Annotated in this window: 55 protein-coding genes and 1 tRNA gene (2 of these 56 cut by a window edge); 29 read left to right on the top strand and 27 right to left on the bottom strand. The window is 71.7% G+C overall.

The window, feature by feature from the left end; translation table 11 throughout:
• Window positions 1-62, bottom strand: partial view of an alpha/beta hydrolase gene (locus M2163_RS18185; RefSeq protein ID WP_280894479.1) — the beginning only. The gene continues 1156 nt to the left of window position 1, outside the view; the window shows 62 of its 1218 coding nt (coding positions 1-62); it begins with the start codon at window positions 60-62; its stop codon lies off the left edge, out of view.
• A gap of 54 nt (window positions 63-116) precedes the next feature.
• Window positions 117-752, bottom strand: coding sequence for a TetR family transcriptional regulator (locus M2163_RS18180; protein ID WP_280851743.1), 636 nt, complete (start codon window positions 750-752; stop codon window positions 117-119).
• A 66-nt stretch (window positions 753-818) separates the two neighbouring features.
• Here M2163_RS18180 and M2163_RS18175 point away from each other — a divergent pair, with 66 nt between their 5' ends.
• Window positions 819-2438 carry an MFS transporter gene (locus tag M2163_RS18175; RefSeq protein WP_280851744.1) on the top strand — a complete coding sequence of 540 codons (1620 nt, stop codon included), beginning with the start codon at window positions 819-821 and terminating at the stop codon, window positions 2436-2438.
• Window positions 2439-2697: 259 nt separating this feature from the next.
• Window positions 2698-3012, top strand: a complete 315-nt coding sequence (locus M2163_RS18170) for a small hydrophobic protein (RefSeq protein ID WP_280894478.1) — start codon at window positions 2698-2700, stop codon at window positions 3010-3012.
• Window positions 3013-3404: 392 nt separating this feature from the next.
• Here the strand turns inward: M2163_RS18170 and M2163_RS18165 are convergent, their stop codons facing one another.
• Together M2163_RS18165 and aceE are read right to left on the bottom strand one after the other, a co-directional pair.
• Window positions 3405-4142 (bottom strand): potassium channel family protein, encoded by a 738-nt coding sequence (locus M2163_RS18165; RefSeq protein ID WP_280851746.1) that lies wholly within the window; start codon window positions 4140-4142, stop codon window positions 3405-3407.
• A gap of 78 nt (window positions 4143-4220) precedes the next feature.
• Window positions 4221-6953: a pyruvate dehydrogenase (acetyl-transferring), homodimeric type gene (gene aceE / locus M2163_RS18160; protein ID WP_280851747.1), complete on the bottom strand. Its 2733-nt coding sequence runs from the start codon at window positions 6951-6953 to the stop codon at window positions 4221-4223.
• 344 nt (window positions 6954-7297) lie between these two features.
• Between aceE and M2163_RS18155 the strand changes: the two genes are divergently transcribed.
• From M2163_RS18155 to M2163_RS18130, 6 genes are all read left to right on the top strand, one after another.
• Window positions 7298-7729, top strand: coding sequence for a DUF3052 domain-containing protein (locus M2163_RS18155; protein WP_020116104.1), 432 nt, complete (start codon window positions 7298-7300; stop codon window positions 7727-7729).
• A 108-nt stretch (window positions 7730-7837) separates the two neighbouring features.
• Window positions 7838-8296, top strand: coding sequence for a peroxiredoxin (locus M2163_RS18150; RefSeq protein WP_037721052.1), 459 nt, complete (start codon window positions 7838-7840; stop codon window positions 8294-8296).
• Window positions 8297-8393: 97 nt separating this feature from the next.
• Window positions 8394-8969: a TerD family protein gene (locus M2163_RS18145; protein ID WP_053850726.1), complete on the top strand. Its 576-nt coding sequence runs from the start codon at window positions 8394-8396 to the stop codon at window positions 8967-8969.
• 99 nt (window positions 8970-9068) lie between these two features.
• Window positions 9069-9644 (top strand): TerD family protein, encoded by a 576-nt coding sequence (locus M2163_RS18140; protein WP_280894477.1) that lies wholly within the window; start codon window positions 9069-9071, stop codon window positions 9642-9644.
• 125 nt (window positions 9645-9769) lie between these two features.
• Window positions 9770-10918, top strand: coding sequence for a DUF475 domain-containing protein (locus M2163_RS18135; RefSeq protein WP_280851749.1), 1149 nt, complete (start codon window positions 9770-9772; stop codon window positions 10916-10918).
• Window positions 10919-11005: 87 nt separating this feature from the next.
• A complete protein-coding gene (locus M2163_RS18130; RefSeq protein ID WP_280851750.1) occupies window positions 11006-11743 on the top strand; it encodes a Tellurium resistance in 738 nt (245 codons plus the stop codon).
• Window positions 11744-11764: 21 nt separating this feature from the next.
• Here the strand turns inward: M2163_RS18130 and M2163_RS18125 are convergent, their stop codons facing one another.
• Window positions 11765-12556: a TerD family protein gene (locus M2163_RS18125; RefSeq protein ID WP_280851751.1), complete on the bottom strand. Its 792-nt coding sequence runs from the start codon at window positions 12554-12556 to the stop codon at window positions 11765-11767.
• A gap of 206 nt (window positions 12557-12762) precedes the next feature.
• Between M2163_RS18125 and M2163_RS18120 the strand changes: the two genes are divergently transcribed.
• Genes M2163_RS18120 through M2163_RS18110 form a run of 3 tightly spaced genes read left to right on the top strand, consistent with a single transcriptional unit; the run spans window position 12763 to window position 17258 of the window.
• Window positions 12763-13926 (top strand): HpcH/HpaI aldolase/citrate lyase family protein, encoded by a 1164-nt coding sequence (locus M2163_RS18120; RefSeq protein ID WP_280851752.1) that lies wholly within the window; start codon window positions 12763-12765, stop codon window positions 13924-13926.
• A gap of 24 nt (window positions 13927-13950) precedes the next feature.
• A complete protein-coding gene (locus M2163_RS18115) occupies window positions 13951-16434 on the top strand; it encodes a phosphoribosyltransferase (protein ID WP_280894476.1) in 2484 nt (827 codons plus the stop codon).
• Window positions 16434-17258, top strand: a complete 825-nt coding sequence (locus M2163_RS18110) for an HAD family hydrolase (RefSeq protein WP_280894475.1) — start codon at window positions 16434-16436, stop codon at window positions 17256-17258. Before M2163_RS18115 ends, M2163_RS18110 begins: the two co-directional genes overlap by 1 nt.
• On the opposite strand, the gene M2163_RS18105 is transcribed toward M2163_RS18110, so the two are convergent.
• Both M2163_RS18105 and M2163_RS18100 read right to left on the bottom strand, forming a co-directional pair.
• On the bottom strand, window positions 17233-17859 hold the full coding sequence (locus M2163_RS18105; protein ID WP_280894474.1) for a DedA family protein: 627 nt from the start codon (window positions 17857-17859) through the stop codon (window positions 17233-17235). The genes M2163_RS18110 and M2163_RS18105 overlap by 26 nt on opposite strands.
• A gap of 59 nt (window positions 17860-17918) precedes the next feature.
• Complete coding sequence (locus M2163_RS18100; protein WP_053850450.1) at window positions 17919-18143, bottom strand: zinc ribbon domain-containing protein; 225 nt, start codon at window positions 18141-18143, stop codon at window positions 17919-17921.
• Between the two features lie 96 nt (window positions 18144-18239).
• On the opposite strand from M2163_RS18100, the gene M2163_RS18095 reads away from it, so the two are divergent.
• Both M2163_RS18095 and M2163_RS18090 read left to right on the top strand, forming a co-directional pair.
• Complete coding sequence (locus M2163_RS18095) at window positions 18240-19865, top strand: alkaline phosphatase D family protein (RefSeq protein ID WP_280894473.1); 1626 nt, start codon at window positions 18240-18242, stop codon at window positions 19863-19865.
• 161 nt (window positions 19866-20026) lie between these two features.
• Window positions 20027-21391 carry a carbohydrate-binding protein gene (locus tag M2163_RS18090; RefSeq protein WP_280894472.1) on the top strand — a complete coding sequence of 455 codons (1365 nt, stop codon included), beginning with the start codon at window positions 20027-20029 and terminating at the stop codon, window positions 21389-21391.
• 94 nt (window positions 21392-21485) lie between these two features.
• On the opposite strand, the gene M2163_RS18085 is transcribed toward M2163_RS18090, so the two are convergent.
• The 7 genes from M2163_RS18085 to M2163_RS18055 all read right to left on the bottom strand — a co-directional run bounded on the left by M2163_RS18085 (window position 21486) and on the right by M2163_RS18055 (window position 27759).
• Window positions 21486-22571, bottom strand: a complete 1086-nt coding sequence (locus tag M2163_RS18085; protein WP_280894471.1) for a serine hydrolase domain-containing protein — start codon at window positions 22569-22571, stop codon at window positions 21486-21488.
• A complete protein-coding gene (locus M2163_RS18080; protein ID WP_280894470.1) occupies window positions 22568-23488 on the bottom strand; it encodes a hypothetical protein in 921 nt (306 codons plus the stop codon). Before M2163_RS18080 ends, M2163_RS18085 begins: the two co-directional genes overlap by 4 nt.
• On the bottom strand, window positions 23485-24483 hold the full coding sequence (locus tag M2163_RS18075; protein WP_280894469.1) for a hypothetical protein: 999 nt from the start codon (window positions 24481-24483) through the stop codon (window positions 23485-23487). The genes M2163_RS18080 and M2163_RS18075 overlap by 4 nt, the downstream gene beginning before the upstream one ends.
• A complete protein-coding gene (locus tag M2163_RS18070) occupies window positions 24480-25193 on the bottom strand; it encodes a hypothetical protein (RefSeq protein WP_280894468.1) in 714 nt (237 codons plus the stop codon). The genes M2163_RS18075 and M2163_RS18070 overlap by 4 nt, the downstream gene beginning before the upstream one ends.
• Window positions 25194-25206: 13 nt before the next feature.
• Window positions 25207-25395: a hypothetical protein gene (locus tag M2163_RS18065; protein WP_007381710.1), complete on the bottom strand. Its 189-nt coding sequence runs from the start codon at window positions 25393-25395 to the stop codon at window positions 25207-25209.
• A gap of 136 nt (window positions 25396-25531) precedes the next feature.
• Window positions 25532-26908 carry a hypothetical protein gene (locus tag M2163_RS18060; RefSeq protein WP_280894467.1) on the bottom strand — a complete coding sequence of 459 codons (1377 nt, stop codon included), beginning with the start codon at window positions 26906-26908 and terminating at the stop codon, window positions 25532-25534.
• An 80-nt stretch (window positions 26909-26988) separates the two neighbouring features.
• Complete coding sequence (locus M2163_RS18055) at window positions 26989-27759, bottom strand: DUF4097 family beta strand repeat-containing protein (RefSeq protein WP_280894466.1); 771 nt, start codon at window positions 27757-27759, stop codon at window positions 26989-26991.
• Window positions 27760-27969: 210 nt separating this feature from the next.
• Here M2163_RS18055 and M2163_RS18050 point away from each other — a divergent pair.
• Window positions 27970-28041, top strand: a tRNA-Val gene (locus tag M2163_RS18050).
• A gap of 45 nt (window positions 28042-28086) precedes the next feature.
• On the opposite strand, the gene M2163_RS18045 is transcribed toward M2163_RS18050, so the two are convergent.
• Together M2163_RS18045 and M2163_RS18040 are read right to left on the bottom strand one after the other, a co-directional pair.
• Window positions 28087-28425: a hypothetical protein gene (locus M2163_RS18045; RefSeq protein ID WP_280851764.1), complete on the bottom strand. Its 339-nt coding sequence runs from the start codon at window positions 28423-28425 to the stop codon at window positions 28087-28089.
• A gap of 77 nt (window positions 28426-28502) precedes the next feature.
• Window positions 28503-29756, bottom strand: coding sequence for an MFS transporter (locus tag M2163_RS18040; protein ID WP_280897275.1), 1254 nt, complete (start codon window positions 29754-29756; stop codon window positions 28503-28505).
• 295 nt (window positions 29757-30051) lie between these two features.
• On the opposite strand from M2163_RS18040, the gene M2163_RS18035 reads away from it, so the two are divergent.
• Window positions 30052-30477 carry a DUF6003 family protein gene (locus tag M2163_RS18035; RefSeq protein WP_280894465.1) on the top strand — a complete coding sequence of 142 codons (426 nt, stop codon included), beginning with the start codon at window positions 30052-30054 and terminating at the stop codon, window positions 30475-30477.
• A gap of 69 nt (window positions 30478-30546) precedes the next feature.
• On the opposite strand, the gene M2163_RS18030 is transcribed toward M2163_RS18035, so the two are convergent.
• Both M2163_RS18030 and M2163_RS18025 read right to left on the bottom strand, forming a co-directional pair.
• Window positions 30547-31512, bottom strand: a complete 966-nt coding sequence (locus M2163_RS18030; RefSeq protein WP_280851766.1) for a YihY/virulence factor BrkB family protein — start codon at window positions 31510-31512, stop codon at window positions 30547-30549.
• Between the two features lie 61 nt (window positions 31513-31573).
• The gene (locus tag M2163_RS18025) at window positions 31574-32122 is read right to left on the bottom strand and encodes a YciI family protein (RefSeq protein WP_280851767.1); all 549 of its coding nucleotides are present in this window, start codon (window positions 32120-32122) and stop codon (window positions 31574-31576) included.
• A 169-nt stretch (window positions 32123-32291) separates the two neighbouring features.
• On the opposite strand from M2163_RS18025, the gene M2163_RS18020 reads away from it, so the two are divergent.
• The 3 genes from M2163_RS18020 (at window position 32292) to M2163_RS18010 (ending at window position 35036) form a co-directional block, all read left to right on the top strand.
• Window positions 32292-33479: an MFS transporter gene (locus tag M2163_RS18020; RefSeq protein ID WP_280854214.1), complete on the top strand. Its 1188-nt coding sequence runs from the start codon at window positions 32292-32294 to the stop codon at window positions 33477-33479.
• Between the two features lie 360 nt (window positions 33480-33839).
• A complete protein-coding gene (locus M2163_RS18015) occupies window positions 33840-34454 on the top strand; it encodes a dihydrofolate reductase family protein (protein WP_280894464.1) in 615 nt (204 codons plus the stop codon).
• A gap of 63 nt (window positions 34455-34517) precedes the next feature.
• A complete protein-coding gene (locus M2163_RS18010) occupies window positions 34518-35036 on the top strand; it encodes a GNAT family N-acetyltransferase (RefSeq protein ID WP_280894463.1) in 519 nt (172 codons plus the stop codon).
• Window positions 35037-35092: 56 nt separating this feature from the next.
• Here the strand turns inward: M2163_RS18010 and M2163_RS18005 are convergent, their stop codons facing one another.
• A complete protein-coding gene (locus M2163_RS18005) occupies window positions 35093-36007 on the bottom strand; it encodes a 2-dehydropantoate 2-reductase (protein ID WP_280897274.1) in 915 nt (304 codons plus the stop codon).
• A gap of 118 nt (window positions 36008-36125) precedes the next feature.
• On the opposite strand from M2163_RS18005, the gene M2163_RS18000 reads away from it, so the two are divergent.
• A complete protein-coding gene (locus tag M2163_RS18000) occupies window positions 36126-36356 on the top strand; it encodes a DUF2277 domain-containing protein (RefSeq protein WP_280851770.1) in 231 nt (76 codons plus the stop codon).
• A 598-nt stretch (window positions 36357-36954) separates the two neighbouring features.
• On the opposite strand, the gene M2163_RS17995 is transcribed toward M2163_RS18000, so the two are convergent.
• The 4 genes from M2163_RS17995 to M2163_RS17980 all read right to left on the bottom strand — a co-directional run bounded on the left by M2163_RS17995 (window position 36955) and on the right by M2163_RS17980 (window position 40818).
• Window positions 36955-37566: a VTT domain-containing protein gene (locus tag M2163_RS17995; protein WP_280851771.1), complete on the bottom strand. Its 612-nt coding sequence runs from the start codon at window positions 37564-37566 to the stop codon at window positions 36955-36957.
• Window positions 37567-37693: 127 nt separating this feature from the next.
• A complete protein-coding gene (locus M2163_RS17990) occupies window positions 37694-38143 on the bottom strand; it encodes a DoxX family protein (protein ID WP_280894462.1) in 450 nt (149 codons plus the stop codon).
• A gap of 276 nt (window positions 38144-38419) precedes the next feature.
• Window positions 38420-40102, bottom strand: coding sequence for an alkaline phosphatase D family protein (locus M2163_RS17985; protein ID WP_280894461.1), 1683 nt, complete (start codon window positions 40100-40102; stop codon window positions 38420-38422).
• Window positions 40103-40173: 71 nt separating this feature from the next.
• Window positions 40174-40818, bottom strand: a complete 645-nt coding sequence (locus tag M2163_RS17980; protein WP_280894460.1) for an HNH endonuclease family protein — start codon at window positions 40816-40818, stop codon at window positions 40174-40176.
• Window positions 40819-41163: 345 nt separating this feature from the next.
• Between M2163_RS17980 and M2163_RS17975 the strand changes: the two genes are divergently transcribed.
• Entirely contained in the window at window positions 41164-41745 is a 582-nt protein-coding gene (locus M2163_RS17975; protein ID WP_280894459.1) for a TMEM165/GDT1 family protein, read from the top strand.
• 192 nt (window positions 41746-41937) lie between these two features.
• Entirely contained in the window at window positions 41938-42606 is a 669-nt protein-coding gene (locus M2163_RS17970) for an HAD-IA family hydrolase (protein ID WP_280851776.1), read from the top strand.
• Window positions 42607-43549: 943 nt separating this feature from the next.
• On the opposite strand, the gene M2163_RS17965 is transcribed toward M2163_RS17970, so the two are convergent.
• On the bottom strand, window positions 43550-44488 hold the full coding sequence (locus tag M2163_RS17965; protein ID WP_280894458.1) for a peptidoglycan-binding domain-containing protein: 939 nt from the start codon (window positions 44486-44488) through the stop codon (window positions 43550-43552).
• 160 nt (window positions 44489-44648) lie between these two features.
• Here M2163_RS17965 and M2163_RS17960 point away from each other — a divergent pair, with 160 nt between their 5' ends.
• The 4 genes from M2163_RS17960 (at window position 44649) to M2163_RS17945 (ending at window position 48680) form a co-directional block, all read left to right on the top strand.
• Complete coding sequence (locus M2163_RS17960; protein ID WP_280851778.1) at window positions 44649-46715, top strand: MDR family MFS transporter; 2067 nt, start codon at window positions 44649-44651, stop codon at window positions 46713-46715.
• Window positions 46716-46807: 92 nt separating this feature from the next.
• Window positions 46808-47503 carry a hypothetical protein gene (locus tag M2163_RS17955; RefSeq protein ID WP_280851779.1) on the top strand — a complete coding sequence of 232 codons (696 nt, stop codon included), beginning with the start codon at window positions 46808-46810 and terminating at the stop codon, window positions 47501-47503.
• Between the two features lie 5 nt (window positions 47504-47508).
• Window positions 47509-48129 carry a hypothetical protein gene (locus M2163_RS17950; protein ID WP_280894457.1) on the top strand — a complete coding sequence of 207 codons (621 nt, stop codon included), beginning with the start codon at window positions 47509-47511 and terminating at the stop codon, window positions 48127-48129.
• 158 nt (window positions 48130-48287) lie between these two features.
• A complete protein-coding gene (locus M2163_RS17945; RefSeq protein WP_125194254.1) occupies window positions 48288-48680 on the top strand; it encodes a hypothetical protein in 393 nt (130 codons plus the stop codon).
• A gap of 10 nt (window positions 48681-48690) precedes the next feature.
• Here the strand turns inward: M2163_RS17945 and M2163_RS17940 are convergent, their stop codons facing one another.
• Both M2163_RS17940 and proP read right to left on the bottom strand, forming a co-directional pair.
• Complete coding sequence (locus M2163_RS17940) at window positions 48691-49362, bottom strand: O-methyltransferase (protein ID WP_280851780.1); 672 nt, start codon at window positions 49360-49362, stop codon at window positions 48691-48693.
• 86 nt (window positions 49363-49448) lie between these two features.
• Complete coding sequence (gene proP, locus M2163_RS17935) at window positions 49449-50804, bottom strand: glycine betaine/L-proline transporter ProP (RefSeq protein WP_280851781.1); 1356 nt, start codon at window positions 50802-50804, stop codon at window positions 49449-49451.
• 310 nt (window positions 50805-51114) lie between these two features.
• On the opposite strand from proP, the gene M2163_RS17930 reads away from it, so the two are divergent.
• From M2163_RS17930 to M2163_RS17915, 4 genes are all read left to right on the top strand, one after another.
• Window positions 51115-53121 (top strand): bifunctional glycosyltransferase 87/phosphatase PAP2 family protein, encoded by a 2007-nt coding sequence (locus M2163_RS17930; RefSeq protein ID WP_280851782.1) that lies wholly within the window; start codon window positions 51115-51117, stop codon window positions 53119-53121.
• Window positions 53122-53185: 64 nt separating this feature from the next.
• Window positions 53186-54844: a helix-turn-helix transcriptional regulator gene (locus tag M2163_RS17925; RefSeq protein WP_280894456.1), complete on the top strand. Its 1659-nt coding sequence runs from the start codon at window positions 53186-53188 to the stop codon at window positions 54842-54844.
• 98 nt (window positions 54845-54942) lie between these two features.
• The gene (locus tag M2163_RS17920; protein WP_280894455.1) at window positions 54943-55128 is read left to right on the top strand and encodes a tetratricopeptide repeat protein; all 186 of its coding nucleotides are present in this window, start codon (window positions 54943-54945) and stop codon (window positions 55126-55128) included.
• A 32-nt stretch (window positions 55129-55160) separates the two neighbouring features.
• Window positions 55161-56324, top strand: a complete 1164-nt coding sequence (locus M2163_RS17915) for an NAD(P)-binding domain-containing protein (RefSeq protein ID WP_280894454.1) — start codon at window positions 55161-55163, stop codon at window positions 56322-56324.
• Here M2163_RS17915 and M2163_RS17910 read toward each other — a convergent pair.
• Window positions 56311-56369, bottom strand: the 3' end of a protein-coding gene (locus M2163_RS17910; RefSeq protein WP_280851786.1) for a cytochrome P450. 1180 nt of this gene lie beyond the right edge of the window; only the last 59 of its 1239 coding nucleotides appear in the window; the start codon falls outside the window, past its right edge; its stop codon occupies window positions 56311-56313. The two genes, M2163_RS17915 and M2163_RS17910, sit on opposite strands and share 14 nt — an antisense overlap.

The following is a 56369-nucleotide window of genomic DNA, read 5'->3' as shown; positions in this document are numbered from 1 at the left end:
ACGGCCAGCGCGAGCAGTGCGCGCCAGACGTTGAGTTGCGGGGAGGTGTCGAAGGAAGTCACTGAAAGGACACACTAGGAGAACGGGACGGTCTCGGGTTAATCGAGTGACCGGTATCACGTTTTGGTGTAAGGGAGCCACTTGCCCGCGAGGGCCGGGCCCAGCAGTTCGAGGTGGGAGACCGTCAGCTCGCGCATGGCCTCCAGGCTGAAGTCCCCGTCCGTCATCCACTGCCGTTCCGTCACCCGCATCACCCCGCTGAAGGCGGCCACCGTCAGCCGCGGTCGCGGGTCGGTCCGCGCGTCGAGGCCCTCGCGTTCGGCGAGCACGCGCGCGAGGACCTCCTCGACCTCGGCGGACCGCCGCAGATGGGCGGCGAGCAGGACGGGGGTCGACTCGATCACCCGGTACAGGGCGAGGAACCGCTCCACCGGTACGACCGAGTCGACGACCTCGTGCAGTCTGTCCCAGCCCTCCAGCACGGCCTGGCGCAGCGCCTCCAGCGGGGCTTCGTGCGCCGGACGTGCGCGTACGGCGTCGACGAAGTGCGCCACCGTCATCTCGTCGAGCGCGAGGGCGGCGTCCTCCTTGCCGGCGAAGTAGCGGAAGAAGGTGCGCTGCGAGACCCCGACGGCGTCGGCGATGTCGTCGACGGTCGTCTGCTCGTAGCCGCGGGTGGTGAACAGTTCGATCGCGACCCGCAGCAGTGCCTCGCGGGTGCGCTGCTTCTTGCGTTCGCGCAGTGTTTCCATTGGTGTCAGTTACCGACTTGTGAATTGGTTTGTCAATTGTCAGTGGCTGTCACTAGCCTCGAACACATGACTAGTCAGACCACCATCGACACGACGGGGCCGGGGGACAAGGCGTCACAGTCCCCGTCGGATCAGCCGCCCGCCTCCGGGCTGCGCGGCCACCCTTGGCTCACCCTGCTGACCGTGGCCGTCGGCGTCATGATGGTGGCCCTCGACGGCACCATCGTGGCCATCGCCAACCCGGCCATCCAGGCCGACCTCAAGGCGAGCTTCGCGGACGTCCAGTGGATCACCAACGGCTACTTCCTCGCGCTGGCGGTCGCCCTGATCACCGCGGGCAAGCTCGGTGACCGCTTCGGGCACCGTCAGACCTTCCTGATCGGTGTCGTCGGCTTCGCCGCCGCCTCGGGCGCCATCGGTCTGTCCAGCTCCATCGCCGCGGTCGTCACCTTCCGTGTCCTGCAGGGCCTGTTCGGCGCCCTGCTGATGCCGGCCGCGCTCGGTCTGCTGCGGGCCACCTTCCCGGCCGAGAAGCTCAACATGGCCATCGGCATCTGGGGCATGGTCATCGGCGCCTCCACCGCCGGCGGCCCGATCCTCGGCGGTGTCCTCGTCGAACACGTCAACTGGCAGTCGGTGTTCTTCATCAACGTCCCGGTCGGCGTCCTCGCCCTCGTCCTGGGCGTCCTGATCCTGCTCGACCACCGCGCCGAGAACGCCCCGCGCTCCTTCGACCTGCTGGGCATAGCCCTGCTCTCCGCCGCCATGTTCTGCCTGGTGTGGGCCCTCATCAAGGCCCCGACCTGGGGCTGGGGCGACGGCATGACCTGGACCTTCATCGCCGCCTCCGTGGTGGGTTTCGTGCTGTTCGCCTTCTGGGAGACGAAGGTCAAGGAGCCGCTGATCCCGCTCGGGCTGTTCCGGTCGGTCGCGCTGTCGGCGGGTGTGGTCCTCATGGTCCTCATGGCCATCGCGTTCATGGGCGGCCTGTTCTTCGTGACCTTCTACCTCCAGAACGTGCACGGCATGAGCCCGATCGACGCGGGCCTCCACCTGCTCCCGCTCACCGGCATGATGATCGTCGGCTCCCCGCTCGCGGGCGCGATGATCACCAAGCTCGGCCCGCGCATCCCGCTGGCCGGCGGTATGGCGTCGGTCGCGATCGCCATGTTCGGTATGTCCACGCTGGAGACGGACACCGGCAGCGCGGTCATGTCGCTGTGGTTCGCCCTGCTCGGCCTCGGCCTCGCGCCGGTGATGGTCGGCGCCACCGAGGTCATCGTGGGCAACGCGCCCATGGAGCTCTCCGGTGTGGCCGGCGGTCTCCAGCAGGCCGCGATGCAGATCGGCGGCAGTCTCGGTACGGCCGTCCTCGGTGCCGTGATGGCCTCCAAGGTGGACAGCGACCTCCCGGGCAACTGGAAGGACGCGGGTCTGCCGGCGCTGCCGCCGGCCCAGCTCGACCAGGCGGCGGAGGCGGTCCAGGTGGGTGTGGCCCCGGTCGCCAAGGGGACCCCGGCGGAGATCGCGGCGAAGATCACGGACGTCGCGCACGACACCTTCATCTCCGGGATGAGTCTCGCGTCGCTGGTCGCCGCGGGTGTCGCCGCGTTCGCCGTCCTGGTCGCCCTGCTCACCAAGCGGGGCGCGAACGCGGAGGCGGGGGCCGGCGTCGGCCACATCTGAGCCCTGACGAGACGTCAGCACACTTCGCCTATCAGGGTGAAGAGGCTAAAGATTTCTCGCCCTCGGTACGCGCCGCAGGTCACAGTAAGTCAAGCCCTCCGCACGGCAGGTTGGTGAGCCGCGGAGGGCGGACGGCGCTGCGGCGCGCTGCCGGAGGGGGGCGGCGCGCCGCAAGGCCGGAGGATTAACCCCGGGGACCGGGGTACTCGCATCGTTGAACCCGAGACGAACCCAACCAACCAAGGGTGTCAGGGAGTTGATGATGGCGGGCTTCGGACACGGAACGCGCAGGTACCCCCGATCACGTGGCCGGACGTGGTCACGGAGCGGGCCGGATCGCGCGACGCTCGGAATCATCGGAGTCATCTGCGCAATCGCGGGCTTCTTCGTCCTGGGCATCATCCTGGGCCCCGTCGCGATGGTTTGCGGGTGGCTCGCCATGGGCCGTACCTGGTCGGGCGGCGGCAACCGTGCCTGGCCGGCCCTGGTCGCCTTCGTACTGGGCGCCATCGACACGCTCCTGGCGATCATCTGGCTCGTCGGAGCGGCCGCCCCGGGCAGCGGGATGTTCTGACCCGGGGCGCGTGAGGGAAGGGCCCCCGGTGGGACGACCGGGGGCCCGCCTCATGTCGGCCGACGGCTCGGTGAGGGAGCGGGCCGGCTCGCCATGGGCCGTACCTGGTCGGGCGGCGGCAACCGTGCCTGGCCGGCCCTGGTTGCCTTCGTACTGGGCGCCATCGACACGCTCCCGGTGACAGTCCCTCATGTCGGCCGACGGCTGTGCGGCTTCGGGGCCGTCTTCTTGACGGGGCGGTATCCGCGCGAGCACTGGTCCTTCGTGCGAGGTCTCGTCCTCGCCCCCGTTGCGATCATCTGCGGCGGGCTCGCCATGAGGCGGCCGCGTCCTGCGCCCGGGGTTCTGGTCATCCCACTGCGGGTCGGCGCCCCGCTCTGGCGGAGTTTTCGTCAGCTTCCGACGGACGTCTCGCGCAGGGCTGCCACTTCGGCTCGCAGGGCCCTTACTTCCTCTGTCAGGGCTCTGATCGCCTCCGTCTGCTCTCGTTCCTCCACGTCGTCCTTCTCGAAGCGTTCGATGAACCAGGCCGCGATGTTCGCGGTGACGACACCGAGCAGGGCGATGCCGGAGAGCATCAGGCCCACCGCGATCATCCGGCCCAGGCCGGTCGTCGGGGCGTGGTCGCCGTAGCCCACGGTCGTCATCGTGGTGAAGGACCACCACACCGCGTCACCCAACGTCCGGATGTTCCCGTTCGGGGAGTCCCGTTCCACCGACAGCACCGCCAGTGAACCGAACATCAGCAGCCCCACCACCGCGCCGGCGACATACGTCGTCACCCGGATCTGCGAGGCCATCCGCGCCCGCCGCCCCACCAGCAGCAGCGTGGAGACCAGGCGCAGCAGACGCAGGGGCTGTATGAGGGGGAGCACCACGGCGCACAGGTCCAGCCAGTGCCGCCGTACGAAACCGCGCCGGTCCTGCGACAACGACAACCGCATGAGGTAGTCGACGGCGAAGACCGCCCACACCACCCATTCGACCACCGTGCACAACGCCGTGAGCGACCGTCCCGCCGAGGTGTCCACGATGGGCACGGCATAGGCGACGGCGAACAGCACCGCGAGCGCCAGAAGGGGCCGCTGCGTGTGCTGTTCCCAACGGACCTGCGCCGACTGTTCCTCCATGTCCGCATCGTAGAGAAACGGTGAAGGGCGGTGAGCCACCGAGCCCACCGCCCTTCCGCTCCTCAGGGGCGCGGGAAACTACGCGTCGCCCCCCGCCGCACCGGGGTCGGCCGCCGAGACATCCAGCAACTGGTACCGGTCGATGGCCTGCTTCAGCACCGACCGGTCCACCTTCCCCTCCCGCGCCAGCTCCGTCAGCACGCCCACCACGATCGACTGCGCGTCGATGTGGAAGAACCGCCGCGCCGCCCCCCGGGTGTCCGCGAAGCCGAACCCGTCCGCGCCCAGCGACTGGTACGTGCCCGGCACCCACCGCGCGATCTGGTCCGGAACCGCCCGCATCCAGTCGGACACGGCCACGAACGGACCCTGCGCACCGGCCAGCTTCCGCGTGACGTACGGCACCCGCTGCTCCTCCTCCGGGTGCAGCAGGTTGTACTCCTCGCAGGCCACGGCCTCGCGCCGCAGTTCGTTCCAGGACGTCGCCGACCAGACGTCCGCCTTGACGTTCCACTCCTCGGCGAGGATCTTCTGCGCCTCGACCGCCCACGGCACGGCCACACCGGACGCCATGATCTGCGCCGGGATCGACCCCGAGGTGCCCTCGGAGAACCGGTACACACCCTTGAGGATGCCCTCGACGTCGACGTTCTCCGGTTCGGCCGGGTGCTGGATCGGCTCGTTGTAGACGGTGAGGTAGTAGAAGACGTCCTCGCTGTCCGGGCCGTACATCCGCCGCAGACCGTCCTGCACGATGTGCGCGATCTCGAACCCGAACGCCGGGTCGTACGCCACACAGCCCGGGTTGGTCGAGGCGAGCAGCTGCGAGTGCCCGTCCGCGTGCTGAAGACCCTCACCGGTCAGCGTCGTACGGCCGGCGGTCGCGCCCAGGACGAATCCGCGCGCCAGCTGGTCCGACATCTGCCAGAACTGGTCACCGGTGCGCTGGAAACCGAACATCGAGTAGAAGACGTAGACCGGGATCAGCGGCTCGCCGTGCGTGGCGTACGCCGAGCCCGCGGCGATGAGGGAGGCGGTGCAGCCCGCCTCCGAGATGCCGTCGTGCAGCATCTGACCCGTCGGCGACTCCTTGTACGCGAGCAGCAGCTCACGGTCCACGGACTCGTACTGCTGGCCGAGCGGGTTGTAGATCTTCGCACTCGGGAAGAACGAGTCCATGCCGAAGGTGCGGTACTCGTCCGGCGCGATCAGCACGAACCGCTTGCCGAGCTCCTTGTCCCGCATGAGGTCCTTGAGCAACCGTACGAAGGCCATCGTCGTGGCGATCGACTGGTGCCCGGAGCCCTTCTTCACGGTCGCGTACGTCTTGTCGTCCGGCAGCGCGAGCGGCTTGGCGCGCACGACACGCGTCGGGACGTAACCGCCGAGACCCAGCCGGCGGTCGTGCATGTACTGGATCTCCTCCGAGTCCCGGCCCGGGTGGTAGTAGGGCGGCGCGCCCGACTCCAGCTCCTTGTCGGAGATCGGCAGGTGCAGCCGGTCACGGAAGCCCTTGAGGTCGTCGACCGTCAGCTTCTTCATCTGGTGCGTGGCGTTGCGGCCCTCGAAGTTGGGGCCCAGCGTCCAGCCCTTGACGGTCTTGGCGAGGATGACGGTCGGCTGGCCGGTGTGCTCCACGGCCGCCTTGAAGGCCGCGTAGATCTTCCTGTGGTCGTGACCGCCGCGGCCCAGGTGCAGGATCTGGTCGTCGGTCATGTTCTCGACCATGGCGCGCAGCCGGTGGTCGTCGCCGAAGAAGTGGTCGCGGATGTAGGCGCCGGACTCGGTGGCGTAGGTCTGGAACTGGCCGTCCGGGGTGGTGTTCATCCGGTTGACGAGGATGCCGTCGCGGTCCTGGGCGAGCAGCGGGTCCCAGGTCCGGTCCCAGATCAGCTTGATGACGTTCCAGCCGGCACCGCGGAAGACCGACTCCAGCTCCTGGATGACCTTGCCGTTGCCGCGCACCGGGCCGTCGAGGCGCTGGAGGTTGCAGTTGACGACGAAGGTCAGGTTGTCGAGGCCCTCGCGGGCGGCGATGGTCAGCTGGCCGAGCGACTCCGGCTCGTCCATCTCGCCGTCGCCGAGGAACGCCCACACGTGCGACTTGCTGGTGTCCGCGATCCCGCGCGCGTGCATGTAGCGGTTCATCCGCGCCTGGTAGATCGCGCCGATCGGGCCGAGGCCCATCGACACGGTCGGGAACTCCCAGAAGTCCGGCATCAGGCGCGGGTGCGGGTACGAGGACAGCCCGTGCGGAGCCTTCGACTTCTCCTGGCGGAACGCGTCGAGGTTGTCCTCGCTGAGGCGGTCGAGCAGGAACGCGCGCGCGTAGATGCCCGGGGAGGCGTGGCCCTGGAAGAAGACCTGGTCGCCGCCGTCGCCCTCGTCCTTGCCGCGGAAGAAGTGGTTGAAGCCGACGTCGTACAGGGACGCCGAGGAGGCGAAGGTAGCGATGTGGCCGCCGACGCCGATCCCGGGACGCTGGGCGCGCGAGACCATCACGGCCGCGTTCCACCGGGTGGCGTTCAGGATCTTGCGCTCGATCTCCTCGTTGCCCGGGAAGAACGGCTCGGCCCCGGTCGGGATGGTGTTCACGTAGTCCGTGCTGCGCATCTCGGGCACGGCCACGCGCTTCTCGCGGGCCCGCTCGATGAGCCGCAGCATCAGATAGCGGGCCCGCTGCCGGCCGCGCTCGTCCACGGCGGCGTCGAGGGAGTCGAGCCACTCCTGGGTTTCCTCGGGATCGAAGTCAGGAACCTGACTCGGAAGGCCGCCAATGATGATCGGGTTGCGATCGGATCCGGAAGCCACGCTGTTCCTTACCTGTCAGAGGGCCGTATTTCTGTATGTCTGCACCGCTCCCCATCGTGTACCTCGGGGGGCCAAACGTCATCTCTACTCCGGGGTAACCCGAGGTCCTGTACCCGGGTATGGTTCCCAAACACGCAAAGAGGGCAGAAAGGTGTGGCATGCGTCACGACGTGACCGCGATGATGTGCCTGGAGTTGGGGTGACACGTTCCGGAACGTCACCGTTTCGGCCGTCTGAAACGCCGGGTACTTGCGCGATCCGCCCCGCCCGTGTGGACTACGGCCAACGCTTCGCGCACGCGCGTGGCTGAGACATACCCAAAGACCAAGATCAGGAGGCACCCCGTGAGCGCGACCGCGGACCACGCGGAGACGAGCCCTGCCGTGAGGCTGGGGTTCCAGCCCGAGCAGGTGGTCCAGGAGATCGGCTACGACGACGACGTAGACCAGGAACTCCGCGAGGCCATCGAGCAAGTCATCGGCAGCGACCTTGTGGACGAGGACTACGACGACGTCGCCGATGCCGTGGTGCTCTGGTTCCGTGACGAGGACGGCGACCTGACCGATGTGCTGGTGGACGCCACCACGTACATCGAGGAGGGCGGCTCGATCCTGTTGCTGACGCCGAAGACCGGCCGGGACGGCTACGTGGAGCCGAGCGACATCTCCGAAGCCGCGACGACGGCAGGCCTGTCCGCCTCCAAGAGCGTCAGTGTGGGCAAGGACTGGAGTGGCAGCCGGCTGGTGACGCCCAAGGCGGCCAAGTCCAAGAAGTAGCCAGGAGGAGCGGACGGGCCGGTGCGACCGGCCCGTCCGCCGTCCCGCGGTGATCGCTGCGTAGGGTGGACGCGTCACTCGAACAGCCCCCGAAGGGACATCCGCGCGATGGCGATCCAGGTCGGCGAAAAGGCCCCCGACTTCGAGCTCAAGGACAACCACGGCCGCACCGTGAAGCTGTCCGACTTCCGTGGCAGCAAGAACGTCGTGCTGCTGTTCTACCCCTTCGCCTTCACCGGCGTGTGCACCGGTGAGCTGTGCGAGCTGCGTGACAACCTCCCCTCGTTCGTGGACCGCGACACCCAGCTGCTCGCCGTCTCCAACGACTCCATCCACACCCTGCGCGTCTTCGCGGAGCAGGAGGGCCTGGAGTATCCGCTGCTCAGCGACTTCTGGCCGCACGGCGAGGTCTCCCGTGCCTACGGCGTCTTCGCCGAGGACAAGGGCTGCGCGGTGCGCGGCACCTTCGTCATCGACAAGGAGGGCGTGGTCCGCTGGACCGTCGTCAACGCCCTGCCGGACGCCCGCGACCTGAACGAGTACGTGAAGGCGCTCGACACCCTGTGATTGTTCGCCTCCAGGGACTGCGTGTGCCGGGAACCCGTCACTAGGATCGAATCGTTGATCCGGCAGCATCTTCAAACAGCAAACCTATGGAGGACTCGTGGGAGTCAGCCTCAGCAAGGGCGGCAACGTATCGCTGACCAAGGAGGCCCCGGGCCTGACCGCGGTCATCGTTGGTCTGGGGTGGGACGTCCGCACCACGACCGGTACCGACTTCGACCTGGACGCGAGCGCGCTGCTGCTGAACGCGGCCGGCAAGGTCGCCAGCGACGCGAACTTCGTCTTCTTCAACAACCTCAAGAGCGCGGACGGCTCGGTCGAGCACACCGGCGACAACCTCACCGGTGAGGGCGAGGGCGACGACGAGCAGATCAAGGTCGACCTGGCCAACGTCCCGGCCGACGTCGACAAGATCGTCTTCCCCGTCTCGATCTACGACGCCGAGAACCGTCAGCAGTCCTTCGGCCAGGTGCGCAACGCGTTCATCCGCGTCGTGAACCAGGCCGGCGGCGCCGAGATCGCCCGCTACGACCTCTCCGAGGACGCGTCCACCGAGACCGCCATGGTCTTCGGCGAGCTCTACCGCAACGGCGCGGAGTGGAAGTTCCGCGCCATCGGCCAGGGCTACGCCTCGGGCCTGCGCGGTATCGCCCAGGACTTCGGCGTCAACGTCTAGGACCATCCCCTGGTCCCCCGTCCGGCGTCGCACCGTTTGAGTGCGGCGCCGGACGTGCAGGTACAGCACAGCAGCACACTCTCGGGGAGGGAACAGCACATGGGCGTCACGCTCGCCAAGGGAGGAAACGTCTCCCTGTCCAAGGCCGCCCCCAACCTCACCCAGGTGATGGTCGGACTCGGCTGGGACGCGCGCTCCACCACCGGAGCCGACTTCGACCTCGACGCCAGCGCCCTGATGTGCAGCAGCGCGCGGGTCCTGGGTGACGAGTACTTCGTCTTCTACAACCAGCTCAAGAGCCCGGAGGGCTCGGTGGAGCACACCGGCGACAACCTCACCGGTGAGGGCGAGGGCGACGACGAGTCGATCCTGGTCGACCTCTCCCAGGTGCCGGACCGGTGCGACAAGATCGTCTTCCCGGTGTCGATCCATGACGCCGACAACCGCGGCCAGACCTTCGGTCAGGTCAGCAACGCCTTCATCCGCGTGGTCAACCAGGCCGACGGCCAGGAGCTGGCCCGCTACGACCTCTCCGAGGACGCCTCCACCGAGACCGCGATGATCTTCGGCGAGCTCTATCGCTACCAGGGTGAGTGGAAGTTCAGGGCGGTCGGACAGGGGTACGCGTCGGGGCTCCGGGGCATCGCCCTGGACTTCGGAGTCAACGTCTCATAGCGCGATATGAGCAAAAGCCGGGGCCTGGTGGGGCTTCGGGGGTACCCGACTACACTTCGCTTCAAAGTTTCGTAAAGCCGAGTGCGGCACGGGGGAACCCCGTACACGTACGGATTGGGTAGCCAGTGGTTCTCAAAACCTTCGGCTGGTCGTTCGCGGTCACCGCGCTCGGCCTGGTCGCTGCGGTCTTCTACGGGGGGTGGGAAGGCTTCGGCGTCGTGGCGATCCTCTCCGTCCTCGAGATCTCCCTGTCGTTCGACAACGCGGTGGTCAACGCCGGAATCCTGAAGAAGATGAACGCCTTCTGGCAGAAGATCTTCCTCACGATCGGTGTCCTGATCGCCGTGTTCGGCATGCGGCTGGTCTTCCCCGTCGTGATCGTCGCGATCAGCGCCAAGATGGGGCCCATCGAGGCCGTCGACCTCGCGCTCAACAACAAGGACCACTACCAGGAGCTGGTCACCGACGCGCACCCGGCGATCGCCGCGTTCGGTGGCATGTTCCTGCTGATGATCTTCCTGGACTTCATCTTCGAGGACCGGGACATCAAGTGGCTGGCCTGGCTGGAGCGGCCGCTGGCCAAGCTCGGCAAGGTCGACATGCTGTCGGTCTGCATCGCGCTGATCGTCCTGCTGATCACCGCCTTCACCTTCGCCACCCAGGCCCACCAGCACGGCGGCACCCATGTCGACAAGGCACAGACGGTCCTGATCTCCGGTGTCGCGGGCCTGATCACCTACATGATCGTCGGTGGTCTCTCCGGCTACTTCGAGGACAAACTCGAAGAGGAGGAGGAGCGCGAGCACGAGGAGGAGGAACGGGCCGAACGCGAGGGCAAGCCCAAGTCGGCGATCAAGCTGGCGGGGCAGGCCGCGTTCTTCATGTTCCTCTACCTGGAGGTCCTGGACGCCTCGTTCTCCTTCGACGGGGTGATCGGCGCGTTCGCCATCACCAACGACATCGTCCTGATGGCGCTCGGCCTCGGCATCGGCGCGATGTACGTCCGGTCGCTCACCGTGTACCTGGTCCGCCAGGGCACCCTCGACGACTACGTCTACCTGGAGCACGGCGCCCACTACGCGATCGGCGCCCTCGCGGTGATCCTCATGGTCACCATCCAGTACGAGATCCACGAGCTCATCACCGGCATGGTCGGTGTCATCCTGATCGGCTGGTCCTTCTGGTCCTCGGTGCGCCGCAACAGGGCGCTGGCGGCCGCCGAGGGAAAAGCCGCGGGCTCGGACGAGAAGACTGAGGTCTCGTCCGGGGTGTGACACCCTTCCGGGTGAGGAACGCTCTGAGCGGGGCGGCCGGTCTCCGGCCGCCCCGCCGGCTTCTCCACAGTGGACATGGGGGCGGGAATGGGCTTCTTGGACGGACTCCGGGGCGGCCGTGAGGTCGACTTCGACTCGGGCAGCGCGGCCAGCAACGCGATCGAACTGACCAAGCGGCACAACCGGGTCTCGCTCACCAAGCAGGGCGCGGCGACCGGGAACCTCCGCATCAACCTGACCTGGCGGATGCGGACCTCCGACATCGGGGGCTCACAGCGGGAGTCGCTGCTGCGGCACCCCTTCAAGGCGCTCAAGCCGCCGGAGGTCCTCGGGCACAGCCAGAGCATGGTCAACGTCGACCTCGACCTGGGGTGCCTGTACGAGCTCGCCGACGGCACCAAGGGGGTCGTACAGCCCCTCGGCGGACTGCTCGGCGACGTCAACGCCCCGCCGTACGTGAAGCTCAGCGGGGACGACCGGTTCGGGTCGGCGTCCGGCGAGACGATGTACGTCAACCTCGACCACCGGGACCAGATCAAGCGGCTGCTGGTGTTCGTGTACATCTACGACCAGACGCCGGCGTTCGACCGTACGCACGCCATCGTGACGCTGTACCCGAGCAACGGGCCGCGCATCGAGATAGGCCTCGACGAGCGGCACCCGCAGGCCCGGTCGTGCGCGGTGGTGATGATCGAGAACGTCAAGGGCGAGCTCGTCGTACGGCGCGAGGTGCAGTTCGTGTACGGCTTCCAGGGCGAGCTGGACCGGCTGTACGGATGGGGGCTGCAGTGGGGGCGGGGCTACAAGGCGAAGGCCGACCGGTGACGTCCGCCCGGGTGGATCTCCCTACCGCCCGATGAACTGCGGGCCCTGGGGAGGCATGCGGAACTCGCCTGCCGCGACCGGTACCGGGGGCGGGTAGCCGTAGCCCGATGCGGGGACTGTCGCCGGGGGAGTCGTCGGCTGGGGGTAGCCGTAGGCCGCCTGCGTGGGGACCGAGGTGGCCGACTGGGCCGCCGGCTGCTCCGGGGGCAGCGGGAAGGACGCCGGCTCCGGCTGCGGCGGGGTCTCGGCGGAGTCGGACTCGTCCACCACGATGCCGTAGTCCGTGGCCAGGCCCTGAAGGCCCTCCACGTAGCCCTCGCCCAGGGCGCGGAACTTCCAGCCCTCGCCACGGCGGTACAGCTCGCCGCAGATCAGGGCCGTCTCCTGGCCCGTCTCCGGCTTGATGTCGAAGGAGACCAGCGGCTCGCCGTCGGCGACCGAGGCGTCGTACAGCAGGATGCACAGGCCCTGCACGCGGCCGAAGGCGGCGTCCTCCACGGAGGTGTCGTCCACCGACGCGACCAGGAGAATCTGGCTGACCTCGGGCTCGACACCGGCGAGATCTGTCTGGATCGTGTCGGTGGGACCCTCGGCGAGGCGTTTCTTGCCGAGGAGCCAGACCTTCCCGGAGGGGTGCCGGGGCTGGTTGTAGAAGACGAAGTCCTCGTCGGATCGCACACGACCGTCGGGGCCGAGGAGGAGCGCCGAGGCATCGACGACCGGGACCCCCTGCCCGGGCGCCCAGCGCAGCACGGCGCGTACCGTGGTGGCTTCCAGCGGGACGTTCGACCCCTTCAGCATGGCGTGCGTCATGCGGTCATCCTGCCCTCTCGGTCCTGGTCACGACAACGCGGGGGTACGGGATACCGGTTCATGTCGTACCGGCGTCGACATGGCCGTGTTTGTCTGCGTTACCTGAAATTCATGCCCGGTGGGAACCTCGGACATGGGTACCTACGTACTATTACCGGCCACCTGTGAACCCTTTACAGGTGTCACAGCTACCACGGGGGAGTCATATGCGTCATTTCGGGCACATCGCCCCTGAGGTGCGTCAGCGCCTCTTCCACCAGGAGCCCTGCGAGTTCACCTCGGACTCCCCGGCCCGGCTGCTCTCGGCGGCTCTGGGCGCCACGCTGTACAGTCCGGCCACGCGGCCGCGGCTCGCCGACGACATCGTCAAGCAGACCGGGCGCGGCGTGGTCTCGATGGTGCTGTGCCTGGAAGACTCCATCGGTGACGAGGACGTCGCCGAGGGTGAGGAGAACCTCGTCCGGCAGTTCACGGACCTCGCGGAGCGGCGGGTGGACCTGCCCCTGCTGTTCATCCGGGTCCGTACCCCCGACCAGATACCCGATCTCGTACGACGGCTCGGTCCCGCGGTCCGGCTGCTGTCCGGATTCGTGCTCCCCAAGTTCACCGAGGAGCGCGGCATCCCCTTCCTGGAGGCCCTCTCCGCCGCCGAGGTCGCGAGCGGCCACCGGCTGTTCGCCATGCCGGTGCTGGAGTCCCCGGAGCTCCTCTACCGCGAGACGCGCGTAGAGACCCTGGAGGGCATCGCCCGCGCGGTCGACAAGTACCGCGAGCGGGTCCTGGCGCTGCGCCTCGGCGTCACCGACTTCTGCTCCTCCTACGGCCTGCGCCGCGCCCCCGACATGACCGCCTGGGACGTCCAGATCGTCGCCTCGGTGATCGCCGACGTGGTGAACATGCTGGGCCGCGCCGACGGCACCGGCTTCACCGTCACCGGGCCGGTCTGGGAGTACTTCCGGGTCCAGGAGCGCATGTTCAAGCCGCAGCTGCGCCGCAGCCCCTTCCTGGAGGGCCAGGCCGAGGAACTGCGCGAGGCGCTCATCGAGCACGCCATGGACGGCCTGCTGCGCGAGATCACCCTCGACCAGGCCAACGGCCTGCTCGGCAAGACCTGCATCCACCCCTCGCACGTGCTGCCCGTGCACGCGCTGTCCGTGGTCAGCCACGAGGAGTTCAGCGACGCGCAGGACATCCTGCGGCCCGAGCGCGGTGGCGGCGGGGTGCTGCGGTCGCAGTACACGAACAAGATGAACGAGGTGAAGCCGCACCGCGCCTGGGCCGAGCGGACCCTGCTGCGCGCCGAGGTCTTCGGGGTGGCCAACGAGGACATCGGCTTCGTGGAACTGCTCGCCGCCGGAATCTCCGGCTGATCATCCGTGAACACCAAGGGACGCATGAACAAGGCAGTGAACGACCGGGTCTGGTCGGGGACATGGGTCGCCGACCGGCTCGGCGTCGAACTCGTCGGCGACGACCGGCTGACCGACCTGCTGGGACTGGCCCTGCGCCGCAACCCCAAGCGGGCCCATCTGCTGGTCTCCAACGTGCTGGGCAAACACGTCCCGCAGTCACCCTCCGTGGTCTACGGCCACGGCTTCGCCCTGGGCCGCCGGGTCCGCGACCTCCTGGGCGACGAGGAGGCGGCCCGCGCGGTCGTCCTCGGCTACGCGGAGACGGCGACGGGCCTCGGCCACTCCGTCGCCGACGGCGTCGCCCTCGCCCCCTACCTGCACTCCACCCGCCGCCCGGTACCCGGCGTGGCCCCCGCGGGCGGCTTCGAGGAGTCCCACTCCCACGCCACGTCCCACCTCCTGCTGCCGGAGAACCCCGACCTGCTGGCCGGTGACGGCCCCCTGGTCCTCGTGGACGACGAGTTCTCGACGGGCAACACGGTCCTGAACACGATCAGGGATGTGCACGGCCGGTATCCCCGGGACCGGTACGTCGTGGTCGCACTGGTGGACATGAGGTCGCCGCAGGACGCGAGTCGTCTGGTGGACTTCGCGCGGGAAATCAACGCGAGAGTGGACTTGGTGGCGACGGTGTCGGGCACCGTAAAGCTGCCGGAGGGCGTTCTGGAAAAGGGCCAGGACCTTGTAGCAAGGTATGAGGTGTCCCGCCCAGGGGCGCGGGGCTGTGTTGAATCTGCGGCCGGCGCCGCGTGGGCGCGACAAGCCCCCACGCACCCGCACCCGGCGATCAACCGCATAGACCTCTCGTGGCCCCGAGGCCTCCCCGACGGCGGCCGCCACGGCTTCACCCCGGCACACCGAATACGCCTCGAATCCGAACTCCCCGCGATGACCGCCAGGTTGGCCGAAGCCCTCCCACGAGACGCGCGCCGCGTGCACATCCTCGGCTTCGAAGAGCTGATGTACGCCCCGCTGAGACTCGCCCGAGAGCTCGAACAGGTCGTGCAGGACGTCGAGGTGACCTACTCCACCACCACCCGCTCCCCGGTGCTCGCGGTGGACGACCCCGGTTACGCGATCCGCACCCGCCTGACCTTCCCGGCCCACGACAACCCGGCGGACGGCCCCGGCGACCGCTACGCGTACAACGTCGCCGGCGCCGGCTTCGACGCGGTGATCGCGGTCGTCGACTCGGCCGCCGACACCCCCGAACTGCACGCCCCCGACGGCCTCCTGGCCCAACTCGCCGCGCACAGCCGGCAGGTCGTCCTCGCCGTCGTCCCCAGCCACACCCCCGAAAGGCCCCCCATGCTCCCCGAGCCCCTCCGCGGCCCCGCCTTCTCCTCGTACGCCCCCGAGGAGGTCGGCTGGCTGCTCCAGGACCTCTCGGACGTCACGCTGGAGGCGCCGACCGAGGAGCGCGAGGAGGCCATCCAGAGCGGCGGCGCGCACTATGCGGAGTCGCTGCCCGTGGAGTACCAGCCGAGCGAGCAGTACCAGGAGCTGTTCCGGACGGCTCTCGAGGAGTCCGCCGCGCGGCTGGCCCAGGCCGTCGGCGCCGTCACGGAGATCGTGCTCCAGGAGCGCTCGCCCCGTCCCGTCCTCGTCTCCCTCGCCCGCGCCGGCACGCCCGTCGGTGTCCTGATGCGCCGCTGGGCCCGGTTCCGCCACGGTCTCGAACTGCCGCACTACGCGGTCTCGATCGTCCGCGGCCGCGGTATCGACGCCAACGCCCTGCGCTGGCTGGCCGCCCACCACGACCCCGCCGACGTCGTCTTCGTCGACGGCTGGACCGGCAAGGGCGCGATCACCCGCGAACTGGCGGAAGCCATCGAGCGGTTCGAGGCCGAGGGCGGCCCCACGGGCTTCGACCCGGAGATCGCCGTCCTCGCCGACCCGGGCTCGTGCGTGCGGACGTACGGCACCCGCGAGGACTTCCTGATCCCCTCCGCCTGCCTCAACTCCACCGTGTCGGGCCTGATCTCGCGTACGGTCCTGCGCGCCGACCTGGTCGGCCCGCACGACTTCCACGGCGCGAAGTTCTACCGCGAACTCGCCGGTGCCGACGTGTCGGTGGACTTCCTGGACGCCGTCGCCGCCCGTTTCCCCGAGGTGGTGGACGCCGTCGACGCCACCGTGAAGGAACTGCTGGCCGGGGACCGCGAGCCCACCTGGGAGGGCTGGGCCGCGGTCGAGCGCATCAGTGAGGAGTACGGCATCCACGACGTCAACCTCGTCAAGCCGGGGGTCGGCGAGACCACCCGGGTGCTGCTGCGGCGGGTGCCCTGGAAGATCCTGGCGAGGGCCGGTGCGGGCGCGGACCTGGCGCACGTACGCCTGTTGGCCGAGCAGCGAGGTGTCCCGGTCGAAGAGGTCGCCGAACTCCCGTACACCTGCGTGGGGTTGATCCACCCCAAGTACACGCGGGGCGCGACGGGCGCCGACGGCAAGGCGGTGTCGGTCTGATGGCCACGCAGGCCCCGGTGCTGGTCGCCAGCGACCTCGACCGCACGCTCATCTACTCCGCCGCCGCCCTCGCGCTGACCATGCCGGACGCGCGGGCGCCCCGGCTGCTCTGCGTGGAGGTGCACGAGAGCAGACCGCTTTCCTACCTGACGGAGGCCGCGGCGGGACTGCTCTGCGAGCTCGGGGACGCGGCGGTGTTCGTGCCGACGACGACCCGGACCCGCAAGCAGTACCAGCGCATCAACCTGCCCGGCCCGCCGCCCGCCTACGCGATCTGCGCGAACGGCGGCCATCTGCTGGTCGACGGCGTCACCGACCTCGACTGGCACGCGCAGGTCATGGCCCGCCTCGCCGACGAGTGCGCCCCGCTGGAGGAGATCACCGGGCACCTCCAGAAGACGGCCGACCCGCTGTGGGTGCGCAAGCACCGCGTCGCCGAGGACCTCTTCGCCTACCTCGTCGTCGAGCGCGAACTGCTGCCCGAGGACTGGGTGAAGGAGCTCGCGGTGTGGGCCGAGAGCCGCGGCTGGACCGTCTCCCTCCAGGGCCGCAAGATCTACGCCGTCCCCAAGCCGCTCACCAAGAGCGCGGCCGTGCGCGAGGTGGCCCGGCGCACCGGGGCCGGCCTGACGCTGGCCGCGGGCGACTCCCTGCTCGACGCCGACCTGCTGCTCGCGGCCGACCGGGGCTGGCGGCCGGGGCACGGGGAGCTGGCGGACGAGAACTGGACCGCTCCGGCGATCAGCGCGTTGCCGGAGCGGGGCGTGCTGGCGGGGGAGCGGATCCTGCGGGAGCTGCTCAGGACGGCTCGGACGCCTCTGTAGAGGAGGGCCGCCGCAGCAGTCGTACGGCGACGAACGCCACGACCGCGAGTGCGGCGGCCCCGAGGACGACCTTCGAGTACGCGGACACCACGTCGGTGACCTGGGTCCAGTTGGCGCCCAGGGCGTGGCCCGCGAGGACGAACGCCGTGTTCCACAGGGCGCTGCCGAGGGTGGTCAGGGCCAGGAACACGGGCAGCGGCATGCGTTCGACGCCGGCCGGGATCGAGACGAGGCTGCGGAAGACCGGGATCATCCGGCCGAAGAACACCGCCTTGGTGCCGTGCCGCAGGAACCAGGCCTCGGTCCGCTCGACGTCCGAGACCTTGAGCAGGGGCAGCCGGGCCGCGAGTGCCACCGTGCGGTCCCGGCCGAGGAGCGCGCCGACGCCGTAGAGCGCGAGGGCGCCGACCACCGAGCCCGCCGTCGTCCACAGCAGCACGGCGACCAGGCTCATCCGGCCGGCGCTCGCCGCGAAGCCCGCGAGCGGCAGGATCGCCTCGCTCGGGATGGGCGGGAAGAGGTTCTCCAGGGCGATGGCGACCCCGGCGCCGGGCGCGCCGAGGGTGTCCATGAGGCCGTGGACCCAGTCGATGGCTGACATGGGCCCACGCTAGGGAAGCGGACCTGAAGGCAGCCTGAAGCTGTTTTTCCGTACGGCGGTCAGCCGCAGCAGCCGCCACCGCAGCAGCCGCCCCCACCGCCGCCGCCCGCCTGGGGCGCCGGGGCCGAGGCGGACGCCGAGCCGCCGACGGCCACCGTCGACAGCAGCTTCACCGTGTCGTCGTGGCCGGCCGGGCAGTCGGCGGGGGCGGAGGACTCGGCCATGGGGCGGCTGAGCTCGAAGGTGTCTCCGCAGGTGCGGCAGCGGTATTCGTAGCGAGGCATGAGCACAGGTTAACCGGCGCTCCGGACGGCATGTCCGAAATCTGATCATTGTCTGGTTAGCGGTTCGTTGCCGGATCAACCGCGGGAGGAGCCCCCTTGGCTTCGCGACACCACCCCGAACTGCGCGCCGCCGCACGGCACTTGGGCCGCCGGCGGTTTCTCACGGTCACCGCGGCGGCCGCCGCTCTCGCGTTCGGCACCCACCTGCCGGCCCGGGGTGCGGCCGGCTCCCGCGAACTCGACGCGGCGCGGATCGACAGCGACCCCTTCACGCTCGGCGTGGCCTCCGGGGACCCGCTGCCCGACTCCGTGCTGCTGTGGACCCGGCTCGCCCCCGCCCCCTTCGAGCCCGACGGCGGCCTGCCCCAGCAGTACGTCACCGTCCAGTGGGAGCTTGCCTCCGACGAGACATTCGCCGCCCCCGTGCGCAGCGGTGCCGCCATCGCCTACCCGGAGTACCACCACACCCTGCACGTCGACGTCGACGGCCTGGAGCCCGACCGGGTGTACTACTACCGCTTCAGGACCGGGACCTGGATCAGCGCGACGGGCCGTACCCGCACCGCGCCGCTCACCACCGCCGCGGCCGCCTCGCTCTCCTACGCCGCCGTCTCCTGCCAGGCCTACTTCGACGGCTACTACACGGCACACCGCCATCTCTCCCAGGACGACGTCGACGTGGTCCTCCACCTCGGCGACTACCTGTACGAGTACGCCGTCAACTCCGTGGGGGGCCACCGCGCCTACACCGACCGCAAGCTGCCCGCCCTCTTCAACCGCGAGGCCATGACGCTGGAGGACTACCGGCTGCGGTACGCCCTCTACAAGAGCGACCCGGACCTCAGGGCGGTGCACGCGGCACACCCCTTCGTCGTCACCTGGGACGACCACGAGACCGAGAACAACTACGCGGGCGCCGTCAGCGAGAACGACGACCCGCCGGAGGAGTTCCTGCTGCGCCGCGCCGCCGCCTACCGGGCCTACTGGGAGAACCAGCCGCTGCGCGCCGCACAGTTGCCGAACGGCCCCGACGCCCGGCTCTACCGCCGGCTCCAGTGGGGCACGCTCGCCCAGATCGACGTCCTCGACACCCGGCAGTACCGCTCCGACCAGGTGTACGCGAGCACCAAGCACACCGGCGGCCCCCTCCAGGACGACCCGGCGCGCACCATGACCGGGGCGGAGCAGGAGAGCTGGCTGATCGACGGCTGGCGTACCTCGCAGGCCCTGTGGAACGTGCTGTCGCAACAGGTCTGCTTCTCCCAGCGCAAGCTCGACCTCACCGCGGAGCCCCAGATGTCCATGGACGCCTGGGACGGCTACCGGGCCTCGCGCCGCAGGGTCCTCGACGGCGCGAAGTCCGCCGGGGCCGAGAACCTGGTGGTGATGACCGGGGACCTGCACGCGGGGTACGCCTTCGACATCAAGGACGACTTCGACGACCCGGCCTCCAGGACCCTGGGCACGGAGTTCGCCGCCACCTCGGTCGCGAGCGGGCGGGACGGCGCCGAGAGGCCCGCCACCTGGGACACGTACCTCAAGGCCAACCCGCATCTGAAGTTCTACGACGGGCGCCGCGGCTATGTCCGGGTCACCCTCGACCGGCAGAAGGCGCGGGCCGACTTCAGGACGGTGTCCGCCGTGACGACCCCGGGTGCGCCGATCTCGACCGCCGCGTCCTTCGTGACGGAGGCGGGCGTTCCCGGCCTGGAGCCGGTCTGACGTACCCGGTGCGGCGGCCCGGCAGCATCCTCTGCTCGGCCGGGCGGCCCCTTCTTGTCGTCCGATGCGCGGAACGGGCGCGAAACGGACATCATTTGATCTTCTTTCGGCGAAACCTAGGGATTCGAGACCTTTCGTACCCCCACCCGAGGAGACGCCTGATGGCCCACAGACACGTTTCAGCCGGTTGTGCCGCGTTGACGGTACTCGGCGCACTCGTGCTCACGGGGCTGCCCGCGGCCGCGGCCGTCGAGCCCCCCGCGCCGATTCCCGCGGCCTCCGCCGCCGAGACGCTGGGCGCGAACCGCCCCTCACCCGCGGTCCTGCGGGCCATGCAGCGCGATCTGCGCCTGACCGAGGCACAGGCCAGGACGCGCCTGGTCAACGAGGCCGAGGCGGGCACCCGGGCCGGCCGGCTCCAGAACGCGCTGGGCAAGCGGTTCGCGGGAGCGTGGGTGAGCGGCGCCACCTCGGCCGACCTGACCGTCGCGAGCACCGACGTGGCGGACAGCCCCGCCATCGAGGCCGGCGGAGCGCGGGCGGTGGTCGTCGAGAACCCGCTGGCGAACCTGAGGGCGGCCAAGACGAAGCTGGACCGCGCCGTGACCGGCAAGGGCCTTCGGACACCGGTCCGCTACGTCGACGTACGCACCAACCGGGTGACGCTGCAGGCGACCAGCCGCGCCGCCGCGGACGCGCTCGTCGAGGCCGCCGGTGTCGACAGCGCCCTCGTGGACGTCAAGGTGTCGGCCGACCGGCCGCGCGCCCTGTACGACATCCGGGGCGGTGACGCCTTCTACATCGACGACACGGCCCGCTGTTCCGTGGGCTTCAGCGTCACCAAGGGCGACCAGCAGGGGTTCGCCACGGCCGGTCACTGCGGCAAGGCGGGGGCGAAGACCACCGGGTTCAACCAGGTCGCCCAGGGGACCTTCCAGGCGTCGGTGTTCCCCGGGCAGGACATGTCGTGGGTGGGGGTCAACAGCGACTGGACCGCGACGCCGGCCGTCAAGGGCGAGGGCGGTCAGGACGTGCAGACCGCCGGCTCGGTGCAGGCCCTGGCCGGTGCCGCGGTGTGCCGGTCCGGTTCCACCACGGGCTGGCACTGCGGCACGATCGAGCAGCACGACACCAGCGTCGACTACGCCGAGGGCACCGTCGACGGCGTGACCCGTACGACGGTGTGCGCGGAGCCCGGCGACTCCGGCGGCTCGTACATCTCGGGCGTCCAGGCGCAGGGCGTCACGTCCGGCGGCTCCGGTGACTGCACGAGCGGCGGCACGACCTTCTACCAGCCGATTAACCCGGTGCTCAGCACCTACGGCCTGACGCTGACGACCAGCACGAGCGAGAGCGGCACCCCCGCCCCGGAGGACGGCCAGGAGGGTTCCTGGGCCGCGGGCCGGGTGTACGAGGTCGGGGCGCGGGTGACCCTCGACGGTGTCTCCTACGAGTGCCTCCAGCCCCACCAGGCGCAGACCGCCTGGCAGCCCTCCCTCGCCCCGGGCCTGTGGCAGCGCGTCTGAGGAAGAGGAGAGGGTGAGACCGCGGCAGGGGGCGGGGACTTCGGACCCCGCCCCCTGCGGCGCGTGATGTCCCCGGCGCCGGCCCGCCGCCCCGCTACATCTCCGCCAGCAGCGCGTACGCGGTCGGCACGAACGTGTCCCGGGCGCGGAAGCGGCGGGTGCACAGGGCGGCCAGCGCCGTGCCGATGTCGGGCCGGAAGCCCAGGAAGGCCTGCTGGCCGAGGGTCGCCCCGCCGTGGAAGTACATCGGACCACGCTCCGTGGGGTGCTGGAACCAGGCCACCGTGTGCACATGCCGGTGCCCGAGCCCGCGCCGGAGCACAGGGTGGCGCACCGCGCGCAGCGCGCCGGACAGGGGCCCGTCCGGCGGATCCAGGTGCGCTTCCAGGAACGTGAGCAGGTCGTGCGCGGTGGCCCGGACGGCACCGGCCGCCTGGAAGCCGCCGACGGCCAGCGGCGGGACCGGCGTCGTGCCGTCCTTACGGTGCCCGGTGGCGTCGGTGTCCGGACCGCCCGGGACGAGGGTGGTCTCGCTCAGCCCGAGCGGGCCCAGCACCCGACCGGTGAGCAGGTCGTCCCACGGGGTGGCGGTCGCCGCCGTCAGGGCGTGACCGAGGACCGCGACACCGAAGTTGGAGTAGTGCCAGCGGGTGCCGGGCCGACGGTGCCGCCGGTGGCGCAGGAAGGCGTCCACCACGCGCTCGGCCGGATAGCGGGCGTAGGGGTTGGTGCGCCAGGACGGCAGCGCCCGGACGAAGAAGTCGGCGGGCAGGGCGGGCAGGCCCGAGGTGTGGGTGATCAGGTGGGCGAGGGTGACGGGGTCCTCGCCGGGCCGCCGGGCTGGGTCCAGCAGGGCGGCGGCGGACTCGCCCCCGGTCAGCAGGCCCGTGTCGGTCAGATGGGCCAGCAGCAGTCCGGTGAACGTCTTGGATGCCGAGCCCAGTTCGTGGCGCAGCCGCTCGCGCGGCACGGGCGGGGGCGGCGCGGTGCCCCCGGTGCGCAGGGTGCGGCGACCGCGCCGGGACAGGGCGAAGACGACGTCGGGCGCGTCCACCGCCTCGACGGCCGCGTCGAGTCGCCGCCGGACGGCCTCCTCGTCCCCCGTCTGCGGCACTTCGGGCGGCAGTACGTCGGTGAGGTCGGGCGGACCGCCCGGCCAGGGGTGTGCGCCGGCCGTCATGACGGGGTGTGCGCCAGCCGCGTCAGGGCACGGGACATGGCCAGTACGGAGGCGAAGGCGGCGACCAGCGTCGGGTGGTAGACGATGTCGAAGACCTCGTCGGGCCCGCCCTCGGGCATGGTGCGCACGGCCGGCATCGCGCCGTCGGGCTGCTGGGCGGCGGCGTAGCCCTCCCAGGCCCGCTCGTCGAAGGTGGGCCGGGGCAGACAGGCGTCGACGACGAGCAGTTCACCGAGCAGGTCCCAGCGTTGCAGGTCCAGCCAGTCGTCCAGCCAGACCGGCAGCCAGGTCGCGAGGTAGTCGGCTACCTGGTCCGGCAGACCGTCGGGGTTCTCGCCCCAGTCGGTGAGGTGGAAGACGGTGTGGGTGATGTCGTAGGCGATGTGCCCCTCCACCGTCCAGGGTTCGGGGGAGCGCCCCAGCCAGGTCGCGCCGACGAGGTCGGCCTCCGGCGGGCGGGGCGGCACGCCGAAGCGGCGCTGGAAGGCGGAGAGGCCGAGGCGGCGGACCGGTGACATCTCCAGGGCGGCGAAGCTGTCGAGGCGCTGGTTGAGCCGGAAGGCCCGCTCGGCCTCGGGGCTGCTGTAGCCCAGCTCCTTGAACGGCAGGTACACCTCGAAGGGGATGGGCGAGATGGGCTCGGTCTGCTGGCCGCGCACCAGCATCCGGCCGCCGTCCAGCGTGTGGCACCAGGCGTGGTCGATCAACTGCCGTGCCAGCGCGGCCTGTCGGGAGCCGGCCACGCCCTCGCGGAACAACACCTTGCAGATGAGGGCCAGTTCGCCGACCGGCTTGAAGCGCTCCAGGAAGCCGACCTCCGGGTCGACGTCCAACTCCAGCCGGAAGCCGTCGCGGTGGGCGTGCAGCCACTCCAGGGCGCCGGCCCCGACCTGGTGGATGAGACGCGTGTGGTTCATCCCGTCACCTCCTGCCCGCCGTCGGCCACGTCCGCCTCCGCGTCGCCTCCGGCCGCCCGGCGCAGCCGGTCGAGGGTGAGCACGGCGGCGAAGGCGGTCATCAGCGTCGAGTGGTAGCAGTCCAGAAAGGCGGGAGCGGTCGTACGGCCGCCCCGCCCGCCGACCTCCGGGACGGCTCCGGAGTCGTCCTGGGCCGGTGCGAGCCGCGCCCACGCCTCCTGGAGCAGGGCGCGCTCCGGTGGGCCGGGCAGACTGCTCGCCACGGCCAGCAGTTCGCAGCTCAGATCCCACTGCTCGTCCTCCAGGCAGGTGTCGAGCCAGGGCGTGAGCCAGTGCCTGAGGTAGTCCGCCACCGGTGCGGGCACGGCCTGCGGGTTCCGGCCCCAGTCGGTGAGATGGAAGATCACGTGGGTCAGCGTGTAGCCGGCGGCCAGCTCGAACGTCCACGGCTCCGGCAGGCCGGCCAGCCAGGTGCGGTCCAGCGCCGGCGGCATGTCCCCGTGCGGCGGGATGCCGCTGCGGCGCTCGGAGTTGAGCACGCTCATGCGCCGGTTCGGCTCCTGCTCCGTCACCTGCCAGCCGCGGGTGCGGGCCACCGTCGCGGTGGCACGCTCGTAGCCGGCGTGACGCAGGCCCGCCGACGCGAACGCCGCGTACACCTCCAGCGGATAGGTGGCGAAGGGTTCCAGGCGCTGCAACTCCACGAAGAGGGCGCCGCGCCCGGTCTGCTGCCACGCGAAGGAGAGCAGGTCGGACGCCCGCACATGGAGCGGGTCGGCCGGATCGGTGTGCCGCCGTACACAGACGCACACCTGGGCCAGCTCACCGAGGGGCTTCCAGGTGGTGTTCACGTTGCCGTGCTCGGCGAGCGCGTCGTCACCGAGCGCGAATCCCTCGCGGTGGGCGCCCACCCACTCCAACGCGGCCTCGGCCAGGTCCCGGACGCCGCGCGCCGCCCGGACCCCGGTCGCGGCCCGGACCTCGGGCGCCGTCACACCAGCACTCCGGTCCGCATCAGCTGAGCGGCCTCGACCTGGAGTGCGACCCGGGCGTCAGCGCCGCCCATCTGGGCCACGAACTCCAGCCCGGTGTCCAGGCCCAGCGTCTGCGGCACCTCGTCGAGGAGGACCAGCCAGCGTCCCGCTCCGGCCGCCTGGAGCCAGTCACGGCGGCGGACCGCCCGGACGAATCCCCGGGCGACGTCGACCGGGCGGCGGCGTGCGGCGCGGGCCACCGCGCAGTCCTCGCCGGGCAGCGCCAGCGGGGCGAGCACGGCGAGTTGATGGGTCAGGTACTGCCACGGCGCGTCCTCCAGCCAGGCCGCCGGGGGTTCGCTGTCGTCGCCCTGTGCGCCGTCGAACGACGCGTCCAGCCGCCGCAGCGCCCGCCGCATGGCCCAGTGGCTCCACACCGAGGTGGGAGGGGCTTCGGCGGGGGGCGGGTAGGCGTGCACGGCGTCGGCGAGCACCGCGAGATCGTCCGGTCCGGGGGGTGCGCAGCGCAGCAGGACGCTCGGCAGCACGACATCGGCTCCCACCACCCGTACGGCGGCGAGGGCCGGGTCGGCGGTCGCCCCGGGGGCCTGCCCCCGCGCGACCGTGCCGGCGAGCCGGAAGCGGTCTCCGCTCCGAAGAGCGGAGACCAGTTCCGACGTGAGGCCCTGCACCGCGCCCGCGAGGCGGGTCGAAGTGCCTGACTGCTCCATTCGGATCCTCCCGTCAGCCCTTCTTCGGCCGTGGCGTCGGAGGCGACAGCAGGAGGTTGCTCGACGAGGACGTCAGAGCAAGCGCCGCGCACTGGCGGCTGTCGCGGTAGTAGCCGTCGGCCTCGACGGGGTCGAGAGCCGCTTCGACGTCGGTGCCGGGAACCTCGGTGAGGTCCTCGAGCTGGAACTCGGTGGAAGACATACCACCATCTCCTTTGCGAGAGATATGCGGGTCTCAGTACATGTCACCGCATTGGGGAGATCTATGCAAAAAAGGGTGATTTGTCTAGTTCGTGCAGGATTCAATCTCTCGCCGACGGCGTCAGGACGAGCCGCGCTCAGTGCGCGCTGCCGCGCTCCTCGCGGATCTGCGCGACCACCCGGGCCACCGACTGCCGTACCGCTTCCGTCTCGGTGAGGAAGTGCCAGTAGTCGGGGTGGCGGCCCTCAAGCCCGGCGATCGCCCGGTCCAGGCGGGCCACCGAGTCGTCCAGGGGACGCGCGTGCCGTGGGTCGGGGGTGGTGCGGCCGGTCATGGCGAGGCGCTGGGCGTCGCGGATGGCGAAGCGGGTGCGGTCGATCTCCTGCTGGGGGTCCTTCTGCACGGCGTTCAGCCGGCGCAGCCGGTCACCGGCGGCGGAGACGGACTCGTCGGTGGTGTTGAGCAGGGCACGGACCGTGGAGAGCAGGGAGGTCGCGTCCGGCCAGCGCTGTTCGTCGCGCGCGGCGCGGGCCTCGCGGAGCTTGCGCTCGGCCTGCCGGACGTTCTCCACGGCCTGGTCCGGGACGTGCTGGAGGTCCTGCCAGCAGGCCGCGGTGAACCGGCGGCGCAGTTCGCTCAGGACCGGGTCGACCTGGCTCGCGCGGGTGGTGAGGGCCTCCGCGCGGGTGCGCAGGGAGACCAGCCGGTGGTCGATCTCGGCGGCCCGCTCCGGCAGCCGCTCGGCCTCGACCCGGATCGACTCGGCCTCCTTGGCGACGCGTTCGGCCCGCTCCAGGGTCTGCGGCACGCCGTGCTGTCCGGCACCCTGGTTGAGCTTGGTCAGCTCGGGTCCGAGGGTGGCGAGCCGGGCGGCGAGGTCGTCCGCCCGCAGCCCCGACTCCCGTACGGTGTCCAGGGCGTTGGACGCGGCCAGCAGCCCCTGCCGGGCCCGCTCCACGGCCGGAGCGAGCCGGGCGAGCTGGGTCTCGGCCTTGCCGAGCAGCGGGCCGAGGCTGTCGCCGAAACGATCCAGCTCCTTCTTGACGTTGCCGAGCTCGTCCTTGGCCCGGGTGAGCGCGGTGCGCGCGTGCGCGGCGACCGAGGCCTCCAGGTCGTCCCGGTCCAGGTCATGGGCGTCGACGGCCTCGATGTAGTGGCGGCTGGCTTCGTCGATGCGCCCGCTGATCGCCTGGAAGTCGGAGACCGCGCGCCGGGCGGCGGGGGAGTCGTCGACGGCCGTGATCGTCTCTATCGAGATCCGCAGATCCCGCTGGGCGGTGTCGAGTTCGTAGAACGCGGCCGCCGCGGCGTCCTTCGCGGCCTGCGCCTCGGCCCGCTGGCTCTCGGCACGCCCGCCGAACCAGCGCCGGGTGCCGCCGCCGGCGAACGCGGCCGGCAGCGCGAGGGCGGCGAGCAGGGGCAGGCCGGCGAGGGTGAGGGTGTCCCGGAGTGCCTGGCGGTGTGCGCGCGGCACCGACGACGACGAGTACGGCTGCGGTGGTGTCGCCGTCACATCCCTCTCCCGTGCTGTGGTCCGTCCTGGCGGTGCCCGGTGTCATTCTCCCACCGGTAAGGGACGAACACACGGGCCGGTCAGTTCGCGGTTCGCACCGTGATCTTCCCGTCTCCGCTCTGAGCGGACACGACGTGGGTGCTGGAGCCGGACCGGGGCACCGACACGTCGACCCCGCCGTCGCCGGACTTCGTGTCCACGCGGTAGGTGGCCTTCGGCAGCTCCACGGTCACGGAGCCGTCGCCGCTACGGGTCTCCACCCGGTCCGGTACGGCGCCGAGTTCGAGGTGGACCGAGCCGTCCCCGGTGCGGGCGGTGACCCGGCGGGAGGTGACCTGGGCGCGCATCGAGCCGTCGCCGGTGTGCAGCTCCAGCGGCCCGCTGGAGTCGGTGACCCGCACGGATCCGTCGCCGGTGCGGATGCTCAGCGGCCGGGTGAAGCCACGGGCCCGCACGCTGCCGTCGCCGTCCTCGACCTTCACGCTGATGTCCCGCGGCACCTCGATACGGTGCTTGGCCGCGCAGTCGGCCACGACGCCGCTGCACTTCATCCGCAGCACCAGCCGGTCGCCCTTCATCGACCAGGTCACCTCGGGGTCCTTGCCGACGGCGACGGTCCCCTGGAACCAGCGGGTGACCTCGACCGTGCCCGCCTTGTTCGCATCGGCGGCGACGATCTCCAGCGCCGAGTCGTCGGAGTCGACGGTGAGGGTGCGGCCCTGGAGCGCGAACGACTTGTGGTCGGGGGTCTTGTCGTCCCCGGCGGAGGCGCCGCAGGCGGTGGCGCCCACGACGACGAGCGCGACGACCCCGGCCGCGGCGGCGGCACGTGCGGGAACGGAACGGACCATGATGATCTCCCCCTGCTGGAGCCCTGACGGGCGGTCGCGGGCACTCCGCGACCCTGTTTCGACCCTAGGGACCGGGGCGCCGGCGGGGGATCCGGGCCGCTCCCGGATCCGGGGTGGGGTTTTCCCCCGTACCGACCCCGACCTCGCCGGGCCCCCGAGTAAGGGTTTGCAGGACCTGGCCCCGGGCAAGGTAGGCTGTCGACTCGTCCCGGGTGCGTAGCTCAGGGGTAGAGCGCCTGCCTTACAAGCAGGATGTCGGCGGTTCGAAACCGTCCGCGCCCACATCGAACAGGACCCCGGCCCAACTCGGCCGGGGTCCTTCGTCGTTCAGCCCGCTTCCTGCTTGCGGGACGCGTGCTTCAGCTCGCTCCGGGCGTCCACGCGGTCGGCCGCCTCCACTTCCGTCCAGAAGCGGTGGGTGGTGACGAAGACCGCGAGTTCGTGCTCGCGCTGCCGGAGCTTCTCCACCTCGGCCTGTTCGTCGGGGCTCCAGCCGGGGGAGGCGGGGCGCTCCACCTTCCGCCAGCCGCTGTCGTCGCTGAAGCCGTCCAGAGGTGCGACCGACCAGGGGAGCCGCTTGAGCAGGGCCGAGAGCTCGGCCCGGACCTGATGCAGCTCCTCCTGACCGGCGAGGAGGTCACTCGGAAAGTCATAGGTCTTAGCCACGACGCAATGCTACGCCTGTTCGATTTTGGGTGGCGAGTGGCTTCGGGAGGTTCATGCGAACGGGCGGCTCCCCGGGTTCACGACGACGGTGGGCCGGTGCGTTCCGCATGCGCGGGCAGCGTCCGCCCCAGCCGGACGAGCGGCGACATGGCCATCACCACCGGCGACAGCAGCATGCCGGCGGCCGCCACCAGGAGACTCGTGCGCAACCCCCACACCTGTGCGAGGTGTCCGCCGAGCAGGGAGCCGAGCGGGGTCAGGCCCATGCCGACGAAGGTGATCGTGGCGGCCGCGCGGCCCTGCATCCCGTCCGGGGTGACCGCCTGCCGGACGGCCATGACGGTGACGTTCACCAACTGGCCGCCCGCCCCGAACACGAAGCCGACCGCGAGGAGCACGGCCACCGTCGCCGCGGAGGAGCCGTGCAGGGCGGGCACCCACAGGAACGCGCCGTCGCCGACCGCCGCGGCCGACACCAGCACCACCCCGTGACCGAACCGGCCCGGCAGGCGGGCGGCGAGCAGCGCGCCCAGGAGCGCACCCGGGCCCGTCGCCGCCAGCGACAGCCCGACCACGGTGCCCGACAGGTGCAGTTCCCGCGGCAGGAAGAGCAGATAGACCGTCATCAGCGCGGCGAAGGAGAACTGGAACGCCGCCGAGGCCAGGCACACGGTCCGCAGCGAGGTGTCGCGCACGACGAACCCGAGGCCCTCGCGGATCCGCCGCCCCACGTGCACGGGACGCTCCGCGCGCTCCGGGACCGGCTCGTGGCGACGGATCCGGCGGATCGACAGGAACGACAGTGCGAAGAAGAGGGCACCGGCCGTGACGGCGACCGGCGCCGACAGCCATGACACCAGCGCGCCGCCGAGGGCGGGCCCGCCGATCTGCGCCGCGGACCGGCTGCCCTCCAGCGCGCTGTTGCCCCGCACCAGCTGATCGCGCCTCACCAGCCGTACCAGCGACGACTGGTAGGCGACGTCGAAGAACACGGACAGGACGCCGACGGCGAAGACGGCCACCAACAGCGCGGGCAGGCCGAGGCCGCCGAGGAGACCGGCCAGGGCGGCGGCGCCCAGGACCAGGGCGCGGCCGGCGTCCGACACGACCATCACCGTGCGGGTCCGCCGTCCGTCCACGCAGGCGCCGACGAGGAGCGAGAGCAGCAGGATCGGTGCCTGTCCCACCGCGCGCAGGACGCCCAACTCGCCGGCCCCGGCACCGAGGGACAGGACGGCGAACAGGGGCAGCACCAACAGGCTTGTGTGCTCGCCGAGTTGGGAGGCCGTCTGGCCCACCCAGAGACTGCGGAAGTCGGCGTCCCGCCACAGACGCGACGGAACGGACCGGCTGGAATCAGATGTGTCAGGTGTGTGGGGAGTATCGGGTGGCTCGGTCTTGCGGGAGGAGAAGAACGGCACGGTGATCCTCGGATCGGAGCCCGGCTGTGCCACACCGTCGAGGGGCGGCACGCGATGACGGGCCGCGCACGGCCCAGGACGTCAACGCGCGCTCGGACGACCGACCATGTCCTCGCTCCTCCCGGGTCACTCTCCGGACCCGACATTAGCCGGGCGAGGCGGGGTAATGGGAGGTCGATCAGCCCCTGGTGAGAAGGAGCCGAGGATGACCGACGACGCCTACCTGTTCCTGCTCGACGACGCGTCCGCGCGGCTCGGGGTGCCCCCCGCCGCCGTCGGCGAGCTCGCGTGCATGGAGACCCCCGCGGTCCGCGCATGGCTGGACGCCCAGGGCACCACGGCGACCTCCCTGCACCTGCGCCTGCTGCCGCCGGAGGAGACCGCCGCCGTTCCCGAGGGGGCCGAAAGGCTGCCCGTGCCGCTGAGCGACGAGGAGCTGAACCGGGTCCGCCACCAGCTGGCCCCGCAGTCGCTCGCCGGGGTCGAGGAGGAACTCCTCGCCTACCGCGACTGCGCGGACGCCCGCGACGGCCTGATCGGACGCGCCCTGGCCGCGGGCGTGCCACCGCACCGGATCGTCGAGCTGACCGGGGTGGATCCGGCGACGGTCACCGCGGCGGCGCAGGGGTGACTCACCGTGGTGGTGCAAGGGTGACTCACCGAGGCGGTGCAGGGGGACGGGGAGGCGGGTCGGGTGGGATCAGGCGCCCGGGCCGGGGTCCGGGTGCACGGCTGACTCGATGCCCGCGCGGGCCGCTTCGAGCTGGGCGGCGAACGCGATGCCGAGGAACAGCGCGACAGCGGTGAGGTTGGCCCACAGCAGCAGGGCGATGAAGGCCGTGAGCGGCCCGTAGACGGCTCCGAAGGCACCGCTCTCCTCGACGTACAGCGCGAGCAGCCAGGTGGCCGACACCCACAGCAGCAGATGCACGGCCGAGCCGAACGCCAGCCAGGTGTAACCGGGCTGCACCCGGCGCGGCGACCAGCGGAAGATCACCGCGGAGGCCACCCAGGCCAGCGCGAGCCCCACCGGCAGGTCCAGCACACCCCACCAGCGCGGTCCGCCGCCCTCCCGGCCCACGGACTCGGCCACCGCGTCGCCCACCGCCTCGCCGGCCACCAGGACGACGAAGCCCAGCACCAGGGGCAGACCGGCGGCGAGCGCGAGCACGATCCCGCGCGCGTACTTGCGCGGGAAGGGACGGTCGCGCTCGATGCCGTAGATCCTGTTCGCACCGCGTTCGATCTGCCCCATCGCCGAGGCGAGGTTCAGCAGGGCGAAGCCCAGTCCCAGCCACAGGGCGAGCGTGCTCCAGACACTGCCGTGCGCGGTGCGCCGCGTCCCCTCGAAGGCGTCCTCCACGATGTCGGCGCTCGCGCCCGGCACGATCCGGCCGAGCGTGAGCTCGATGATCCGGCCCACGCCCTCCGTGTGCACGGACGTGGCCAGACCGACCAGCGCCACCGTGCACGGGACCAGTCCGAGCACCACCTGGAAGGCCAGGGCCCGGGCATTGGTGAAGCCGTCGGCGTACCGGAACCGCGCGAAGGAGTCGGTCAGCAGCCGCAGACCGCCGTAGTGGCGCAGGGCGGTGAACGCCTCGTCTCCGGAGAGCTCGTCCCCGATCATGTCCCGGGTCTGCGGGACGTGGACGGCGGTACCCATGTCGTGGCGGCTCCTTGCTCGGACGGCCGGTCCCTGTGCGGTTGCCCCGATAACGACATTGTCAGCGTCGTCCGCCGAACTCCCACTCGTGGACCTCCACCGCGGCGTACCGGTCCGCGGTCAGCACGGCCCGTGCCCGCTCCGGGTCAGGGGCGCGGACCAGGGCCGCCGTGCCGAGCCAGGCGTCGGCGTCGTCGGACAGGAGGGGGCCGTAGGCGATCAGGTCGTCCGTCCCGGGCGGTACCGCGAGGTCGACGGCCTCTCCCGCGCCGAGACCGAGCACCAGGTACCGGTCGCCGCCGGTGCGGCCGCCGGGGAAGTCCCACATGGTGCGGCCCAGCAGGTTGCGCCAACGGCGCAGCAGCACGTCCCGGTACGCGCCCGCCTGGTAGCCCGGCTCGTCGAAGGCGAACGCGCGGGCCGCGGCGGGGTCGGGCAGATCGACGATGTGCACGCTCCCGGTCGGCGTCTCGCCGTCGGCGGCGAACGTCGGCCCACGGGCGATCAGTTCGGCCTCGTAGCCGTCCATGTAGGACCAGTGCGCCTCGGTCAGCGCTTCCCGCAGAGGCAGGGAGCCGGGCCGGTCACGGTGGTAGCAGAAGAACTCCATGGCCCCAGAGCCTTGTCCACCGCGGGCCCCGTCTCAACGGCATTTGCCGTTCGTCCAAGCCTCGCCGGTTCTTTGTCCATGGACCTGTCCGCGGCGGGGACGCGAGGGTCGGTCCATGAACGCGGACTCGGAGGCGGTCGTGGCCGACCCGGACACCGAACGGCGGCGGATGCCCGGCGGGCTCGTCGCGCTGGCCGTCGGGGGGTTCGGCATCGGGCTGACCGAGTTCCTGATCGCGGGGCTGCTGCCGCAGGTGGCGGCGGGTTTCGCGGTGTCCGAGGCGGCCGCGGGCCGGCTGATCTCCGGGTACGCGCTGAGCGTCGCGGTCGGCGCGATCGTCCTGACCGCGGCGACCGCACGGCTGCCCCGCAAGCACGTACTGGTCGGCCTGGTGGTCCTGTTCGTCCTCGGCAACCTGATGTGCGCGATCGCGCCGACCTATTCCGTGATGCTGCTCGGGCGGATCGTCGCGGCCCTGTGCCACGGTTCGTTCTTCGGCATCGGCTCCCTGGTCGCGCGCGGCCTCGTCGCACCGGAACGCACGTCCCGCGCGGTGGCCGTCATGTTCGCCGGGCTGACGGTCGCGAACGTGCTCGGTGTGCCGTTCGGCGCGCTCGTGGGGGAGCGCTGGGGCTGGCGGGCCGCGTTCTGGGCGGTCACGGGGGTCGGACTGCTCGCACTCGCGGGAATCGTCGCGTGCGTGCCGAGCCGCGCCGGAGGGACCCGGCCGACGGTCCCCACCGGCCTGCGCGCCCAGCTCGGCGCGTTCCGGTCCTGGCAGGTCTGGCTGACCCTGACGGCCACCGCGCTCGGCTACGGCGGCATGTTCGGGGCGTTCAGCTACCTCGCCTACACGTTCACGGAGGTCGGCGGCTTCTCCTCGGCGGACGTGTCCTGGCTGCTCATGGTGTACGGCGTCGGCCTGGTCGTCGGCAACCTGGTCGGCGGGCGGGCCGCCGACCACGACCGGGACCGTGCGCTGGTCCTCGCGCTGGCCGGACTCACCGTCACCCTGGCCGTGTTCGGGCTGCTCGCCGGCAGCGCGAGCGCGTCGGTGGTGCTGGTGTTCCTGATGGGCGTGTTCGGTTTCGCGGGAGTTCCCGGCCTGATCACCCGCGTCACCGACTACGCGCAGGGCGCGGCACTGGCCGCCGGCGCCAACGTGTCCGCGTCCAACCTCGGCAACGCCCTGGGCGCCTGGGCCGGAGGCCTCACCATCACGGCAGGCCTCGGCTACACGGCCCCGCTCTACACCGGCGCGGCCATGGTCCTCACCGCCGTCGCCGTGATGGCGGTCGCCGCGGACCGGGCGAGACCACGGGGGCGGCGGGACGGTGCCGCGGGGGGCCGGCGGTGACGGTCGGGGCGGGCCCGGTCTTCGGGGGGCGGGAAACCCGGCGTGCACGTCTGCCGGCTGCCTCGCCGGGAGGGGATGCGCGCGCCGGTTCCGTCATGCGTCGGATGTCGTCGTCGGGGCGGGCGGGCGTGCCGCCGGGTTCGGCGGTGACGGTTGGGGCGGGGCTGGTTTTTCAGGGACCGGGAAGCCCGCTGGGCGTTTCTGCTCGCTGTCTTGCCGGGGGCAGGTGTGCGCCGGTCCCGTCGCGCGTCGAATGTCGTCGTCGGAGCGGGCGGGACGGTGCCGCCGGGGTCCGGCGATGACTTTCGGGGGCGGGGACGGTCTGCAGGGGGACAGGAGTCGCCCCGGAGAGGAACAGCCATGGAGAACCCCGAGAGCGTGCACACCGCGCCGGTGGCGGACATGGAGCCGCAGACCGCCGCGGGCAAGGTGCTCTGGCACTTCACCATGTCGTTGGACGGGTTCGTGGCGGGCCCCGGACACACGATGGACTGGATGACGGGCGTCTCGTTCCGGCCCGGCCTCGTCGAGGAGTACGCGGGGACGACCGGGGCCGTACTGGGCGGCCGCGACGGCTGGGACGCGTTCCCCGACGCCGGGGTCATCTACGGCGGCGCGTGGCAAGGACCCCTGTTCGTCCTCACGCACCACCCCGAGGACGCGCCGTCCGGCACCGGCGTGACCTTTTTGACCTGTGACGCCGCCGACGCCGTCCGGATCGCCCTGGAGGCCGCCGGCGGCAAGAACGTGGAGGTCTTCTCGCCCACGATCGGCCGGCAGCTCCTCGAACGCGGACTGATCGACGAGATCGACCTCCACATCGCGCCCGTCCTGCTCGGTGACGGGATCCGGCTCTACGACCAGCCCGGCGGCACACCCGTACGCCTCGCACGCCAAGACGGCGGCGACCGCACGGCCGCGGTGAACGTGCGCTACCGCCCGCTCGCCACCGCTCCCGGGCAGTCGGTCAGGTGACAGCCCCACTCCACATCCACAGGCCGGGCGGCATTGTCAGACCCGGCGCCTACGGTGGCTGTCATGGATACGGAGCAGGTGCGGCTGGTGCCTTGGTCGGAGGGCGACTTCTGGCTGCTGCGGCGGACCAACAGCCCGGAGATGACCGACCACCTGGGCGGGCCGGAGAGCGAGGAGAAGCTCCTCGACCGGCATCGGCGGTACGTCGAGCTGTCCGCGGGGCGGATGTACCGCGTCACGCTCGCGGACGGCGGGGAGACCGTGGGATCGGTGGGGTTCTGGGAGCGGGAGTGGCGGGAGTCCCCGATATGGGAGACCGGGTGGGGGATCCTCCCGGAGTTCCAGGGGCGGGGCCTGGCCGCGCAGGCGGCCCGTGCCGTCGTGGAGGAGGCACGGGCCGCCGGCGGACACCGGTATCTGCACGCGTTCCCGAGCGTGGAGCACACCGCGTCGAACAGCGTCTGCCGCCGGGCCGGCTTCACGCTGCTCGGACAGGCCGAGTTCGAGTACCCGAAGGGGCACTGGATCACGTCGAACGACTGGCGCTACGACCTGACGGGCGGGAGCGGGAGCGAGCGCTGAGACCGTGTGCCGGGTGGGCCGGCGCCGGGAGGGGCGGCGACGGGTCGGGCGGGCCGTCAGTGGCCGGTGTCCGCCAACTCCCGCACCACCCGGGCCGTGACGGGCACCTTCACCCCGTGCCGGTCCGCCGCGCGCAGCAACGCCCCGCCGATCGCGTCCAGTTCGAGGGGGCGGCCCGCCTCCGCGTCGCGCTGCATCGACGACTTCGTGCCGGGCGGGAAGGCGTCGTAGCGGGCGAGGGCCTGGGCGGGGTCGGCGGGACCGCCGCAGGCCGCGCTGACCGCGGCGGTCTCCTCGACCAGGGCGGTCAGCTCCTCGCGGTGGCGGGTGCGCACCTCGCCGAGGGGGAGGGCGTACAGGGTGGTGAGGAGGGCGAAGGGGGCGAGGAAGGACATCTTGGCCCACAGGGCGGCCGTCTCGTCGTCCAGGACGCGGGTCGTGGGTCCGGCCGCGGACAGGACGGAGGCCAGCGCGTCCAGGCGGTCGCGGGGGACGCCGTCGCCGGTCAGGTCGAGCTCGGCGAAGGGGCTGCCGTGCTCGATGACGCCCGGCGCGACCCTCGTCGACTCCACGCGGATGACCGCGGGGGCGACCCTGTCCGGGCGGTAGCGGGCGCGCAGGGCCGCCGGGTGCTCGACGCCGTTCAGGAGGGGGACGACCAGGCCGTCGCCCAGCGTGGTGGGCGGGACGCGGTCGAGGGCGGAGGGCAGGGAGGTGTGCTTGACGGCGATCACACAGGCGTCGACCGGTTCGCGCAGCTCGGTGTCGGCCTCGACGGGGGTCGTGAAGTCGCCGAAGGTGCCGCTGCGGAGCTGGAGGCCGGCCGTGCGCAGGGTGCTCGCCGTGTCGTCGCCCGCCAGGCAGATCACCCGGTGTCCGGCGCGGGCCAGGAGAGCGGCGAGCAGGCCGCCGGTGCCGCCCGGGCCCAGGACGGCCACGGTGAGTTCGCGGTGCGCGGAGTCGTGCGCCATGTCGGACTGTTCCTCTCGTCGGTCGGCCCCGGGAACGGTGGCCGCCTCGGCGAGGATCATGGCATTTCTGAACGGGCGGACGGAAGCGCCGATCCGCTCGGGGAGGGAGACTGACGGTATGTGCCGCAGTATCAAGACGCTTCGTCCGCCGGTGTTGCCCGAGGAGGCGACGGAGGAGGAGATCCGTGCCGCCGCGCTCCAGTACGTGCGCAAGGTCTCCGGCTTCCGCGCCCCCGCCGCCCACAACCGGGAGGTCTTCGAACGGGCCGTGGAGGTGATCGCGGAGGCGACGGCGGAGCTGCTGACAGGACTGGAAGTCCGAGGAGCACCCCGCCGCGAGGCAAGCTGACAAGGGCCGCATGCGGTGAGGCGCGACGCTGTCGCAGTTCACCCTGACGGGAGGGGCCGCGCCCGCGCCCATCCATGGTCCTTCCGGTTCGCAGCCGGCCTGCGCCCGTCCGCGGTCCTTCCGGCCCGCAGTCGGCCTGCGTCCTGCCTCGCGGCCTCGTCTCGTGGCGGTTCGGCCCGCGTGCGGGTGCGCGGTCGTGCCGAGCGTGGTTCTACCGGTCATAGCCGGCGTGAGCCCGGTCGTCGCCGGGTTGGTCTCGCGGCGGCTCGTCCTGTCCGCGCGTGCGTGGGCGTGTCGGCGCGGGAGCAACCGGGCCGTCGCCGAGGGGCGCCCTGCCTCGCGGCCTCGTCCCGTGGCGGCTCGTCCTGTCTGCGCGTGTGCGGGCGTGTCGGCGCGGGGGGCAACCGGGCCGCCGCCGACCTGCGCCCCGCCGTCACCACCCCACCCAGGCCGCGCCGCAGCTCGATCTGCCCCGATGCGCGGCCGCGTCGACGCCGTACGGTTCTGCCGGCCCGCAGCCGACGTGCGTCTGCCATCGTCGAGCAGTCCGCCGCCGCTTGACCCGCTCATCAAGCACCGCCGTGTCGGCGCGCTCGCCTCAGCGGGCCTCTGCCTGGGCCGGGCGGGGGCGCATCACGTAGGCCGCTGCCGCTCCCGCGCCGAAGAGGGCCGCCACCGACACCGCCGTCGCCAGCCAGGTCGCTCCCAGCCAGTGGGCGCCGAAGTAGCCGAGGGCGACGCTGTACGCGGCCCAGGAGAGGCCGGCGAGGGCGGACCAGGGGAGGAAGTCGCGGGCCCGGCGGTGGGCGGTGCCGGCCAGGAGGGAGACCACCGAGCGCCCGGCGGGAGCGAAGCGGGCGAGGACCACCAGGGCCCCGCCGCCCGCGGAGAGCGCGTCGCCGAGACGTTCCTGCGCGGTGGTGAGCCGGCGCGAGCGGGCGATCGCGCGGTCGAGGCGCTCACCGCCCCGGAAGGCGAGCCGGTACGCCGCGAGGTCGCCCAGCACGGAGGCGGTCGTCGCGCAGAGGATCAGGGCCATCACATCGGGGACCCGCCCCGTCGCCGCGCTGCCCGCCGCCGCGGCCGTCGCGGCCGTGATGACCAGCACCCCGCTGGGCAGCAGCGGCACGAACACGTCAAGGAGCACCGACAGCGCGACCATGGCGTAGATCCATGGACTGCCGGTCAGTGACCCCAGGCTCTCCAACAACCGCGACTCCCCGTGATTCCCCCGTAGACAGCCATACAGCGTACGCCTGGACAGTGACAGGAGATTCACGGGGGGCTCATGAGATGAACGCGGCATGTTCACCCGGCTGCCACCGTGCGGGCTCGGTTCAGACGGCCACCGGCTCCGCCGCCGGCTTCCGCTCCTGCGCCGAGCGCTTCGTGAGCAGCCGGTCCAGTCCGAACGCGCCGGACCCGGTGAAGACCAGCAGCAGGAAGGCCCAGCTGAACATCGCCGCGGCCTCGCCGCCGTTCTCCATGGGCCACAGGGCCATCGGCTGGTGCACCTTGAAGTAGGCGTACGCCATGGATCCCGCGGCGAGGAACGCCGCGGCGCGTGTGCCGAGGCCGAGCAGGACGAGGCCGCCGCAGACGAGCTGGATCACTGCCGCGTACCAGCCGGGCCAGGTGCCCGTCTCCAGCGTGCCGCCCTCGGTGCCCTGGGCGCCGCCGAGGACCCCGAAGAGGGAGGCGGCGCCATGACAGAGGAAGAGCAGGCCGACGACGATGCGGTAGAGGCCGAGGGCGTATGGCTGGGCGCTGTTCAGGCGTCCGGTCATGTGGGGGACTCCTTCGGTCGGGTCGGTCCCACAGGGGTGTCGCCCCCGGGGGATGGGACCGGGTCGGCCCTCCACGTTAGGTGTGCCTAATTGATGCTTGCAAGTTCAACATTTGGCCATCAGTTAGCTTCTGACGCCCCTTCCGTTTCACCCGCAGTCGCACGTGGAGCGCTTCTCACCCCTCGCACCAGCGACCGAAAGTGTGTCCGAATCCTCACCTGCTCGCAGGGCATGGCAAAGCCAACCACCCTGCGGACGGCCCTACTTGATGGCGTGTCAGCTTTCCCGCCGGGCCAGCGGGGACGCCGTCTCGCGTGCGGTCTCCCCGGTGAGTGCGGACTCCGAGACCGTCACCAGCCGGGTCCGGCCCCTGCCCGACTCCCGGGCACGGTCCAGCCGCAGCCGCGCCGAACGCCCGTTCAGCGTGAGCGTCATGAGCTGGTTGCCGAACCAGGGCCCGCCGGTGTGCCGCCAGGAGACCGGCGGTCGCGCGCAGCGTCCGTGCCGGGCGAGTCCCCGCCCGAGCGCCCGCGCCACCGCGCTCCAGCCGAAGCGGAAGCCGTAACGGATGTAGGACGGCACGGAGTTGTGGACGGGGGAGCAGGTGAGCTGGAGGACGCGGGCGTCCGGCCCGCCGGTGCGCCACTTCGGCTCGGCCACGTACGCGTGGTGCACGTCCCCCGACAGCACCAGCACCGTCGCCGGCGCCTCGGGGCCCGAACCCACCTCGGCGATCAGGTCCGCCAGCGCCGCGAAGGAGTCCGGGAACGCCGCCCAGTGCTCCAGATCCGCCTTGCGCCGCAGATCCTCCCCGAACCGGGCCCAGCGCGCCCCGCGCTCTCCCCGGCACAGCGCGGCGTCCCACGCCTCGGCGTCGTGCACCAGGTGCGGCAGCAGCCAGGGCAGCGAGGTGCCGATCAGGAGGTGGTCGTAGGAGGAGCGGTCCTCCAGCACCTGTCCGCGCAGCCACTCGGCCTCGCCGGGGTCCAGCATCGACCGGTTGTCCTCGTCGAGGACGCGGGCCGCGCGGGAGTCGACCATGACCAGCCGCACCCGGCCGAAGTCGCGCCGGTAGCTCCAGCGCACGGACGCCGCGTCGGCCTCGGCCCGGCAGGCGAAGTCGCGCAGCTCGTCGGTGCCGTCGGGGGACCGGCGTACGGCGGCGTAGAGCGGGTCGGCCGCCAGCTCGGCCGGGGGGAGGTTGCCCAGGTGCTGGTAGACCCAGTACGACATCAGCCCGCTCAGCAGCCGCTCGCGCCACCACGACAGGGTGCGCATGTCCTCGACCCAGGAGGCGGAAGTGTTCCAGTCGTCGATGACGTCGTGGTCGTCGAAGATCATGCAGCTGGGCACGGTGGACAGCAGCCAGCGCACCTCGGGGTCGAGCCAGGACTCGTAGTAGAGGTGGGTGTACTCCTCGTAGTCCGCCACCTGGTCGCCCGGCGGGTCGCTCAGATCGCGGCGGGCGGCCAGCCAGCTCTGGGTGGCCGGGGAGGTCTCGTCGGCGTAGACCTGGTCGCCGAGGAGGAGGAGGACGTCCGGGCGTTCGCCCTCCGGCTCGGCGGCGACCCGGGCCGCGAGGGTGTCCAGCGCGTCGGGGCCCACCGGGTCCTTCTCGCCCTCCGGGGGCGCGGCCCAGCGGCAGGAGCCGAAGGCGACGCGGACGGGCGCCTCCTCGGTGGGCGTGTGGATCACGGAGGGTGGAAAGGGTGAGTCCGGCAGCGGCCACACGCGTGTGCCGTCCAGGAACACCTCGTACGACCGCTGTGTGCCGGGGGCCAGGCCCTCGACCGGGACCAGGGCGTAGTGGTGGCCCGCGATCTGGAACGTGGGGGCCTCGCCGCCGCTGCCGTCCGAACAGCGCACCTCGGCGGTGCACGGACGGCTCGTCTCGACCCATACGGTCGCGCACGAGCCGTCGACGTACCTGAGCAGTGGTCCCAGCCGCAGATCGGTCACGTGATCCTCCTCCGTCGCCCCGTACGGTACGGAACGACGGAGGTCCGCGGCGAGGTTCCGGCGCGGAATCGTCAGCAGTTGGCGAGGTAGCCGGTGAGGGCGCTCTTCTCCGCGGAGTCGACGGAGAGGCCGTAGTAGTACTTCACCTGGACCCAGGCGCGGACGTAGGTGCAGCGGTACGAGCTGAGGGACGGCATCCAGGTGGCCGGGTCCTGGTCGCCCTTGGACTGGTTCACGTTGTCCGTCACCGCGAGGAGCTGCGGGCGGGTGACGTCGTTGGCGAAGGACTGGCGCCGGGACGTGGTCCAGGCGCTCGCGCCGGAGTCCCAGGCCTCGGCGAGCGGGACCAGGTGGTCGATGTCGACGTCGGAGGCGGCGGTCCAGGTGGCGCCGTCGTAGGGGGAGTACCAGCTGCCGCTGGTGGCCGCGCAGGCGGAGTCGGTGACGACGTTCGAGCCGTCCCGCTTGAGGATGTACTCGCGGGTGTTGCAGGTGCCGCTGATGGTGATCCAGGTCGGGAACAGGTCCCGGCTGTAACCGGTGCGGTTCTCGGTGGCCACGGTGAGCGAGGCGAGGTAGGTGCGGGCGGTGGCCGCGCTGACCGGAGTGGGGAGGGCGGCGGAGGCGGCCGGGCCGTTGAGAACCGCGACGGAGGCTATGAGCGCGGTGAGCGCGCCGAGTATGCTCAGCCGTCGACGCGCGTAGAACTTCGGCATGCGAACTCCCTTGGGGGACGGGGGCGTTGGAGCGCGAGCGGTGGAATGCTCGCGGCTCCGTGTTGCGGGGGGATGTGCGTACGGTGAGAAGTTAGTGACGCGTACATGACACGACAAGGTTTACGGCGAAACGATCACGTACGATGGACGGTGTTGAAGGGGAGTAGCTCTTCGCCGGACCGTCGACATACTGCTCAGCTCGTCTGAGCCGGCGCCCGGAGGCAGGTCTTCAGGGACCGGCCAGCGAGACCTTCGGCCAGTAGTGCACTGACTGTGTGCTGCCGTGCCGAGGCGTCGTTTCGCAGGAACACTCTCGGTGGGGCAGCCCCGACCGATTGAGGACCCTTGATCAGCATCACCGTGACGGCCGTCGTGTTCGGCGTCGTCTTCCTCGCCGAACTGCCCGACAAGACCGCGCTCGCCGGCCTGGTCCTCGGCACCCGCTACCGCGCCTCCTACGTCTTCGCGGGCGTCGCCGCCGCCTTCGCGCTGCATGTAGCCCTCGCCGTCGCGGCGGGCAGTGTGCTGACCCTGCTGCCGCAGCAGGTCGTGCAAGTGGTGACCGGCGTGCTCTTCCTGGGTGGCGCGGCCGTCCTGCTGCTGAAGAAGGACGACGGCGAGGAGGAGATCCGCAACCCGCAGGACCAGTCCTTCTGGAAGGTCGCCGGGGCCGGGTTCATGCTCATCCTGGTCGCCGAGTTCGGTGACCTGACCCAGATCATGACGGCCAACCTCGCGGCCCGCTACGACGACCCGCTCTCCGTCGGCCTCGGCGCGGTGCTCGCGCTGTGGGCGGTGGCCGGTCTCGGCATCGTCGGCGGAAAGGCCCTGATGAAGCGGGTGCCGCTGAAGCTGATCACCAAGGTCGCGGCGCTGCTGATGCTGGCGCTCGGGCTGTGGAGCCTGTGGGAGGCCGTGGCCGGCTGAGCTGAACGGCGGGTGAACTGTTCCGGGCGGCCACCGGTGGGTGGTGGCGGGAACCGGCCGGATTTTGTACCGTAGAGAAACAAAGTGGCCTCCGCCCGTTTTCCCTGACCGGCGGGCGGGGCCGCCTTGTTCCTCCGGGGGGCGCGGGGGAGACACCTCCGAAGCCCCACGTCCCGCGTCTTGGAGCTGCCGATGACGGCCACCGCCGCCCCCACCGTGCTCACCGCCCGCGCCCTCCTGCTCGACATGGACGGCACCCTCGTCAACTCCGACGCCGTGGTGGAACGCATCTGGCGTCGCTGGGCCGACCGCCACGGGCTGGACGGCGACGAGGTCATGAAGGTCGTCCACGGTCGCCAGGGGCACGCGTCGATGGCGGTCCTGCTGCCCGACCGGCCCATGGAGCAGAACCTCGCGGACAACGCGCGCATGCTCGCCGAGGAGACCGCGGACATGGACGGCGTGGTGGCGGTACCGGGAGCGCCGGAGTTCCTCGCGTCCCTGCGCGGACTGCCCCATGCCCTCGTGACCTCGGCCGACGTCCCCCTCTCCACGGCCCGGATGGCGGCCGCGGGTCTGGAACTGCCCGACGTCCGTGTCACCGCGGAGTCGGTCGGCGCCAGCAAGCCGGATCCCGAGGGCTTCCTCAAGGGGGCGGCGGAGCTGGGTGTGGCCCCGGCGGAGTGCGTGGTCTTCGAGGACTCGGGCGCGGGGATCGCGGCCGGAAAGGCGGCGGGCATGCGCGTGGTGGGCATCGGCCCGAGGGCCGGCCTGCACGGCCCGGACGTGGTGGTGCGGGACCTCACGCAGGTACGGGTGGAGGCGCTGGGAGACGGCACGATCCGGCTGCACGTGGGCTGACAGCCGTACGGGGCGGGCGGGGCCGGGAGGGGTCTTCCCGGTGCACCGCTCTACCGGCCCGCTGCGGCGGGACGCGGTGCGGGGCCGGGGCGAATCTTCCCGGCGCGCCGCTCTACCGGGCCGCTTCACCGGGCCGCTCTGTCGGGCCTGCCGCGGCGGGACGCGGTGCGGAGGCACTGGGGGACGGCATGATCCGGCTGCACGTGGGCTGGCAGCCGTACGGGGCGGGCGGGGCCGGGAGGGGTCTTCCCGGTGCACCGCTCTACCGGCCCGCTGCGGCGGGACGCGGTGCGGGGCCAGGGCGAATCTTCCCGGCGCGCCGCTCTACCGGGCCGCTTCACCGGGCCGCTCTGTCGGGCCTGCCGCGGCGGGACGCGGTGCGGAGGCGCTGGGGGACGGCATGATCCGGCTGCACGTGGGCTGGCAGCCGTACGGGGTGCGGGGCTGGGGCGAATCTTCCCGGTGCGCCGCTCTACCGGCCCGCTGCGGCGGGCTCCCTGCCGCGGGACGCGGTGCGGAGGCACTGGGGGACGGCATGATCCGGCTACAGGTGGGCTGGCAGCCGTACGGGGCGGGCGGGGCCGGGGCGAGTCTTCCCGGCGCGCCGCTCACCGGGACGCTCCACCGGGCCCGCTCTACCGGCCCCCTCCACCGGGACGTGGTGCCGTCTGGGGCGTTGGCCGAGCGCGGTCTGCGAAGGGGTGAACGGCACGCTCACCGCCGGACGGCGACCGCCCGATCCGACCCTGGCCGCCTCATGTCCCGGAAGACCCGCGCCGGCCGCCTCACGCCTGGGAAGACCCGCGCCTCCCCCGTACCGACAGGCCTGCCCTCCGGCGGCGCGCAGCCGCGGGGCGAGCGCGGTCGGTCGCACGCCAGGCGGCCCCGGCGCCCTGCGCATCCGGCTCGGCGAGGCCGGGGCCCCGGTGGCGCGGAGCGTCTCCTACGGCTCCCTGGTCTCCGACTCCAGTCGCTCTCGGGTCAGCAGGTCGTACACCCCGCGTTCCGTCCCCTGGAGTCCCCGCTGCCACTGATACATCGCGACCGCGTCCTCGACCCCCTCGTTGTAGTGGCCGGAGGGCTTGCGGCCGTACAGGCCGACCTGGGTGAGCCGCAGTTCGAGCTCGACCACCTCCGGGCCGTCGGACCCCCGCCGCAGCACCGGCGGAGCCGCCTCCTGCGCCGAGTCGGCCCCGGCCGCCGGCTTCGTCGCGGCGGAGGCCGTCGGGGACGCCGGGGGCGCGGTCGTGAAGGAAGGGCCGGGGGAGGCGCTGGACCTCGACGGGGACGGAGAGGCCGAGGGGCTCGCGCTCGCGGTCGCGGACGGGTGCGCCGACGACGGCCGTGGCGACGGTGTGGCCGTGGACGGGGACGCCGACGGCACGGTCGTCGTCACGTCCGGGACGGCCGGCCGTACGTCCTGCGGTCCCGCCTCGTCCCGCGACGGCGGCTCGTAGGCGAACAGCCCACTGGCGAAACCGGCCGCCGCGACCACGGCCACCACCGCCCCGGACGAGGCGAGGAGGACGGTACGGCGACGGGTGCGGCGCGGGCGCGGGTCCGGGCCGTGGGCGGAGCGGTCCTCCTCCGACTCGAACAGGCTCAGATCGGTGGGACTCGGGGCGCCCGACGGCGGCGCCGGCGCGCGCAGCGGCATCGTGGCGTCCGGTGCGGGCACCCGCGGCACCGGCGCGGTCTCCCCGTCCAGCTCCACGTACGGCCGTATGCGCAGCGGATCGAAGTCCTCCGCCGCTGCCGCCTCCGCCGTACGCGCTTCCCGCAGCGCGTCCGACGCGCGCTGGGTGCACCCGCACGACGGGGTGTGGTCCGCCCCTCTCGGCGCCCCGCACTCCGGGCACAGATGGCCGCTCGAATCCGCCATGTGTTCGTCCCTCCCCTCACAAACTCCAGAGATTATGCAGAACCCCTCCACAGCCGACTTTCGGAAGCCCCCGGAATATCGGCTTCCAACAGGACTCAACAGGCCGTAAACGGTCACACCGACCACGATGGAGAGGGAACGAGAGCCTCGGGAGGTCTTCATGGCCGCGGACGCGCACGGTACGACGGAGGATGTGCGAGACGCGCGAGAACCTCACGTGTCCGGCAACGTGCTCGTCTCGATCGGGGCCCTGCTGCTCGGCATGCTGCTCGCCGCGCTGGACCAGACGATCGTGTCCACCGCGCTGCCCACCATCGTCAGCGACCTCGGTGGCATGGAGCATCTGTCCTGGGTCGTCACCGCGTATCTGCTGGCCTCCACGGCGGCCACCCCGCTGTGGGGCAAACTCGGCGACCAGTACGGGCGCAAGCGGCTGTTCCAGACCGCGATCGTGATCTTCCTGATCGGCTCGGCGCTGTGCGGCATGTCCCAGGACATGACCCAGCTGATCGCCTTCCGGGCGCTGCAGGGGCTGGGCGGCGGCGGGCTGATGGTGCTGTCGATGGCGATCGTCGGCGATCTCGTCCCGCCGCGCGAACGCGGCCGTTACCAGGGGCTCTTCGGGGCGGTGTTCGGGGCTACGAGCGTGCTCGGGCCGTTGCTGGGCGGGCTGTTCACCGAGCATCTGAGCTGGCGCTGGGTGTTCTACGTCAACCTTCCGGTCGGCGTGGTCGCGCTGGCCGTGATCGCCGTGGTGCTGCGGATCCCGCGCAAGTCGACCCAGCACGTCATCGACTACCTGGGGACCTTCCTCATCGCCGCCGTCGCCACCTGTCTGGTGCTGGTGGCCTCGCTCGGCGGGAACACCTGGGGGTGGGGCTCGCCGCAGATCGTCGGGCTGGCGGTGCTGGGAGTGGTGCTCGCGGTCGCCTTCGTGGCCGTCGAACGGCGGGCCGCCGAGCCCGTGCTGCCGCTGAAGCTCTTCCGGGTGCGGACCTTCACCCTGTCCGCCGTCATCAGCTTCATCGTCGGGTTCGCGATGTTCGGGGCCATGACCTATCTGCCCACCTTCCTCCAGGTGGTGCAGGGCGTGTCGCCGACCATGTCCGGGGTGCACATGCTGCCCATGGTGTTCGGGCTGCTGCTGTCCTCGACCGTCTCCGGGCAGATCGTCAGCCGCACCGGGCGCTGGAAGGTGTTCCCGGTGGCCGGGACCGGAGTCACCACGCTCGGACTGCTGCTCCTGCACCGGCTCGACGAGAGCAGTTCCACCTGGGTGATGAGCGCCTACTTCTGTGTGTTCGGGCTGGGGCTCGGCCTGGTCATGCAGGTGCTGGTGCTGATCGTGCAGAACGCCGTGTCGTACGAGGATCTCGGCGTCGCCACCTCCGGTGCGACCTTCTTCCGGTCCATCGGGGCGTCCTTCGGTGTCGCCATCTTCGGTACGGTCTTCGCGAACCGGCTCGGGGACAAGCTGGCCGAGGCCCTGCGCGGGGCCCAACTGCCGCCCGGTGTCTCGGTGTCGGAGCTGGAGGCCGACTCCCGGGGGCTCGCGGAGCTGCCGGGCTCGCTCAGGCCCGAGGCGCTGCATGCGTACGCCTCCTCGATCACCGACGTCTTCCTCTATGCCGCGCCCGTCGCCTTCCTCGGGTTCGTGCTCGCCTGGTTCCTCAAGGAGGACCGGCTGCGGGGTTCCGTCACGGCACCCGACGTCACGGAGACGCTGGCCAGCAACCCGGTCGAGCGGTCGTCGTACGACGAGGTGTGCCGGGCGCTGTCGGTGCTCGGGACCCGGGAGGGGCGGCGGGAGATCTACCGCGAGATCACCGCGCGGGCCGGGTACGACCTGCTGCCCGCGTCGAGCTGGCTGCTGCTGCGGATGCGGAAGTACGGGTGGGTGGAGCCGGCGCTGCTCGCAGAGCGCACGTCCGTGCCGTTGGGCGTGATCGTCGAGGCGGCGCGGCAGGTGGAGGAGCGCGGGCTGGCCTCCCGGCGGGGCCTCGACCTCCAGCTCACCGAGGCCGGCCGTGCGGTCGCCGGCCGCCTCGCGGCGGCCCGGGAGGAGTCACTGGGCGAGCTCCTGGGCGACTGGTGGGGACCCGACCGCCCGACCGATCTGGCCCAGCTGGTGAAGGACCTGAACGACGAGCTGTGCGGCTCGGACCGGGAACAGCCCGTTGCCTCCGGCGTTGAGGCGGGCGTTTCGCGCAGTTCCCCGCGCCCCTGAACGGTGGGCCGTCCCTTGTCGACATGGCCTGATTGGCGCTTACACATATATGGAGACGGTTTCAAGCAAACGTTCAGGGCAACCCGGCAGACATGTCAACAGGCCTGATCATCGCTCTGATCGTGATCGTGGCGGCCGTGCTCGTCGTGGCGGCCGTCCTGACCCTGCGTGGCCGGGGCCCACAGCACGGCCGGGGCCTGAAGCGGCGCTTCGGGCCCGAATACGACCGTACCGTGGCCCGGCACGACGGGGACGAGAAGGCCGCCGAGCGCGAACTCGCCGAGCGCGTCGAGCGGCATGGATCCCTGCGCGAGCAGCCACTGGACCCGGCGGAGCGCCAGCGGTACGAGGACCGCTGGACGGCCGCCCAGGAACGCTTCGTCGACTCTCCCCGTGAGGCCGTCGCCGAGGCCGACCGGCTGCTCGCCGAGCTCGCCGAGGCCCGGGGCTTCCCGGGCGGCGGGCAGTACGAGGAACAGTTCAACGCGCTGTCCGTGCACCACGCGCACCATGTGCACGGCTACCGGCGGGTGCACGCGGTGGCGGGTGCCCGCACGAACGCCCGGCAGGACGGCGACGGCCGGACGGACACCGAGGACATGCGCGCGGCCATGGTCGAGGCGCGGGCCCTCTTCGAGGACCTCGTCGGCCCGGCAAGCAGTCGTGAGGAGTCCCGTACACCCACCGGCGGGTCCCACGCGCGCGCCGGTCAGCCCCGCGACGGTCGCAACGACAGCCGCGGACACCTGCCGTGGGCATTCAACAGGCGTCACGCGAAGGGGAGTTGAGTGACATGACGGATGCCGTGAGCAGGCCGGGCGCCGAGGGCGGCCCGGGTGAGGGAAGGATCGGCAGGGGCACCGGCAACGACCCCGCGGGTTCGCACAGCCCGCTGGTCGCGCCCACCGAGACGGAGGCGCCGGGCCAGACGGGCACGGCCGGTGCCGAGCGGCGCGGCCTCGGGGACGACTCGGGCGCCGACCGCGACCGTACGACCACGACCGCCTTCGGCCGTGAGACCGAGCGCGGACGGGACGTCGCGGGCCTGGGCGGGGCCCCGGACAGCGGAGACCGTGACGGCGTCGCCGGTCGCGAGGGCCACGGCGGTCACGCCGGTCGTGAGGCCCGGCTGCTGCCGCACGACGAGTGCGACAAGCTCGGCGCGCGGCTCCAGCACGCCGTCGCCGGGTTCGTCGACGAGCCGCGGTCCGCCGTCGAGGAGGCCGACCACGTGCTGGAGGAGGTCGCCGCCCGGTTCGCCGAGGCCGTCAAGCAGCGTCGGCGCACCCTGCGCAACTCCTGGCAGACCGGTGACGGCGGGCAGGGCAAGGCGGTGAGCGCGGGTGACACCGAGCAACTCCGGCTGGCGCTGCGGGACTACCGCGAGCTGACGGAGCGCCTGCTGCACAGCTGACGCGTCGTTCACGCGTACGACCGGCCTGTCGCCCGGAGTGGGGCGGCAGGCCGGTCTTCGGGTACCTTGCGCCGGACACGGCCGTGCCGGGCGATTTATCATGCGGCGGCGGTGGGCCGACGTGGTTGCCGCGCAAGGACCTTCCAGGAGGAGCGCACGTGCTCGAACTCACCATGGCCGTCGTCACCGCGGCGGAGGAGGGTGCCACGGCCGGCATGCAGATGGCCGACGCGCCCAGCGACCCGGGCACCGTGCTGCGTGTGGGCCGCGACCGGTCCGTGTGCCGGCTCGCGACCCCCGACGACTGGCTGTTCGTCTCCCGGGTGCACCTGGAGTTCCTGTGCGGGCCCGAGGGCGTCTGGCAGGTGACCTGGCTCCAGGGCTCACAGCCCGATCCCTCGTCCGAGGTGCAGCTGGTGGCCGGGGCCTACGCGCAGCCCCTGGTCTACGGCGGCTCCGTGACACTGCCCCGGGGCGGCAACGGCGAGATCGTGATCCGCGACCGCACCGCCCCGCGCAGCGTCAACGTCGGCTTCTACCACGAGGTGTGAGCGGGCCGGGTCACGGCAGCACGCGCGCCAGCGCGAAGCCGTCGTAGCCCTTGCTGCCCACGGTCTGGATCGCGGTGGCGCTCAACCTGGGGTGGCGGCCGATCAGTTCGAGCGCGGTGCGGGTGCCCTGCACGTCGAGGGCGGGGTTGCCGGCGTCGGCGACCCGACCGCCGCGTACGACGTTGTCCACCACGATCAGGCTGCCCGGGCCGGTGAGCTTGATCGCCCACTCCACGTAGTGCGGGTTGTTGCCCTTGTCGGCGTCGATGAAGACCAGGTCGAAGGGGGGCGGGTGTTCGTCGGCGAGCCGGGGCAGGGACTCCAGGGCGGCGCCGACGCGTACCTCGACGACCTTGTCGAGGCCCGCCCGGGCGATGTTGCGGCGCGCGACCTCGGCGTTCTGCGGGCTGTACTCCAGTGAGACCAGGCGGCCGTCGGCGGGCAGGGCGCGGGCCAGCCAGATCGTGCTGTAGCCGCCGAGCGTGCCGAGTTCCAGGATCGTGCGGGCGCCCTGGATCTGGGCCAGGAGCTGGAGGAGCTTGCCCTGTGGCGCCGTGACGGCGATGGAGGGGAGGCCGGCGGCCTCGCTGTCGCGCAGGGCCGCCCGGAGCACTTCGTCCTCCGGGGCGAGGTGGGTGGTGAAGTAGTCGTCGACGTCGTCCCAGAACTGCGACTCGCTCATGCACCTGTGCCTTTCATAAGCCTAGTTAGGTCAGCTAACTAGTTGCGCTAATGAATATAGGCGCGCTCCCGGCTCCTGTCAGGGAATTACCGCTGCGGCGGCGAACCCGGCAGCGGGCGGCCCGCCGACTCCGTCATGAACCACACCGCGACGCCGCCGACGACGGCCGCGGCCATCATGTAGTAGGCGGGCATCATCATGTTCCCGGTCGCGCCGATCAGGGCGGTCACCACCAGCGGGGTCGTGCCGCCGAAGAGGGACACCGAGACGTTGAAGCCGACCGACAGGGAGCCGTAGCGCACCCGGGTCGGGAAGAGGGCCGGCAGGGCGGACGGCATCGCGGCCGTGAAGCACACCAGGAGCAGGCCCAGCGCACCCATGCCGAGCGCGATCGCGAACAGGCCGCCCTGGCGGATCAGCAGCAGGGCCGGCACCGAGAGGACCAGGAAGCCCGCGCAGCCCGCGGCGATCACCGGGCGGCGGCCGATCCGGTCGCTCAGGGCTCCCGCGAAGGGCTGGACGACCATCATCAGCGCCATCACGGCGAGGACGACCAGCAGGCCGTGCGTCTCGTCGTACTTGAGCTCGCTGGTCAGATAGCTCGGCATGTACGACAGCAGCATGTAGTCGGTGACGTTGAAGACCAGGACCAGGCCCACGCACAGCAGCAGGGCCCGCCACTGGCCGGTGATCATCTCGCGCAGCGGGACCTTCGGGCGGCTCGACTCGGCCTCGTCGGCCGCGGCCGCGAACGCCGGGGTCTCCTCCAGGCGCAGTCGCAGGTACAGGCCGATGACACCCATCGGGCCCGCGATCAGGAACGGGATCCGCCAGCCCCAGGACACCAGGTCCTCGCTGGACAGCAGGGCCGTCATCAGCGTGACCAGGCCCGCGCCGGCGATGTAACCGGCCAGCGTGCCGAACTCCAGCCAGCTGCCGAGGAAGCCGCGCTTCTTGTCGGGGGAGTACTCGGCGATGAAGGTGGACGCGCCCGCGTACTCGCCGCCGGTGGAGAAGCCCTGGACCAGGCGGGCGGCCAGGAGCAGCAGCGGGGCGCCGACGCCGATCGTGGCGTACGACGGGATCAGGCCGATGGCGAAGGTGCCGGCCGCCATCATGATCATGGTCACGGCGAGGACCTTCTGGCGGCCCACGCGGTCGCCCAGCGGGCCGAAGACCAGGCCGCCGAGCGGACGGACCAGGAAGGCCGCGGCGAAGGCGCCGAACGTGGACAGGAGCTGGGCCGTCGGATTGCCGGACGGGAAGAAGACCTTGCCCAGGGTGACGGCGATGTAGCTGTAGACGCCGAAGTCGAACCACTCCATGGCGTTGCCCAGCGCGGCGGCCTTCACGGCACGCTTCACGAGGGCCGGGTCCACGGTGACGGCCTCGGGGGCGCCGGGGGTGCGGACGGGGTGCGAGAGGGTGGGGGCACTCGGCAAAACTTCGCTCGCCTGCCTTTCGACGGGGACAAGGGCAAAAAGCGACCATAGGCGGACTTGCCGGGCTTACGGAGTGGTCGCACCCGGTCGCGGAGCGTGCATAAATGTGCTGTATGCAGGTATCCCGTGCCTGGTCAGGGACGTGCCTTCCCGGCAGCCGTGTGATCCATCTCGCGCCTGACAACGCGACGGGCCCGGCGGCGGACTATCGTCATTCGGACAAATGGAGGCGGACGTCAGGTGAAGCCGGGGTTGCCTGCGTCCTTCCTCACGGACGCATGGCACGAACGGGACGAGAGGCCGACGCGGCGTGGCGAATGCGGAGCACGGGGCGACCACCGAGATCCAGGCGCGGCTGCGCGTGGCCAGACTCGCCCTGTGGCTGGTGGCCGCCGTCCTCGCCCTGCGTGAGGTGGCCGTCGTCCTGCGTACCCCCAGAGGTGAGCGGCTGACGGACCTGGAGACCTGGGTCGGCCCGGACGGCGTCCTGCATGTGAAGGGCTCGCTGTACGACTCGACGCAGTTCACCGGTACCCCGTTCGGGGGACTCGTCCTGAAGCCGCTCACCCGCGCCGCCGAACAGGCCCTCGGCTGGGGCTGGACCTTCGGCACCCTGCTCCTGGTCGTCGCCCTCGGTCTCGTCGCCGCCCGCGCCCTGCCCCAGCCGGTCGACCGCCGCACCTCCCTGCTCGCCGCGCCGGTCGCGATCAGCCTGCTGATGCTGTCGCTGCCCGTGCGCAACACGCTCTACCTGGGGCAGACCAGCATCATCCCGGTCCTGCTCGTCCTCGTCGCCTGCTTCGTCGTACGGGGTGAGCGGGCCGCCGGACTGCTCATCGGTCTCGCCGCCGCCCTCCAGCCCACGGTCCTGCTCTTCGCGGCCCTGCTCTGGTTCACCGGCCGCCGCCGGGGCGCCCTCACCACGGCGGCGACCTTCGCCGCGGGCACCGCCCTCGCCTGGGCCGCGCTGCCGCACGACTCGTACACCTACTGGGTGCACCACATCGCCGGCACCGGCCTCGGGGGCCCCGCCGACGACCTGTCCAACCAGTCCCTGCACGGCCTGCTGCTGCGCCTGGGCGTGCAGGGACCGCTGGAGATCTCGCTCTTCCTGCTGCTCGGCGCGGCCGTCGCCGCGCTGGGCGTGCGCCGGGCCGTGCGCTACGCCCGTGACGGCCAGCTCCTGCTCGCGGTCGCGATCACCGGCTGCACGGCGATCGCCGTCTCGCCCACCACCTGGCAGCACCAGCTGCTGTGGGTGCTGCTCGCGGTCGTCGGGCGGGTCGGCAGACGGGCCTCGGACCGGTACGTGTGGCCGGTCGCCGTCGTCGTGGTGATGACCCTGCCGACGAAGATGCTGCTGCCGCACATCTCCGCGCTCCACCCCCTGCGGAACAACCTGGTGCTGCTGGCCGCGCTCGCCGCCGCCACGGTGATCCCCTTCCTGTCGCGCACCTCGCCGCACTACCGGACGCCGATCCCCACGCAGTACGCCGCCCAGGTGCCCACCCGGTTCCGCCACGTGCCGTTGCTGCCGTTCCTGCGGCGGGTGCTGACGCGGCCCAACCTGCTCCTCGAACTGCTGCTGATCCGGGTCACGTACGCCGCCTACCAGCAGGTCAGACTCGCGGCGACCGGCGGCAGCAACTCGGCCGGGCGGGCCACCGCCGAGCAGCACGGGCAGCAGATCCTCGACCTGGAGCGCCTGCTGCACATCGACATCGAGCACTGGGCCAACCACGCGGTCGTGAAAGTCGACTGGCTGCGGAACTTCTTCGACTTCTACTACGAGTCCTTCCACTTCGTGGTCCCGCTGAGCGTGCTGGCCGTCCTGTACTGGCGACGCCCGGTCGACTACCGGTGGGCGCGGGCCTCGCTCGGCTTCGCGACCCTGCTGGCCCTCGTCGGGTTCTGGCTCTATCCGCTCGCCCCGCCGCGGCTGATGCCGGCGCTCGGGATCATCGACACCGTGCACGGGGTGCAGGACTTCTCCCAGCCGGACTACGGGACCCTGACCGCGCTGACCAACCAGTACGCGGCGATGCCCTCGCTGCACTTCGGCTGGTCGCTGTGGTGCGGGGTGGTGATCGCGGTCATCGCGCCGAAGTGGTGGATGAAGGCGCTGGGGCTGCTGCATCCGTTCTTCACCGTGTCGGCGATCGTGGCCACCGGGAACCACTGGGTGCTGGACGCGGTGGGCGGGGCGGCCGTCGTCGCCGGCGGGTTCGGGCTGTCGTACCTGTTCCAGGGGCCCCGGGCCCGGGTGGCGCGTGGTGCGGCGGAGGCCGATGAGGAACGGGCGCTCGTGAAGCGGTGAGTCCCGCGCCCCCGAGGGGTGCCGTCGGATGACAGGGGACGGTCCGGCGCGGTGCAATGGGCTCGTGGACCTGGAGCTGGCCGAAGGGCGGGACGCCGGGCGGCGGCAGGCCTGGGGTGAGGCCTATGCGCTGCTCGGGGCCGCCGATGCCGTACGGCCGCTCGATCCCGGGGACGTCGAGCTGCTGGCCGAGGCCGCGGACATGCTGGGGCACGGGGACGAGGCGATCGTACTGCTGCGGCGGGCCTTCAGCGCGTACGCCGAGGAGGGGGCCGTCGGGGCGGCGCTGCGGTGTGCCTACTGGTTGTGCAAGGGGCTGGCCTGGGGCGGCGAGTTCGCGCAGTCGGGGGCCTGGCTGGGGCGGGCCCGGCGGCTGGCGCAGAGCGATCCCGGCTGTCAGGAGTGCGCCTATCTGCTCATGCTGGAGGCCGAGCTGCACTTCCGGGCCGGTGAGCACGGGCCGATGATCGAGGTGGCCCGGCGGCTGGCCGACGCCGTCGGGGCCGGGGCGGACCCCGATCTCGTGGCCGGTACGGCGATGACGCTGGGACTCGCCCTGGTGAGCAACGGCCGGACCGCTGCGGGGCTCGCCCACCTGGACGAGGCGATGGTGGCGGTGGCCGAACGCACCATGTCCGCCCGGATGACCGGGATGATCTACTGCGTCGTCATCGGCACCTGCCATGACCTCCAGGAACTGCGCCGCGCCCAGGAGTGGAGCGAGGCCCTCGCCGAGTGGTGCGCCGCCCAGCCCGACTTCTCCGGTGCCTACCGGGGCCTGTGCCGGGTGCACCGGGCGGCCCTCCTCCAGCTCGGCGGCGACTGGGCCGACGCCGTCCGCGAGGCCCGGCTCGCCTGTGCCCAGCTCACCGCCGGGTACGGGGAGGCCGTCGCCGGCTGCGCGTACTACCAGCTCGCCGAACTGCTCCGGCTGCGGGGCGCGTATCCGGAGGCCGAGCAGGCCTATCGCGACACCCTGCGCCACGGCTGGGACACCCAGCCCGGTCTGGCCCTGCTCCGGCTCGCCCAGGGCAGGCGGCCGACCGCGCTGGCGGCGGTCCGCCGGGCCCTGGCGGAGACGCGGGAGCCGATGCGCAGGGCGCGGCTGCTGGCGGCAGCGGTGGAGGTGCTGCTGGCCGGCGGGAGATCCGGGGACGGCGGCGACGACCTCGCCGAGGCCGCCCGGGCCGTCGACGAACTCGCGCTGATCGCCGACGCCCACGGGGCCGCCGCACTGCGGGCGACGGCCGGGCAGGCGCGCGGTGCCGTGCGGCTGGCCGAGGGGGACGCGAAAGCGGCGTTGCCCGCGCTGCGGGAGGCCGGACGGCTGTGGCGGGAGCTGGAGGTGCCGTACGAGGCGGCGCGGGTCGGGGTGCTGGTGGGGCTCGCCTGCCGGGCGCTCGGGGACGAGGACTGCGCGGGGCTGGAGTTCGACACGGCCCGGCAGACCTTCGAGCGGCTCGGCGCCGGGCCGGACGGGGAGCGGGTGGCCCGGCTCGTGGGTGGCGGCGATCGCGTGCTCTCACCCCGCGAACTCGATGTCGTACGGCTGCTCGCGCAGGGCCGGACCAACCACGCCATCGCCACCGAGCTGGTCCTCAGCGAGAAGACGGTGGCCCGGCACATCAGCAACATCTTCGGGAAGCTGGACGTGGGCTCCCGTACCGCGGTGGCGGCTTACGCCTTCGAGCACGGTCTGCTCGGGCCGGACGGCTCCGCGTAGCACCGCGCGCACCTGCGTAGAACCACCCATGCCGGGCCCGGACCGAATGGGCATTGCTGTCGATGCGGGCGCCCGGCCCGCGCGGCGAGCATCGAGGCGTGTCCGACGACGCGCCCACCCTCCGCGAGCAGGTACGGACGGCCCGGCTGAGGCTCGCCGACTGTGCCGCGGAACTCGGGGTGCTGCTGCGGGTGAGCGGCGAGTACGCCGAGGCGGAGCGGATGCTGCGGCAGGCCGTGGAGATCTACGAGGCCGACCGCCGGACACGGACGGGGGCCGGCTGAACCGCGGCCGACCGCAGGACCGAGGAGCCGGCATGAACACCGAACAGCAGCACGAGCACATCGAGACCGTGGTCGTCGGGGGCGGACAGGCGGGGCTCGCGACCGGGTACCACCTCGCGCGCAGCGGGCGTCCCTTCGTGATCCTGGAGGCGGGCGAGCGGATCGGCGACTGCTGGCGGGAGCGCTGGGACTCGCTGCGGCTGTTCAGCCCCGCCCGCTTCGACGGCCTGCCGGGACTGCCGTATCCCGGCGACGACTGGGCGTTCCCGACCCGGGACGAGTTCGCCGACTACCTCCAGGCGTACGCGGCCTGGGCGGAGTTGCCGGTGCGCACCGGGGTGCGGGTGCGGCGGCTGTCGTACGACGGGACGCGCTATGTCGTCGAGACGGACGGGGAGTTGACGTACACCGCGGACAACGTGGTGGTCGCCGCCGGGTACGACCGGTTGCCCAGGGTGCCGGACTTCGCGGCCGGACTCGGCCCGGACGTACGGCAGGTGCACGCCGTCTCCTACCGCGGCCCAGGCCAACTCCAGGACGGGCCGGTGCTGGTCGTCGGGGCCGGGAACTCGGGGGCGGACATCGCGCTGGAGCTGTCGGCGTCGCGGCGCGTCCTGCTGTCCGGGCCGCATCCGGGGCAGATCCCCTGGCGCATCGAGCGACGGGTGTCCCGGGCGCTGACACCGGTGCTGTTCTTCCTGTTCCGGCACGTGCTGACCGTACGGACGCCGATGGGGCGGAAGATGCGGCCCAGGGTGCTCGCGCACAGCGCGCCGCTGATCCGGGTCAAGTCGCGGGACCTGAGGGCGGCCGGGGTGGAGCGGGTGGCCAGGGCGGCCGGAGTGCGGGACGGGCGGGTGGAGCTGGCCGACGGCACCCGGCCCGAGGTGGCCAACGTGCTGTGGTGCACCGGGTTCCGGCCGGACGTCTCGTGGATCGACCTGGACGTGTTCGACCCGGACGGGGAGCCGGTGCAGCGGCGCGGGGTCGTCGAGGGACGGCCCGGGCTGTACTTCGTGGGGCGGCTGTTCCAGTACGCGATGGCCTCGTCGATGATCCAGGGCGTGGGGCGGGACGCGGAGTTCGTCGTACGGCATCTGACGGGGCGGACCGGTCCGGCAGCCGTGGCGGAGCGGGCCGACAGCTCGCAGGAGCCGTCGGCCCGCGGCGCCGGAACAGGGGTCAGCCCAGGGTGACCTGGAGCTCCTTGACGCCGTTGATCCACGCCGAGCGCAGCCGGC

Source organism: Streptomyces sp. SAI-135 (assembly GCF_029893805.1).
Taxonomy (GTDB): Bacteria; Actinomycetota; Actinomycetes; order Streptomycetales; family Streptomycetaceae; genus Streptomyces.
This window is presented reverse-complemented; position numbering and strand designations above follow the sequence as displayed.

Coding starts and splice junctions, on each gene's coding strand:
- M2163_RS17980 (WP_280894460.1), bottom strand. CDS start 40,818: ATGCCGAAGTTCTACGCGCGTCGACGGCTGAGCATACTCGGCGCGCTC.
- M2163_RS17990 (WP_280894462.1), bottom strand. CDS start 38,143: ATGACCGGACGCCTGAACAGCGCCCAGCCATACGCCCTCGGCCTCTAC.
- M2163_RS18025 (WP_280851767.1), bottom strand. CDS start 32,122: ATGGAGTTCTTCTGCTACCACCGTGACCGGCCCGGCTCCCTGCCTCTG.
- M2163_RS18125 (WP_280851751.1), bottom strand. CDS start 12,556: ATGACGCACGCCATGCTGAAGGGGTCGAACGTCCCGCTGGAAGCCACC.
- M2163_RS18010 (WP_280894463.1), top strand. CDS start 34,518: ATGGATACGGAGCAGGTGCGGCTGGTGCCTTGGTCGGAGGGCGACTTC.
- M2163_RS17960 (WP_280851778.1), top strand. CDS start 44,649: ATGGCCGCGGACGCGCACGGTACGACGGAGGATGTGCGAGACGCGCGA.
- M2163_RS18165 (WP_280851746.1), bottom strand. CDS start 4,142: ATGGAGGAACAGTCGGCGCAGGTCCGTTGGGAACAGCACACGCAGCGG.
- M2163_RS18115 (WP_280894476.1), top strand. CDS start 13,951: ATGAACAAGGCAGTGAACGACCGGGTCTGGTCGGGGACATGGGTCGCC.
- M2163_RS18140 (WP_280894477.1), top strand. CDS start 9,069: ATGGGCGTCACGCTCGCCAAGGGAGGAAACGTCTCCCTGTCCAAGGCC.
- M2163_RS18065 (WP_007381710.1), bottom strand. CDS start 25,395: ATGTCTTCCACCGAGTTCCAGCTCGAGGACCTCACCGAGGTTCCCGGC.
- M2163_RS17965 (WP_280894458.1), bottom strand. CDS start 44,488: ATGGCGGATTCGAGCGGCCATCTGTGCCCGGAGTGCGGGGCGCCGAGA.
- M2163_RS18015 (WP_280894464.1), top strand. CDS start 33,840: ATGGAGAACCCCGAGAGCGTGCACACCGCGCCGGTGGCGGACATGGAG.
- M2163_RS18005 (WP_280897274.1), bottom strand. CDS start 36,007: ATGGCGCACGACTCCGCGCACCGCGAACTCACCGTGGCCGTCCTGGGC.
- M2163_RS18150 (WP_037721052.1), top strand. CDS start 7,838: ATGGCGATCCAGGTCGGCGAAAAGGCCCCCGACTTCGAGCTCAAGGAC.
- M2163_RS17940 (WP_280851780.1), bottom strand. CDS start 49,362: ATGAGCGAGTCGCAGTTCTGGGACGACGTCGACGACTACTTCACCACC.
- M2163_RS18080 (WP_280894470.1), bottom strand. CDS start 23,488: ATGAACCACACGCGTCTCATCCACCAGGTCGGGGCCGGCGCCCTGGAG.
- M2163_RS18055 (WP_280894466.1), bottom strand. CDS start 27,759: ATGGTCCGTTCCGTTCCCGCACGTGCCGCCGCCGCGGCCGGGGTCGTC.
- M2163_RS18180 (WP_280851743.1), bottom strand. CDS start 752: ATGGAAACACTGCGCGAACGCAAGAAGCAGCGCACCCGCGAGGCACTG.
- M2163_RS18110 (WP_280894475.1), top strand. CDS start 16,434: ATGGCCACGCAGGCCCCGGTGCTGGTCGCCAGCGACCTCGACCGCACG.
- M2163_RS18120 (WP_280851752.1), top strand. CDS start 12,763: ATGCGTCATTTCGGGCACATCGCCCCTGAGGTGCGTCAGCGCCTCTTC.
- M2163_RS18085 (WP_280894471.1), bottom strand. CDS start 22,571: ATGACGGCCGGCGCACACCCCTGGCCGGGCGGTCCGCCCGACCTCACC.
- M2163_RS17955 (WP_280851779.1), top strand. CDS start 46,808: ATGTCAACAGGCCTGATCATCGCTCTGATCGTGATCGTGGCGGCCGTG.
- M2163_RS18105 (WP_280894474.1), bottom strand. CDS start 17,859: ATGTCAGCCATCGACTGGGTCCACGGCCTCATGGACACCCTCGGCGCG.
- M2163_RS18000 (WP_280851770.1), top strand. CDS start 36,126: ATGTGCCGCAGTATCAAGACGCTTCGTCCGCCGGTGTTGCCCGAGGAG.
- M2163_RS18030 (WP_280851766.1), bottom strand. CDS start 31,512: ATGGGTACCGCCGTCCACGTCCCGCAGACCCGGGACATGATCGGGGAC.
- M2163_RS18170 (WP_280894478.1), top strand. CDS start 2,698: ATGATGGCGGGCTTCGGACACGGAACGCGCAGGTACCCCCGATCACGT.
- M2163_RS18175 (WP_280851744.1), top strand. CDS start 819: ATGACTAGTCAGACCACCATCGACACGACGGGGCCGGGGGACAAGGCG.
- M2163_RS18130 (WP_280851750.1), top strand. CDS start 11,006: ATGGGCTTCTTGGACGGACTCCGGGGCGGCCGTGAGGTCGACTTCGAC.
- M2163_RS18100 (WP_053850450.1), bottom strand. CDS start 18,143: ATGCCTCGCTACGAATACCGCTGCCGCACCTGCGGAGACACCTTCGAG.
- M2163_RS18020 (WP_280854214.1), top strand. CDS start 32,292: ATGCCCGGCGGGCTCGTCGCGCTGGCCGTCGGGGGGTTCGGCATCGGG.
- M2163_RS18090 (WP_280894472.1), top strand. CDS start 20,027: ATGGCCCACAGACACGTTTCAGCCGGTTGTGCCGCGTTGACGGTACTC.
- M2163_RS17950 (WP_280894457.1), top strand. CDS start 47,509: ATGACGGATGCCGTGAGCAGGCCGGGCGCCGAGGGCGGCCCGGGTGAG.
- M2163_RS18035 (WP_280894465.1), top strand. CDS start 30,052: ATGACCGACGACGCCTACCTGTTCCTGCTCGACGACGCGTCCGCGCGG.
- M2163_RS17915 (WP_280894454.1), top strand. CDS start 55,161: ATGAACACCGAACAGCAGCACGAGCACATCGAGACCGTGGTCGTCGGG.
- M2163_RS17970 (WP_280851776.1), top strand. CDS start 41,938: ATGACGGCCACCGCCGCCCCCACCGTGCTCACCGCCCGCGCCCTCCTG.
- M2163_RS18070 (WP_280894468.1), bottom strand. CDS start 25,193: ATGGAGCAGTCAGGCACTTCGACCCGCCTCGCGGGCGCGGTGCAGGGC.